We start from the raw sequence: 57,671 nt of genomic DNA on the forward strand, positions 1-57,671 counted from the left end.
CAGTACCACCCCGACCGCAACGGCGGGGACAAGGAGGCCGAGGAGAAGTTCAAGGAGGCCACCGAGGCGTACGAGGTGCTCCGCGACGCCGACAAGCGCGCCGCCTACGACCGCTTCGGCCACGCGGGCGTCAAGGGTCGCGCGGGTGGCGGCGGGGGGCAGCAGTACGGCGGCTTCGGCTTCGAGGACGCGCTCAACATCTTCATGCGTGACTTCGGCGGCTTCGGGGGGCTGGAGGACCTGTTCGGCGGCGGTGCGGGGCGCGGGCGCGGCGGGGCACAGCGCGGCAAGGACCTGCAGATCAAGCTGACCGTGTCCCTGCCCGAGGTGGCGTCGGGGGTCAAGAAGACGGTCAAGATCCGCGCGCTCGACGCCTGCTCCAAGTGCACCGGCGCGGGCTCCGAAGACCCGTCCGGCCCCGCCACCTGCCCCGGATGCCAGGGGGCGGGGCAGGTGCGCCGGGTGCAGCGCAGCGTCTTCGGCCAGTTCGTCAGCGCCAGCGTCTGCCCGCAGTGCCAGGGCGCGGGGCAGATCATCAAGAACCCGTGCAAGAAGTGCGGGGGCGACGGCCGCGAGCGCGGCGAGCAGACGCTGGAGATCCAGATTCCGGCCGGCGTCAGCACCAATAACTACCTGACGCTCCGCGGGCAGGGGAACGCGGGCCCGCGCAACGGTCCGCGCGGCGACGTGATCGCGGTGATCGAGGTGGAGGAAGATCCACGCTTCGAGCGCGAGGACACCGATCTCGTCTTCGACCTCCCGCTCTCCTTCAGCGCCGCGGCGCTGGGGCAGGAGGTGGACGTCCCCACGGTGTACGGCGACGAGCGCGTGCGCATCCCCGCCGGCACGCAGAGCGGCGACGTGCTCACGCTGCGCGGCAAGGGCCTCCCGCAGCTCGGCGGCGGCCCCAAGGGCGACCAGCACGTCCGCATCCACGTATGGACGCCCACCGAGCTTTCCGCCGAGCAGGAGGAGCTCTTCCGCCGCCTCGCCGAGCTGGAGGGCCCCGTGCCGACCGGCGACCGGCCGAGCGGTTTCTGGAGCCGGGTCAAGGACGTGTTCGCCGCGTGAGCGCTCCCGACCGCTGGCTCGTGCTGTTGGTGCGGCTGGACGATCCCGATCTGCGCGCGTTGGCCGGCGAGGCACTCGTCGGGCTCGGCGCCGGTGCGGTGCAGGAGACGGCCGACGCGCTGGTCACCTACCTCGCGCCGCCGGAAGACCCGGACGCGTTCGTGGAAGAGGCGCGCGCGGCCATCGCGGACGCGCTGCCGGAAGGCGCGGCGCCCGAGCTGTCGTGGCACTGGCAGGACAACGAAGACTGGGCCCGCACCTGGAAGCAGGGGCTGGCCCCGCGCGTCCTTTCGCCGCGCCTGGTGGTGAAGCCGACCTGGACGGAGTGGGACGCCGCCCCCGGCCAGATCGTGCTCGACGTGGATCCGCAGATGGCGTTCGGCACCGGGGAGCACGCTACCACGCGCGGCTGCCTCCGCCTCCTCGACCGCGTCGTGCGCGAGGGCGACCGGGTGCTGGACGTGGGCTCCGGCTCCGCGATCCTCGCCATCGCGGCGGTGCGGCTGGGCGCGGCGGAGGCGGTGGCGGTGGAGTACGATCCCGACGCCAACATCAACGCGCTGGAGAACATCGAGCAGAACGGCACCGTCGGCCGCGTTCGCATCGTGGAGGCGCTCGCCGAGCCGGGGATGATGGCGGAACTGGGGCGCTTCGACCTGGTGCTCGCCAACATCCTGAGCGGCGTCATCCGCCCGCTCCTCCCCGCCTTCCGCGACGCGCTGGGCGGCTCGCCGGACGGGCGGCTGATCGTGAGCGGCATCCTCCTAAGCGAGCACGCCGACGTCCTGCGCGACGCCGAGGCCGCCGGCTTCCGCATGCAGACCACCGACGAGGAGGACGAGTGGTGGAGCGCCCTGTTGGTGCCGGTTGCCGGCTTCCATCCACCCGCGAGAGCCCAATGAACGACTGCATCTTCTGCAAGATCGCCGCGGGTGAGATCCCGTCGAATCTCGTGTACCAGGACGAGCACGTCGTCGCCTTCCCGGACATCCACCCGGCGGCCCCCGTGCACGTGCTGGTGGTCCCTCGCAAGCACGTCCAATCCGTCGCCCACCTCGGTGACGGAGATCTGGAGCTCGCCGGCCGCCTCCTGCTCGCCGCGCGCACGGTCGCGCAGCAGGCGGGCGTAGCGGAAGCCGGCTACCGCGTCATCATCAACATCGGCGACGAGGGCGGCCAGACGGTGCCGCACCTGCACCTCCACGTCATCGGCGGCCGCCAGCTCACCGGCCACGGCACGGCCTGACCCGCCCCCGAATCTCCGTAGGGGCGTGATTCATCACGCCCTCAGCCGCGGAAGCACCTGGGCGGGGACGAGAACACGACAAAAGAGGCACAGAGATTTCTCTGTGCCTCTTCACTTGGCTATCGCCCGCCTGTGTGCTGGGGAGCGGCTCAGGCAGCTTCGCGGATGGGCAGGATGAGCTGCTCGCGGCTGTGAGCTTCCGGCGCGATGTCAGGGTCGAGGCGCGCGATCTGGCCGGCGGCGAAGGCGCGGAGCAAGACGCCCAGCGCGCGCTCGGGGGTATACTCCGGCACCCCCACGCGCTCGATCTCGGCCGCGCTGGTCCAGTCCAGCTTCCACCCCTCCAGCATGCTCAGGAACCCGTCGAGCGCGCGCGACGGCGTGGGGGTGGCCGCCGGCCGGATCTGCGGCTCCCGCCAGATGCGGCTCCCCGGGCGAGCCCGCGTCGCGGGCGGCACGAAGACGCGGCGCAGCGCACGCTGGCTCCCCAGCTTCCGCTCGATCCGGCAGAGCGCCGCGTACTTCAGCCGCCGCGCCTCGATGGTCTGCGGCGCCTCCAGCTCGCGCTGCAGCTGCTCGGCCGCTCGGGCGAGCTGCTCGGGAGTGAGCGCGGAGAAGTCGCGGATCGTCTCCGGCGCGTCCAGGTTGGGTGCGGCGCTGCGCATGCGGGGACGGCCCATGGTCACCTGACTGGTCAGCGTGTGGCGGACCCGAGCCTCTGAGTCGCTCGGCGGGACACGGCGATGGGGCAGGGCGTGTGCCGTTGAGGGTTTGTAAGCTGTATCCATACAACGGAAAAGCGGCCCCGAGCGAAGCCGTTTTCTGCCGGACCCTGGGCGTGCGTCTGCGGCCTAGTGCTGGATCGTGGTGACCCGCCCATTCTCGAAGTAGACGTAGGTGCCGCGGCCGTACACCCACTGCTCCCGGCGGCCGTAGCGCGTGATGGTGGTGTGCACGTCCGCGGGCTCGCCCCACGATTCGAGTACGAGGCGCTCCGACCAGCCGATCCGGATGGTGCCGGCCATGAGGTCGCGCAGCAGCGTGCCGGTGTAGCCGCGCGCCCGTAGATACTGCTCCCGCTCGCGCCGCCGGGCAGCCTCCGCCGCCTCCAGATTCCGGGCGTAGTTGGCGCGGGCCTCCTGCGCCGCTCGCGCCGCCGCGGCCTCCTTCGCCCGGCGCAGCGCAGCGATGCTGTCGGCGGGAGCCAGCACCCGCTCTGGTTCGTGCCACGTGTATCGGACGAGCGAGCCATCCGCCCTGACGCCCCGCAGGTCGGAATAGCTGGATTCAACGAAATGAGGGACGTACAGGAGGTAGCGCTGATCGGATTTCAGCAGGACCGAGTGAAGACGCCCGTCCGTTTCGCGGCAGCGCATCCCGACGACGTCGAAGTGCGTTGCATCGCGCCCGGCCGGGCGGCGGATCTCGATCCGATGGTGCGAACCCGGCGCCCGGCCGGCGACGAAGGCGTAGAACTTCGCGCCTGGTTCAGCGTCTCCGTCGAGCCGTACGGTTGACGGCAGGGTGACGCCGGCTCCGCACGCCACTACTCCGTTGAAGTCGAACGCCGGCGGGCTCTGCAGGGGCAAAAAAGGCGCGAGTACTCCCGCCCAGCCGCCGCCTCCGCTCTGGCCGAGGAGCGGCGATGCGCAGGCGAGAGCGGCAGCGCACAGGACCAAGACAGAACGCATCTTCTCTCCCGACGACGTGGTGGATGAGCTACGGCCCGCCCGCCCCGCATTGCCTGATCGGCGCGTCCGCCGCGGAGGGCGGGGGAGCGGTGCGGGGGGCGAGCGCGAAGGCGGCGACGGGGAAGGTGGTCCGATTCCGGGGAAGGCGACGCGGGGTCAGCGTGCAGCCGCGCACCCGTCCGTCGGCTTCGATGGGGCCGGCGAGCTGGACGTTCAGACCGAAGTTGCTCCGCGCGCCGTGGCTCCACACCAGACGGTCGCCCTCCAGCCTCCCAAAGATTACCTGCGGTCCATCATCCGTGTAGAACGTCCAGGCGGTGTCGGTGCCCGCGGCGGTCCGCCGCCATTCGGTGGCAAAGGAAACCGTGACGGTGTCGTGACGCTCCTCACCCAGCCAGATCACGACGCCATGGTAGCCGCCGCCCAGCCCGGGACCGGCACGCGGGGCAGGCGCCGGCGTGGCGCACCCGGCGACGAGGAGGCACGCGGCCGCGCGGCGAAGCGCCCGCGAGTGCCGCATCGCGAGGACGCACGAGATCATGGACATGCTTCCGGAATGCACGGATGCGTAGTGCCGCTACTTCGAATCGGCCTGCATGTAGACCTCTTCGTACGGCTGCAGCACCACCCAGCCGTTCCCCTCGAAGCGAAGTTGGATCGACTCGCCGCTGCCGCGCCCGATCAGCGTCTTGAAGGAGATGTCGGTGTGGATCCCCGGGGCCAGGTCGCCGGACCAGGCGACCGTGGCGTTGGGGTCGGTGAAGACGGGCTGGCCGGGCGTCACGCGCAGGGTGATCGGGACGTAATGCGTCGTGATCGCCACCATCCCCGGCCCGCTGACGCGAATGTTGAAGAGCCCGCCGGAGGCCATCCCCGCCACGCGCCGCATCATCTTGATCTCGTAGCTCATCCCGTCTTCCAGCGCCAGCAGGTCGTTGCCGTTCACGAAGATGGTCTCGCCCGCGGCGAGGTTCAGCACCTGGATGCGCTTGCCGGCCTCGGCCAGGTACACGCGGCCGCGGCCTTCCATCTTCATGAGCGTGGTGCCCTCGCCGGTCACCATCTTCTTGAGCAGGTTGCCCAGCCCCTGCTCCAGCGCCCCCTGCCGGGTGAACTTGACGGCGCCCACGTAGCCGATCATCGCGCCCATCTTGCACCACACGCGCCCGTCGAGGTTCACCTCCAGGGTGTACGGGTTTTCCATCTCGAACTTGCCGCGCGCCTCCTCCTTCTGGCTGGTGGCGGCGACGAACTCCTGTACGGTCTGGACGGCCATGGGCCTCTCCTGGCGTGTGGTGGGGTCGATCGGTGGGGCAGGGGTGCTCGGCAGCGCGGCGGGGAGCCGCGCGCGGTCAGCCGTCGCCGCGCTCGCGCTCCGCGGGCACGGCCATGCTCTCGGGCGACATGGCGGCGCGCAGCTCGCGCATGGCGGCCGCGGCGCTCCCGCCCGAGCGGGCCGCGCGCCCGGCCAGCACGCGCAGGATGTCGTCCCAGTCCGTGTTGTCGGGAAGGCTCTGGATCAGCCGCAGGGCTTCGCTCTTGGCATTCATACGGGCTGCGTGGGGAGGGGGTGTTTTCCGAAAATAACCCGAAGATACCGGCTCTTCGTGTCCCGCACAAGCGTGTCGTGGTGCGTGCCCAAGGAAGCGGCCCCCGGCACCGAAGCGCCGGGGGCCGCATCGCAAGAGCGGTTCCCGCGGGCTAGACCCCGGCGGGCTCGCCCAGCGGCTCGTACGCCGTGATGTACCCCGCCATCGCGGACGCCGCCACGGTGTAGGGCGAGGCGAGGTAGAGCTGCCCCGGCCCCGAGCGTCCCGGGAAGTTGCGGTTGATGGCGCTCACCGTCACGTCCGTCGGCTTGCGGCTGACGCCCGGGCCCGCGTTGATGCAGGCGCCACACGAGGGCTCGATGAAGGTGGCCCCCACGGCTTCGAAGACGCGGTCGTACCCCTGCTCCTGGCAGTACGCGTACACCTCCTGCGAGCCGCACTGGATGTAGAGCTGCACGTGCTCCGGCTTGCGCTCGCCGCGCTCGTGCGCCTCGCGGAGGACGCGGGCGTACATGTCCATGTCCTCCTTCTTCCCGGCCGTGCAGCTCCCCGCGTACGCGATGTCGATCCGCACCGTCTCCTCCATCTCCTCCACGTACATCCCGTTCCCCGGGTCGCCGGGCAGCGCGATCATGGGGCGGAGCTGCGACGCGTCGATCTCGATGGTCTTCACGTACTCGGCGCCCTCGTCCGAGAAGAGCCCCTCGCAGAGCGCCTCGGCCTCGGCGCGCTCCATCCCGCGCTGCTGCACCAGGTACTCCACCGTCTTGGCGTCCGGCGCCACGAGGCCCGTGAACGCCCCCACCTCCGCCGCCATGTTGGTCATGGTGGCGCGCTCGTCCACCGAGAGCGACTCCACGGCCGGCCCGGCGTACTCGATGATCTGCCCGATCGCGTGCCCGTCCTTGATGTACGGGTGGCGCAGGATCTCCAGCATGAAGTCCTTGGCCGTCACGTTCTCCGGCTTCTCGCCCGTGACGACTACGCGGAACGACTTGGGCACCTCGACGCGCACGTCCTTGGTGATCCACGAGTTGAAGATCGCCGTCGTCCCCACGCCGAAGGCCACGCACCCCACGGCCCCCGCGTGCGGCGTGTGGCTGTCCGAGCCGATGATGACGTGGCCGGGGAGCGCATACGCCTCAAGGATCTTGCTGTGGCAGATCGCCTCGGAGCCGTGCTTGCCGTGCCCCAGCTCGCCGTACAGCCGCACCCCCTGCTTCTCCGCGAACTCGCGCTGCTTTACCTCCAGCTGGTTCGCCACGTCCAGCAGCCCGAGCTGCACGCGCTCCGGCGACATGGCGTCCTTGAGGAAGGTCAGGTGGTCGCGGAAGAAGAGGATCGACTCCGGCTCCAGCACCCGCTCGTCCGGGCCCACCAGCTGCTCGAAGAAGATGGCGGACATCGGCGTCACGTACTCGTGGCTGAAGCGGATGTCCGTCTGCACGAAGCCGGAATCGCCCGGCTGCACCCACTCCACGCCGATCTCGCCGCGCGCCAGGTCCTTGACCCAGTGCCGCGCAAAGATCTTCTCCGCGATGGTCATGGGGCGCGCCCGGCGGCCGTGCGCATGCCCCTCCGGCGCCGTCAGCTTGTCCGACTCCACGTTGGAAGTGGAGGTGGCCACGAACTGCGCCGCCGCGTAGTCCACACCCGTCTCCGGGCCGGGGCCGGGGAGGTTCCCCTCGCCGCTCCCGCGCATGGCGCGCACGTCGTCCGCGTCCGTGGAAGCGGGCGCGTCGCCAGGCATCCCGTGGTGGCAGGAGATGGGCGGCGTGTTAACCTTCCCCTGCAGCCGCGCCACGTTGTAGTTGAAGAGCCCGCCGTGCTCGATGATCCCGCGCGTGATCTCGTCCGCCCCATCCGTGAACTCGGTGAGGGGGATCGTCTCGCCGCTGCGGATGCGCTCCACCAGCTCGAAGTTGGTGGAGGTGAGGACGCCCAGGTTCTGGCAGTTTTCGCGGTAGATGCGCTCGATGTTCTCGGCGATCACCACCTTGATCCCGGCCATCATCTCCGCGTAAGGGCTCTGCTCGCGCGACGACCCCTTGCCGCGCCGCCTCCCCGACACCGAGGCCACGAAGCCGCCCTTTTTGACGCTCCCCTGCTTGATGGGGAACTGGTCGCCGGCCTTGAGCCCCAGGTAGGGGAACTCGCCCAGCGTCTCGTCGAAGTAGTAGCAGATGTATGCCGGCGTGATCTCGTCGGTGGAGATGTTGTCGCGCAGCCGTGCGCGCACCTCGTCGGTCAGCTCGACCTCCTCGCCCTCCAACTGGCGGCGCACCAGCTCGGGGTCGTCCACCAGGAAGAGGATACGCCCTTCCAGGCGGACCTCCGGCGGAAGCTTTTCGATCTCGCGGTTGAGCAGGGAGGCGATCATGACGCGGCCTTGCAGGGGAAGCTCGGGCGCCGGAATCTGGCGCATGTAATCCATTGTCTGCCGATCGTGAAAGATGGCGCCGCGCCGCCCCGCCTGCAAGCGCCCGCCGCCACAAGTGGCGGGTTGATCTTCGCGCCTGCACGCGCTAAATTGTCCCCTCCACACGGGGCGTTAGCTCAGCTGGGAGAGCATCCGCTTTGCAAGCGGAAGGTCATCGGTTCGAACCCGATACGCTCCATACTTATGCACGTGACGCGTCCGGACTCCCATCGGGGTCTTGGACGTGTTTGCGTTTCAGAACCTCAGTGCCCCTGATAACCTCTCGTACGGGATACTCGGGCCGGTTGGTCCGCTACCCCGTGCCGCCAGCCATGATACCCTGGCTCTCGTAACAGGACACAGTTATTGTCGTGAGTGAGTCCTGCCGATGGTTTGCGGGCGGGTCCTTACTACCTCGTGGTGTCTTGGCGGCGGGCTGTACTTGCCGCGTCCAACGAGGAGGCGCCCCCGGAGCAATGAGGGAAAGCGTATGTGTCCGCATCAGCTTCGTGCGTCGGCGGGTGACGCTTCGGGTGTGGGAGCCGCCAAGCGGGTTTCCGCGTGAAAGCGAGAGGAGCCATTCGATTCGGCCGGAGTGGAGGGAACGCCGCATGGCAGGCGGTTTTGGCGGTTGCCATGCTGGCCAGCGGGTTCGCGCTGGTGGCCACTATCGTCACCGATCTTCCTCTTTGGCTGAGCCTTGCGTCGCTGGGGACGATGGCGGTCCTCCTCGTGTGCCTCCGTTGGTCCCATAGCGACGCGGGGGGTCGGCTGCATCTGTGGGCGCAGATGCGCGCCGGCTGCATCGCGGGGCTGGCGGCAACCGTCGCTTACGACGCCAGCCGCCTTCTTCTCGTCCAGTTGGGGCGGCTTCCGCTCTCGCCCTTCGAGACGTTCGGCATTTTCGGACAACTCATCGTCGGCGGGGGTGCCCCATCCTGGCTGACAATTGGCGTGGGCACCGCCTACCACGTCCTCAACGGGGTTGCATTCGCGATCGGATACTGTTTCCTGCTGGGAGGGCGGAGCTGGAGGTGGGGCGTGGCCTGGGGCCTGGGACTGGAAGCGGGAATGCTCGTGCTCTATCCCGGCTGGCTGCAGCTCGAGGCGGTAATGGTTGAGTTTGCCACGATGTCGTTTGTTGGCCACCTCTGCTACGGAAGCGTTCTTGGAGTGGTGAGCGAACATCGCCTGCGCCCCTCTCCGCAAGTGCTGGCGGGTGATCAACCAGGAGCACAATCCGAATGAATGCCCTCGGCGCGCTGTGGTGGGAGCGACTCCCCAGTCTCGGTAGTCGATTCTCAAGAATGCTGGGGACAGCTCTTGGGGAGGGGATTTACCTGTCGGCATGGCCGCGAATCGCCGCGTTCGCGCCGGCGGGGGCACTCGTCATGGGCATTCTTGCCGGATGGTGGCGTTTCGGGGGCGAACAGGTTTTCACTCAGTCAGAGCTCATCATCGCGATGGCGCTCGGCCTCGGGTTGGTCGCGGCTCAACTTGGCGTGGTCTTCACGCTCGGGTACGCCCTTGGGGACCTCCTGCTCTGGCGCCATCCTGGGTTTCCCGTCTACGACTTCACGGATCGCGTTCATCTCTTCGGCGGGCTCCTCGTGGTCTACGCCGCACTCGCGATGCTTGCCGCCGGGGTTCCGCTCGCCGTGCGCGCCTTGCGCGCTGGGGCGCCGCTGCCCTTCGAGCGCGGCCCCGATGTCCGGGTAGTAATCGATGTTCTTCTTGGCGCGGTGTTCTCGGCGGGCCTGATCTGGTTGTACGTGCAGGCCCTGCCGATGCTCATCCGACCGCTCTTTACATGGCAGGGCTCCGTCCCGAGTGTGGAGTCGGTCAGTCCTGCCCAGCAGGGCACCTGGATGTTCGTCCTCGTGGCGGCCATGGTTGGGGGTTGCCGAGTGCTCGCCGAGTACGGTGCCTGCGTGTTGGACCCCGGAGGTATCGAACGCCGGGCCGCAGCCCTGGATGCGCTCCAGCCGAGCTTCTGGGAGATGTTGCCCGTGGCTCTGCGCGTCCCTCTCACCTCGATGTTCGCCACGTTTCTGCTTGGTGGGCTCCTTTCTACCTGGATCGAGGCCACCCTTCTATTAGCGGGGCTCCTTGCGATCAATTTCGCCCGGGTGCTGCTTCCCCCGCGGATTCCGGCGTGGCCGCGGACGATGGAGCGCATTCCCGTCGTCTTCCGGCTCCCTGCTGCGCTTGGCCTCAGCTATCTGGTTGCTTCCTGGATCGTCTCTGGCCGGCTCGGGGGGCAGAGTTTCCTGCCATTGATCGGAGGGTTCCTTGTCGGCCTGCTGTCCGTGGCCCTTTGGTTCCCATCCGACGAGGCCGGTCGCGAGGCAAGGGCCCGGGAAGCCGTTGCGGAGGGGGGACCGTGAGCCGAGCTTCGCGGGTAACATTCGTCGCGGTGGGGAGCCCCGCTCTGGCGTTCGGCGTCGCCACCCCAGCGTGGGCCGACAACTGCAGCGGCTTGTCCGACTGCTTTTCCGGAAACCTGCTTCCAGCGCTGCTGCTCCTCCTTGGCCTGATTCTGCTCGTGGCCGCGGCCTGGTACCTGGGGCCACTCCTGGCTCGCTTTGCGATGGGCGCGGCGCTCCGCGCAATGTTCGCCACGGCCGGCCGGAGCCGAATCGCGTTGGGCGTCGCGGGCCTTCTAAGCCGGTTCGCGAGCCGGGCGATGAGTTTTTCCACCCAGAGCCTACAACATGCGTTCAAGCACGCAGCGGACTTCGGCATGGGGGGAAATTGGAGCAAGGCTGCGGGAGCAGCGTTTCAGCAAGCGATTCAGAGCCACATCCGGGCCGCGGGTACGCTCGTGATCCGGGGGACGTATCGTGGGAATCCGGTCACTCACTTCTTCAACCCGAAAACAGGCCTTAACGTGATTCGAGACGCACAGGGTGCGTTCCAGAGTGGGTGGCGGCTGAGCGCTAAACAAATCGAATACCTGCTTCGCACCGGGTCACTCGGAGGAGGCTGAAATGGAAAGATTGGATCCCTACATCGAGCTCCTCGCTGCATTTGTGGAACGAGGCACCCTGGACGACTCGGAATTCGAGGAGCGGTTCTTCGCGCTTTTCAAGGGCGACACGACGATGTTTCCGGATGATGAGTTCCTCGTCCTCGACAAGCTGTTTGGAGATGTTGACGCGTACGAAAGGGACCCTGGTCTTCGCGGCGGGGCGTACCTCGACGAAGCCGGCCTTCGAGCCAGTGCTCACGAGGCTCTAGCAAAGCTACGGGACTTTGCGGCTGCCTTGGTGTGGGGACCTTCGGTGGTACCCCAGCGAGACATGCTCTAGCCCCGTCGGCTCAATGGGATCGTGGTAAAGTTTGACCCGGGACGCACTTACAGTCTCATCATGGAGGGGTCCCCCCACCGGCGTCTTCCGCGGTCCCAAAGGCTACCCCGCTCCAAGAGGGCGTCGTGGAGTTCCCCCACCACCGCCGTCCGGCCCTAGCCGCGGTTTTGCGTCCACCTGCGTCTGACCGGTGAGGTCCGCACGGGTGGCGTTGTTCGAGAGGCCGCTGCCGGAGCAATTCTTGTTGTAGCGCCGGGGAGGGCGCACGAGTCGCGCCCGCGAACCCACCAACCCAGGAGTGGTCGATGTCTCTCACCCGCCGCGACTTCCTCGCCGCCTCCGCCGTGACGCTCGGCGCGTTCGCCGGGCACCCGTTTCACCTGCTCGCGCAGGTGACGCAGCAGGGGGTGTTCACGCCCGTACGCCGAAACGTGGGCACGTTCACGATGCGGGGCGGAACCGTGGGGTGGCTCGTGAACCCGCGCGGCGTCGCGGTGGTGGACACGCAGTTCCCCGCGGAGGCGCGGGCGCTGCTCGCGGGCCTGCAGGAGCGGTCGCGCAACCGGGGGGTCGACGTGCTGATCAACACGCACCACCACGGGGACCACACGGGCGGCAACGGCGTCTTTCGCGGGGTCGCGCGGCGCGTGGTGGCGCACGGGATGGCGGACCAGCACATGCGCCGCGCGCCGCAGCCGCCCCAGCAGGCGCAGCCTGCGCAGCCACCGCAGCAGCCGCCCATGGAGCCGCCGCGGACTCAGGCGCCGCCTGTGGAGCCGCTATACCCGGACACGACCTTTACGCACAGCTGGTCCACCGAGATCGGCGACGAACGCATCGTCGCGCGGCACCACGGGCGCGGGCACACAAGCGGCGATGCGGTCATCACCTTCGAGCGCGCGAACGTAGTGCACATGGGGGACCTCGGGTTCCACCGCCGCCATCCCGTCGTGGACCGCGCGGCCGGCGCCTCCATGCGAAACTGGGCGCGGCTGCTGCGGCACGTCGTGAACTCGCACGCGCGTGACACCATCTACATCTTCGGCCACGCAAAGGAAGGGCTGCCGGTCACCGGGAGCGGAGCGGAGCTGCTGCAGTTCCGCGACTACCTCCAGGCCGTGCTCGCGTTCGCCGAGCGGCATGTGGCGGCGGGCCGCTCGCGCGGGGAGATCCTGGCGATGCGCGCGCCGCTCCCCGGCTTCGAGGCGTGGGGACCGTTCGGGCAGGCCGGCACGCGCGACCCGATCAGCGTGGCCTACGAGGAGGTGACCACGGGAGCGTAGTGCCCACCGGGTGGCCCCCGGCGCTCTGGACGGGCGGCGGGGGCGCGGTGTAGATTCGCGGCGCGGGCGAAGGTTTGCAGGGGGCCGGGGTCCATCGTCGCGGTGGACCCTTTTTCGTATTGGAACGCGAGGCGGGGGGCATGGAGATCTTCAAGGAGTTCACCTTCGAGGCGGCGCACAGGCTCCCCAACGTGCAGGAGGGGCACAAGTGCGCGCGGCTGCACGGCCACTCCTTCCGCGTGAAGCTGTACGTGAGCGGCCCCGTGGACCCGCACGCGGGATGGGTGATGGACTTCGCCGAGCTCAAGCGCGCCTTCCGCCCGCTGCACGACGTTCTGGACCACCACTACCTCAACGACATCGAGGGGCTGGAGAACCCCACCAGCGAGAACATCGCGCGGTGGATCTGGACGCGCCTTCGTCCCGCGCTGCCAGGTCTCAGCAAGGTGGCGGTGCGGGAGACGTGCACGTCCGGGTGCGTGTACCGGGGCGAGTGAACGAACCGCATGGCTCACACAGAGCCACAGAGCCACAGAGAGAACAGCTAAAAGGTTGTTCTCTGTGGCTTGCAGCTCCTTCTGTGCTCTCCGTGTGATGCTCTTTCAGTAGTTTTCTCTGCGCCTCCGAGTCTCCGGGTGAAACAATTCCTCCGGATGCCTGCACGGGAGTGTCGGAAAGGTGTGCGAACTCGCCCCGCACAGCGCCGACGACACCTTGGTGGTTGACATGCAAGCCGTTTATTAGCATATTGTTACATCAGGTCGTTGCCAGTATGAGGGAAACGGATTATCGTTGTGCGCACGGATCGGGGAGGCCTCTGGCTGAACCGACCCGTTGTTTTTGTCCCGCAGGTCCTACCGGTCGTTTCCGCCCCGCGCGGAAGTCTCTCCCGACATCCCTTACCGCGAGCTGTCATGCTGACGAAGTTGCTTCGGGCCGCAGGTGCGATGGTGCTGGCTGCTGCGCTGGTGTCGTGCTCCGATGGAAACATGCTTGCCCCGTCGCCGGGCGAGCTGCGGCTCACAACCGCGTCGACAGGCGGCGTCGTCATCAGCCAGGTGTACGGCGGTGGCGGTAACAGCGGTGCGACCTACAAGAACGACTTCATCGAGCTGTTCAACTCCAGCGCGTCGCCGATCTCGGTGGACGGCTGGTCGGTGCAGTACGCGTCCTCCACCGGCAGCAGCTGGACGAAGACGAACCTCACCGGCACCATCGCGGCGGGCGGCTACTACCTCGTGCAGCAGTCCGCGGGTACGGGCGGCACCACGAACCTTCCGACGCCGAACGCCATCGGCACCATCACGATGAGCGGTACCGCGGGCAAGGTCGCGCTGGTGAACAACGCGACGGCGCTCACCGGCACCTGCCCCACGGCGGGTGTGGTCGACTTCGTGGGCTTCGGCGCGGCGAACTGCTCCGAGGGGAACTCGCCCACGCCGACGCTCAGCAACACCACGGCGGCCATCCGCCTGGGCGACGGCTGCAAGGACACCGACGTCAACTCCGCCGACTTCGCGACCGGCGCGCCGGCCCCGCGCAACTCGGCGTCCGCCACGAAGACCTGCGAGACCACGCCGGTGCGCCCGGTGGTGACCGTCACCGTCGCGCCGACCGAGGCCGCGATCACCGTCGGCACCCAGCAGGAGCTGGTGGCGACGGGCAAGGACGATTCGGGCAACACGGTATCCGGCACGACCTTCACCTGGACCACCAGCAACGCCGCGGTCGCCACGGTCAGCGCGACGGGCGTAGTGACCGCCGTCGCGCCGGGCACGACGACGATCACCGCCACCACGCCCAACAACGTGGCCGGCAGCGCGACCATCACGGTGAGCGCCGCAAGCGGCTCGGCGAGCAACGTGCGCGTCTCGGAGTTCCACTACGACAACGAAGGGACCGACGCGGGTGAGTCGATCGAGATCGAGGGCGACGCGAACGGCTCGGTGACCGGGTGGAGCCTGGTGCTCTACAGCGGCTCGACGGGCTCGTCCACGCAGGGGCAGTCGTACGCCACCATCGCGCTCACGGGCACCATTCCGAGCACCTGCGGCACGCGCGGCGTCCTGACGTTCGCGGCGGCGGGGATGCAGAACGGCGACAAGGACGGCTTCGCGCTGGTGAACGCCGCTGGCGCCGTGGTCGAGTTCCTGTCCTACGAGGGGAGCTTCACCGCCACCACCGGTCCGGCCGCGGGGATGACTTCGACGGACGTGGGGGTGGATGAGGATCCGGCTCCGGCCGCGGGCCGCTCGCTGCAGCGCGCCGGCAACGGCAACTGGTTCGGGCCGGCGACCGCCACCTTTGGCGCCTGCAACGCGGCCACGCCGCCCCTTCCGCAGACGGGGATCACCTTCACCGGCCGCCACCCGACCACTGACCCGGCGCTGCCGATCGGAATGCAGGACCAGCTCTTCGCCACGCTGCGCGACGCGGGCACGGGCGCGACCATCCCCACCACCTTCGCGTGGAGCTCGGAGACCCCGGGCATCGGCACGGTGGACAAGGACGGCGTGATCACCGCGGTCTCGGCGGGCACGGCGGTCTTCCGCGCCACGGCGACGGACGGCACTACGGCCACCTACTCGCTGCCGATGCACGTGGCGACGGCGAGCCAGACGGCGCAGTACGGCCACAACACCGAGTTCGGCGAGCCGGCGGACGCCGACGCGAGCGACGACCACATCCTGCGCTACTCGCAGTTCACCTCGTCGTTCAACCGCAACCGCAACACCCCCAACTGGGTGAGCTACAACATCGACGCCACGCACTTCGGCGCCGAGGACCGCTGCGACTGCTTCACCTACGACAGCGCGCTGCCGGCCGACTTCCCCAGCTACACCACGGCGGCGTACACCGGCGCGGGGACGTTCCACGGCTACGGCATCGACCGCGGCCACCTGGCCCGCTCGTTCGACCGCACGGCCGGGAGCCTGGACAACGCGCACACGTACTACTTCAGCAACATCATCCCGCAGGCCGCGGACAACAACCAGGGCCCCTGGGCGTTGATGGAGAACTACCTGGGCGACCTGGCCCGGCGGGACAACAAGGAAGTGTTCGTGATCGCGGGCGTCGCCGGCAGCAAGGGGACACTGAAGAACGAGGGCCGCGTCGTGATCCCGGCGCAGACCTGGAAGGTTGCGCTGATCATGAACCGCGACCAGGGCCTGGCGAACGTGGACAGCTACGACGACGTCGAAGTGGTCGCCGTCATCATGCCGAACGACGCAGGCATCCGGAACGTCCCGTGGGACACGTACAAGACGACGGTGGACGCGGTCGAGGCGATCAGCGGCTACGACGTGCTGGCCGCGCTGCCGGACAACGTGGAGCGGGTGGTGGAGAGTGGGACCCGCGCGCCCACGGCGCGCACCGACGGCCCGTACGTGGGCGCCGAGGGCTCGCCGATCTACCTGAGCGGCAACGCCTCCACCGATCCGGATGGCGACGCCCTGACCTTCGCGTGGGAGTTCGGCGACGGCACCACGGGCACGGGCGCCACGCCGAACCACACCTACGCCGACAACGGCACGTACCAGGTGAAGCTCACCGTGACGGACGTGTACGGCGCGGAGAACAGCACGACCACGCAGGTGGTGGTGGCCAACGTGGACCCGGCGGTGCACGTCTTCGCCGGCGCGACGATCTACGCCGGTGAAACTTACAGCGGCTCCACCACCTTTGCCGATCCGGGCGCGGACCAGTGGACGGCCACGGTGGACTACGGCGACGGCAGCGGCGTGCAGCCGCTGGCGATCGCGGGGAACGGGATGGTGCTCGCGCACAGCTACACCACCGCCGGCAGCTACACCGTCACGGTGACGGTGCGCGACGACGACGGCGGCGTGGGCACGCGGACGGCGACGGTGACGGTGCAGAGCCCGTCGCAGGGTGTCGACAACCTCCAGGCGGTGGTTTCCACGCTGGAGCGCACCGGCAGCCTGAGCCGCGGCAACGCCAACGCTCTCATGGCTACGCTGCGCGCCGCGGCCGCCTCGCTGGACCGTGGCGACGAGATCCCCGCCGTGAACCAGCTGGAAGCCTTCATCAACCAGGTCGACGCGATGGTCCGCAGCGGCCGCCTGACGCAGGCCGAGGCCGACGCGATGACGGCCGCCGCCCGGCGGGTCATCAGCAGCATCCAGATGTAGTCTCGCTGGGCAGGCAGGGCAGGATGCGGGGCCCGGAGGCGACTCCGGGCCCCGCTTTTTGGCCCCCTCCCCCGCTCGTCACCTCGCGGCCCCTCCCCCAATAACTACCTGGGGGAGGGGCGTTGGCGTGCATGGGTGTGTGGGTGCGGGGTTCGGTGCGGCGGATGGCACGGGCAGCCACGTGGGGCGGCCCCTACCTGGTTCGGGTGCCGAGGGGCGCGGACCGAGGTGGGGGCAAGGGTGGGCAGAAACGCAGGTCCGCCCCTACCGGATTGTCGGGTGGGGCAACCGTCGAAGCAGGCGGAGGGTGGGCGCGATGAATCGCGCCCCTACCGGATTCCGTGCGCGGTCAGGCGGGGCCGCGGGTCAGCCCCCTTATAGCTACTCCGGAGTTATCCATGAGCCGCGAGGAGAGTGCCTGGGGCGTGTTACTCCCCGCAGCGGCTTGTGGATAACTCCGCCGACGGATAATCGTATTGCTGACACGCACCGTTGCGCTACGAATATTGCCCCCGTTCGCGGCAAACGAATAGGGAGAGAAGTACGAGCGCGGCGGTGTGCTTCGGTCCAGGACGAATCCTCTGGATGCTGACCCGCGTGTCGAGGTCTCGCCTATAAGGCTTTCGCGGGTCGAAGCCGTGTGTGTCTTTTCCTCCACTCCTCTCACGGGAGCGCGCGTGCCATGGGAGAAACGCTCGTACTCGCCGCCCGGATCGGGATCGACTGGGCAGACGACCACCACGACTTCTGCTTGCAGGAGACCGGATCGAGCCGGATCGAGGCCGGCCGCATCCCGCAGGACCCTCAGTTCCTCAGCGAGTGGATCGCGGGGCTGCGCCAGCGCTTTGGCGGCCGGCCCGTCGGCATCTGCCTGGAGACCTCGCGTGGGCCGCTCGTCGCCTCGCTCATCGAGCACGAGTTCATCGTGCTCTTCCCGGTGAACCCACGCACGCTGAAGCGCTTCCGCGAGACCTTTGCCCCCAACGGTGCCAAGGACGATCCGGAGGACGCCGGCCTCCTGCTGGATCTCCTCAGCAAGCACGAGGATCGCCTGCATCGCTGGACCCCCGACGATGCCGAAACGCGCGCGATCATGCGTCTGGCCGAGGCGCGGCGAAAGGCCGTGGACCTGCGCACCAAGCTCACGAACCAGCTCGGCTCCGAGCTGAAGGGCTACTTCCCGCAGGCGCTTTCCTGGGCCGGCGAGCTGGATGCCCAGCTGGCCACGGACTTCCTCCAGCGCTGGCCTACGCTCAAGGACGTGCAGAGGGCGCAGGCGCAGACGATCCGGAAGTTCTACTACGGCCACAACTGCCGTAACTCGGAGCTGATCGAGAAGCGGATCGCGGAGATCCGCAGCGCGGTCCCGCTGACGAACGATCCCGCGATCGTCGAGATCTCCACGATGACCGTGCTGATGCTCGCCCGCCAGATCGAGGCGCTGCGCCCGAGCATCGCCCAGTACGACAAGGAGATCGCACGGCGTTTCGGCGCCCATCCGGACGCACACCTTTTTGAATCCCTGCCTGGCAGCGGTGCCGTGATGGCGCCGCGGCTCCTGAGCGCCTTCGGCAGTAAGCGCGATCGCTTCCAGGCGGCGAGCGAAGTGCAGGAGTACAGCGGTATCGCACCCGTGGTCAAGCGGAGCGGGAAGCAGTCGCAGACCACCTGGAGATGGGGAGCACCGAAGTTCGTCCGCCAGAGCTTTCACGAATTCGCTCGCCTCTCGATCCGCAGCTCGGCCTGGGCTTCGGCCTACTTCCAGCTGCAGCGGGAACGCGGAAAGTCGAAGCAGGCAGCCATACGGGCGCTGGCGTTCAAGTGGATCCGCATTATCTACCGCTGCTGGAAGGAACGTACGCCGTACAACGAGGCTCAATACGTCAAGGCACTGGTGGAGCGCGGGTCGCCCCTGGCGTCACGAATCAGCCTGGCGGCCGCCGCCTGAACCGAAAAGCCTTGACGGACCACCTCAGATGTCTCTCTCGATAACAGAGGGCGCAGCCCTCTCCTGTTATCGAGAGAGGGGGCCGGCGAGTGTAACGAGCCGGGGGTGAGGGCCCCTCACCCGTCCGCCGACCCCTCGATTCCCCGCGACCCCGACCCCGACGCCTCCACGTTCAACCGGATGAGCAGCCCCAGCAGCTCGCGCGCGGTCTGCGGGGAGAGGGTGGGGGAGTGCGGGACGAGGAGGGGGAGGCGCACCTCGCCGAGGCGCGCGCGGGCGGCGCGGGTCAGCATCACCGGCTCGCGCGGGTCCAGCGCGGCCACGGCTTCCGGGTCGTCGGCCAGTACTACGCGGAGCTGGTCGGGGCGCTCGATCAGGTCGGTGTACATGGCGCGCATCCGGTTGCCGAACTCGGCCTCCACCGCCACGATCGTCACCCCGCTCTCGCGAAGGCGGCGCTGCACGGTGTCCACCACCTCGGAGTTCACCGTCAGGGTGACGGCGGGGATCCCCACGTTTTCCGCGGCCTTGCGCACCAGGCGCGAGTGGTAGCTGGTGGTGACCACCATGTGCACCGCGCGCAGCGCGTCCTCCACCGCGTGGAACTCCACCGAGCGGTCGGGGCGGGGAAGGGGGACGGGCGAGATCCGCACCGGCACCGGCTCCAGCCCGAAGTCGTTGGCGAGCTCGTGGCAGTAGGCGGTCATCTGGTCCTCGTTGCTCTCCACCACGGCGCACTGGATGCGCGTGGTGGTGGTGCAGCGGCGGATCAGCTCGGGGACCTCGTGCACCGTCATCCGGCGCTTCCACGCCTCCACCAGCACCCCGGCCATCCACCGCGCCGTCTCCGCCAGCAGCTCGCCGCCCAGCTGGTCCTGCGGCGCCAGGTACACGCCGGAGCGGCCGCGGACCTCCACCAGCCCCTCGTCTTCCAGGGTGCGGTAGGCCTGCGCCACCACGCGGTGGTCCACCCCCATCTCGCGCCACAGCGCGCGGATGCTGGGGAGGCGGTCTCCGGGGTGGAGGAGGCCCAGGTGCAGGGCGTTGAGGATGCGGTCGCGGAGCCGGTCGCTCAGCTCGGTTACCGGGTCGGTCACTCGCGTCTCCTGGGGGCGGGGTGCGGCACGGCGGGGCACCCTGTGCATGGGATGGCGACAAAAGTGGCCCCGGAAGCCGGGCCTCCGCAAGGCGCGCGGAATGTTCCGTGCGTGCAGGGGTGCGGATGCCCGGGCGCGCCACACGTCTTGCGTGCGGCGCGCCCACCCCGTAGCGTGCGGATGCGCCTGTGCGCGCCCGCCTCCCCCAGCCCCCGCTTCACTTGCGAACGTCTGCGGCCGCGTACCGCGGGTTGCGACCCCACTCTCCCCGCTGAGGAGCGATGCTGGGGCCTTTCTTCGTCATCTGCATCCTCATCGTACTCACCGCCTTCTACGTGGCCGCGGAGTTCGCGGCGGTCTCTGTGCGCAAGGGCCGCATCCGGCAGCGCGCCGAGGACGGCGACGCCCTTTCCGTGCGCCTCCTTCCCATCCTGGAAGACCCGGTGAAGCTGGACCGGTACATCTCGGCCAGCCAGATGGGGATCACCCTCACCAGCCTCCTGGTGGGCGCCTTTGCGCAGGCCACCATCGCGGTGCGGCTGGCGCCCGTCTTCGAGGGGTGGGGATGGTTCGGGAGGGCGGCCTCCGTATCGGCCGCCACCATCGCGGTGCTGGTGGTGCTGACCTCCGCGCAGATGGTGCTGAGCGAGCTGGTGCCCAAGTACCTCGCCCTGGCCCGGCCCACCGAGGTGGCGCGCTTCACCGTGCTGCCGATGACCTGGTCGCTGCGCGCGTTCTCCTTCTTCCTCAACATACTCAACGCCAGCGCCGCCTTCGTGCTGCGCCGGGTGGGGCTGGAGGCGGTGGGGCACGGCCACATCCACTCGCCGGAGGAGATCGACCTGCTGATCGCCGAGAGCCGCGACGGGGGGTTGCTGGAGCCGGACGAGCACCGGCGGCTGCGGCGCGCGCTGCAGCTCGGCATCCGCCCCGCGAGGCACCTCATGGTCCCGCGCCAGGAGATCGCGGCGGTGGACCTGGACACGCCGGTGGAGGAGGCGATGGAGATCATGGGCGCCTCCCCGTACACCCGCCTCCCCGTCTACCGCGGCGACATCGACCACTTCGTGGGGCTGCTGCACACGCGCGACCTCTTCGTGCGCCGGCTGGACCCCACGCCGCTCGCCTCGCTGGCGCCGCTGGTGCGCCCCATCCTTTCCGTGCCCGAGAACGTGACGGCGGAGGCGCTGCTGGCCCGCATGCGCGAGGGGCGCAGCCACCAGGCGCTGGTGCTGGACGAGTTCGGCGGGGTGAGCGGGCTGGTGACGCTGGACGACGTGCTCACCGAGGTGATGGGCGGGATCGCGGACGAGTTCAAGGGCGAGGACCCCGGGCCCGAGGTGCTCTCCGACGGACGCGTGCGCCTTCCCGGCTACCTGCGGCTGGATGAGGTGGAGCCCTGGATCGGCGTGCTGCTGGAAGGCGAGTCGGACACGCTGGGCGGGCGCGTGACGGAGGAGCTGGGGCGCGTGCCGGACCCGGGGGCGCAGGTGACGATCGAGGGGGTGGCGCTGGAGGTGGAGGCGGTGGAGCACCACGCCGTCACCTGGGTGGTCGCCACCCCGCTCGTCCCGCTGAAGCCGCACGGCGAGGACGGCGATGGGTGAGCTGCTGACCGTGGTCATCGTGCTGGCGCTGGTGCTGGCCAACGGGCTCTTCGTGGCGGCGGAGTTCGCCATCGTGGGGGTGCCGCGCGTGGCCATCGAGCGCCGCGCCGCCGCCGGCGACCGCGTGGCGCGCACGGTGCTCGGCATCATGCGCGACAACCGGCGCCGCGACCGCTTCATCGCCACCGCGCAGCTCGGCATCACCGTGGCGTCGCTGGGGCTGGGCATGTACGGCGAGCACAAGCTGGCGGAGTGGTTCGGCCGCATGCTGCACTCGGCCGGGGCGGGGGACTGGCGCTGGCTTCCCGCGCACACGCTGGCGAGCGTGCTGGCAGTCATCATCCTCACCTACCTGCACATCGTGCTGGGGGAGATGATTCCCAAGTCGATTGCCCTGCAGCGCGCCGAGCGCACGGTGCTCTGGGTGACGCCGGTGCTCCTGCTGGTGCAGCGGATCACCCTTCTCCTCATCATCTTCCTGTCGTTCCTGGGGAACGCGCTGCTGCGCCGCTTCGGGATCAACCGCGCCGAGCTGCAGCCGGAGCAGGTGAGGACGCCGGAGGAGCTGCAGTACATCATCCGCGAGAGCGAGGCGGGGGGGATGCTGCGCCGCGACACGGCCAACGTGGTGCAGGAGCTCCTGGAGCTGGGCGACCTCACGGCGGGCGAGGTGATGGTGCCGCGCGTGAGGATCACGGGCATTCCCGTGGGCGCCAGCTTCGAGCAGGTGACCCGCATCGTGAGGAGCACGCCGCACACGCGCTACCCCATCTACGACGAAAGTCTGGACAACATCGTGGGAATGGTGCATATAAAGGATCTCTTCCACCGCCTCCGCCAGGGGCGCGCCGTGCACGCCAACGACGCCCGCCCCGTCCCCTACGTTCCCGAGACCGCCGACATCGACACCGTCCTCCACGCGATGCGCACCGCGCGCACGCAGCTCGCCGTCGTCATGGACGAGCACGGCGGCACCGCGGGGATCGTGACCATCGAGGACCTCTTCGAAGAGGTGGTGGGCGAGATCGAGGAGGGATTGCACACCCGCCCCGAGGTCTTTCGCGACGAGGAGGGCCGCGTGGTGGCCGAGGGCACGGTGCGGCTGGACGAGGTGGGCGACTTCCTGGGCGTCGTCCTGGAGCACGAGGAAGTGGACACCGTCAGCGGCCTGGTCCTCGCCGAGCTGGAGCGCCCCCCCCTCGTAGGCGACGCAGTGGAGTACGACGGCGTCCGCTTCGAGGTCACAGAGGTCGAGGGCCACGGCGTCCGCCAGGTAGTCGTCACCGCGGTGCGGGCGCCGCTGCCGGGGCCGCCGGAGTGAGGAGAGGTGCGTAAGTGCGCGAGTGCGTGAGTGCGTTGAACAGCGGCAGAACCGCCCGTGTCCTGCCCCGGAACCGCCGCCCGCGATACGCACCGCATCCGTAGGGCCGCCCCGCGTGGCTGCCCGTGCCTTCCCCCGCGCCGCTCGGGGCACCCCGCGCAGACGCACGCAAACCGCCCCTCCCCCAGGTAGTTAGTGGGGGAGGGGCCGCGAGGTGACGAGCGGGGGTGGGGGCCCGCCGCCCCCTCACATCATCGCCACCGCCCACGCCGCCCCCGCCCCCCCAAGCGTCACCCGCAGGTTGTCGTCCAGCGGGAGGGGCAGGAACTCGACGACCGCCGCCACCAGCGCCCCAGCCACCGCGGACGCCGGGGTGATCCCGGGCACGACGAAGCCCAACGCGAGGCACACCACCAGCGCCGCCGCGAACCCTTCCCAGCTCTTCCCCCACGCCGTTCGGTGCCGCCCGAACCGCTTCCCCACCAGCGCCGCCGCCGCGTCGCCCAGCCCGTTGTACAGCATCCCCGCGACCGCGATGGGCTTGGGAAAGAGGACGATCGCCGCCGCGTAGGCCAGCGCCATGTAGGTGCCGCCCGCCAGCCCGCGACGCTCGTGGGGGCGCAGCATGGTGCGCGTGAGGCGCAGGAAGTGGTAGCGCGGCCCGCGGAGCCGCAGGCGCGCCACGTCCACCCCCATCGCGATCACGGCCAGCGCCACCAGCCCCGCCGTCGCCGTGGCGCGGGGAAGGAGCCAGACCAGGAGCGGGAGCGCGACCGAGGAGATGTGGAACGCCTTGCGCGCCGCCTCCCGGCGCAGCGATCCGCGCATGGGGCGGGTACGGACTGCGTCGGGTGGGCGCATCGGGAGGGTCGTGGCAGGGGGTGTGGAGGCGGCGGGCGGCACGGCGGAAGCTATCACCGCGGCGCTTCCGAGGCTACGCACCAGGTGTAAAATTCTGTGCTGGCCGTAACGATCTTTGCCACCTCTGTGCGGACCGTGGGGTGGATGGGCGTTGAGGGACGAACAGAGCCGCAAGGAAACTGCTACAAAACGTGCAGAAAATCCACTAGATTGCACGGGTTTACCTGCTACACAGCACAACGGACCATCTGGCCGCGGAATTGCCTTTAGCCGGCCGATGGGAGGAAATCCGATGCGTGAAAGAAAACTCGAATCGCTCCGGCGGATGGAGACGGAGGCGGGGATGATGCCGCCCACCATCGCCTACAACCCGGGGACGATGACCGATCCGCTGCCCGCGGTGGAGCGCGCCATGGCCGCGTTCCGCCGCCGCATTCGCGGCAACCCGCTGGCTGCGTACGCCCAGGCGCGCGCCGTCCTGGGCGAGCTGCGCCCGCTGGCCGCCGAGGTGTTCGGCGGCACGGCGGGGGAGTGGGCCTTCGCGGACGGCCACACCGCCACCATCGACCGCCTGGCCGACTCGCTCGCCGGGCTCCTGGTGGGTGCGGCGGTGTACAGCACCGACGGCGAGCACGTGGGCGGCGTGGGCGCCTTTGCGGCGGACCCGCGCTTCAAGCTCGTGCAGGTGAGCCCGGAGGCCATCGTGGACACTCCGGGGCGGCTGTACTTCCTCTCGCACCTCACCTGGGACACCAACCGCGACCTCAGCGCGCAGATCCGCGCGCTGGTGCGCCGGCCCGACTCGCCCATCGTGGTGGTGGACGGTACGCAGGCGTTGGGGCAGATCGACGTGGACGTGGCGGCGCTGGGGTGCCACGCCTACGTCGCCAGCGGTCACAAGTGGCTGGGCGGGCCGCACGGCAGCGGGCTCCTCTACCTGCGCCACAACGTGATCGAGGAGTGGCCCTGCCCCTTCCGCGCAGGCGAGCCGCTCTGCGCGGAGCTCCCCATCGGGCGCTGGGAGCCGCGCGGGGGGCAGGACTTCTCCCGCATCGCCGGCCTCGCCGCGGCGGTCCGCGCCTTCCAGTGCCACGCGCGGCCCGGCCGTCCCATCCGCGAACGCTTCGAGGCGAAGGTGAAGGCGGTGCTTGGCGCACGGGCCCGCGTGGCGCAGGCCTCGGCGGCGGACGGGCGGGTGGTGGCGCTGGAGCTGGTGGGGATGGACGTGTACCCGGTGTACCGCGCCCTCGCCGAGCGCGGCGTCGCGGTGAAGTGCGTCAAGACGCGGGGGAAGACCCTCGCGGGCGAGGGCGTCGAGGTGCTGCGGATCGGCTTCCCCTGGTGGGCTGACGAGGCGGACATCGACCGCGCGGTGGAACTGCTTGGCGCCGTGGTGGAGGAGATGGAAGAGGTGCCCTCCCTGGCAGGGCGCGCACCGCAGGAGAGGGGGCAGCTCCGCGCCGTCTCCACGATTACTACACGCCGCGCTCTGGAGGCGCTGTGAGTATTCTTGTACTTGGCGCGGATGGCTACCTGGGGTGGGCGCTGACCTCTCACCTGGCCATGACGGTGAAGGAGCCGATCCTGGCGGTCGACGATCTCAGCAAGCGGCGCCGCGTGGCGGCCTCGGGGCACGAGAGCGCGATCCCGGTGCTCCCCTTCAACGAGCGCATCCGCCAGCTCCGCCGCGTCACTGGGCGGCGCGACGTGGCGGGGATCGAGGCGGGGGTGGTGGAGTGCGTGGACGAGCTGGTGAAGGGCACGCGCCCGCGCACCGTGGTGCACCTGGCGCAGATCCCGTCCGCCCCGTTCTCAATGCAGTCGTTCGCCGCCGCGCGGGAGACGCTGGAGAACAACGAGGTAGGCAATCTGGCCGTGCTCTTTGCCCTCCGCGACCGCTCGCCGGACACGCACCTGGTGAAGATGGGGAGCATGGGCGAGTACGCGCAGTGCGGCGTGTCGCTGGGCGAGGGGTACGTGGAGGCGACGCTGGACGGCGAAGAGACCTGCCGCCCTGTTCCCTTTCCGCGCGAAGCGGACGACGTGTACCACGTCACCAAGATCAACGACACCAACTTCCTGTCGATGGCGTGCCGCGTGTGGAGCCTCGCCTCCACGGATGTGATGCAGAGCGTGGTGTACGGCGTGTCGACACCGCTGTCGCGCGAGCATCCGCAGCTCGCCACGCGCTTCGACTGCGACCCGGTGTTCGGATCGGTGCTCAACCGCTTCGTGGCGCAGGCCGTCCGCGGCACGCCGCTCACCGTGCATGCCGGCGGCACCTCCAGCACGGGGCTGATCGCGCTGCAGGACACCATAGCGGCGCTCTCCTACTGGATTCAGCACCCCGCCTCCGCCGGCGAGCACCGGGTGATCAACCAGGCGGTCGAGACGCGCACCACCGTGCTGGAGATCGCGCACCTGGTGCAGCGGCTGGCGGCCGAGCGCGGGATCGAGGTGGAGCTGTGCCACAAGCTCGACCCGCGCCACGAGCTGGAGCGTCCCAGCCGTGGCGGCCCCGCGCGCAACCTGCGCCTGCGCCAGACCGGCATCCCCACGCTGAAGCTGGAAGACGGCGTCCGCCAGCTGATGGACGACCTCCTCTCCTGCGGCGAAAGCCTCTCCGGCGCCTCCACCCTCCCCTCCGTGGACTGGAAGGCCGGCGCTCCGGAGATGGAAGTGCTGCTCTAGATCCCCAACTGCAGCCTCGCACAGAGACACAGAGGGAACGGCAAGAGCAACGGAAAGTGGTTTCTTTCTGTTCCCCTTGTGGTTCCCTCTGTGGCCTCTGTGTGATGCTGTTTTTTCCCATTTGAGACGATGCGTACCAGGAATTTCGCGATGGCACTTGCGGCGCTCTCGCTGGCCGCGTGCGATACGGGGCGCGCGCAGCAGGTGCAGCCGCCGCGCCGGGTGTACGCGTGCGCCGCGAGCATGGCCCCCGACCAGCGCGCCGCCGATGCCGAGCTCCGCACCGGCTACGCGGCATGGCGCCAGCGCTACGTCACCAGCCGCGGCGCGGGGGGATTCCTGCGCGTGGCCATCGGCACCGGAAGAAACGACAAGACCGTGTCCGAGGGGATCGGCTACGGAATGCTGCTGGCCGCGTACCTGGACGACCAGGCCACCTTTGACGCGCTGTGGGCCTACGCGAAGCGCTACCGCAACGCGCGCGGCCTCATGGCGTGGGAGATCGAGGCCAGCGGCGCGCGGCCCCCGGGCGCCGGCGCCGCCGCCACCGACGCGGACGAGGACATGGCGTTCGCGCTGGTCGTGGCGGACCGGCGCTGGGGCGGGTACCGCGCCGAGGCGGTGGGGCTGATCGGCACGCTGATGCGGCACGCGGTGGAGCCGGGCACTTTTGTTATGAAGCCGGGCGACATCTGGGGAGGGTCGGAGATCACCAACCCGTCGTACTTCGCTCCCGCCTATTACAAGGTGTTCGCGCGCTACACCGGCGACGCGCGCTGGAACCGCGTCGTGGAGAGCAGCTACCGCATCATGGACCGCGTGGCGGCGCGCAATGCCACGGGGCTTCAGCCGGACTGGACGAACTCGGCCGGCGAGCCGCTGCGCAACCATCCCGGCCGCGGCTACGACTACACGTACGACGCCGCGCGCGTCCCCTGGCGCCTCGCCAAAGACGCGGCCTGGAACTGCGATCCGCGCGCGCGCCGCCACCTGGAGCGGATGAACGGATTCTTCCGGCGCGTGGGCGCCCGCAACATCCTGGACGGCTACACCATGGCCGGGCGCGCCACCGCCGAGTCGCACAACGCCGTCTTCGTCGCGCCGGCGGCGGCGGCGGCGATGATGTCCGGCGACGCGCAATACCGCGCCTCCATGTGGGCGGAAATGGTGCGCGTGCGCGACCGCGCCTATTACGGAGACTCACTCCGCCTCCTCGCGCTCCTCCTGGCCAGCGGCAACATGCCGCCCCCGCGCCTGTAAAGCTTTTTGACGGCGGCGCACCTCCGGGATTCGGCACACGCCTTGCCTTTCTGCACCAGAAACCGGTCACAGTTCGGGCCGTAAACGGCACCGCTCCAGCAGCTTGCGGGGAGCGCGCCGGCAGAGATGGGAACGCGTTACGGCACCCCGGAGGTCCCGCATGTTCGTATCGTTTTTTGCCACGCCCGCCGTATTCCGCACGCCCAGCGGCAAGCGCGCGCTCGCCGTGGAGTACGGGCCCGTCCTGCTGCTGCTCTTCGCCACCTGGGTGAAGCTGTTCTACGTGGCGATCCCGCAGGGGGAGGCGGTGGCGGAGTCGTGGTACCACTTCAGTCCGCGGCTGGCGGTGCAGGGGGGCGCGGCGAACTTCGCGGCCGTGATCGCGCTCGCGGCACCCCTCCTCCTCTTCTCTCCCATGGCGCGGCTGGCGGCGTTCTGGCTGCTGAACGTGGTGGTGACGATGATCGTCCTCTCCAACGTGCTGAACCTCCGCTTCTTCGGCGACATCCTCTCGGTCTCCTCTTCGACCGACGCCAGCCAGCTCCCGCTCGTCATCGACAGCATCATCACCCTTCTGCGCCCGGCCGATGCGCTGCTCTTCGTGGACATCGCCGCGGCGATCGCGCTGGTGCCGTGGTACGCGCGGCGCGTGCACCGGGGTGCGGATGCCGGACGTTCGCTGCGCCGGGCGCTGGCCGGCCGCGCCGCGGTACTGGGCGGGGCGATGCTGCTGCTCATCCCGGCGCCGATCGTGGCGCTGGACCTGGAGGAGACCTTTCGCTACGACTTCTTCCGCTTCATCGGCGCCCGCCAGATCGGGGTGCTCAACTACCACTTCTACGAGGGCGGGCGCAGCGTCTATCGCGGTTGGATCGCCGGCCAGGCCGTGAGCGACGAGGACCGGCGCGATACCGAGCGCTACCTGCGAAGGTGGCGCGCCACGGCGGCCGCGCCTTCGGAGATGTTCGGGGTGGCGAAGGGGAAGAACGTCATCCTGGTGATGGTGGAGGCGCTGCACTCCTTTCCCATCGGGATGCGCGTGGATGGGCGGGAGGTGACGCCCAACCTGAACAGGCTGGCGGGGCAGAGCATCTACTTCGAGAACTTCTACCGGCAGGCGTGGGACGGGCGCACGGCGGACGGCGAGTTCATCTCGCTGCAGTCGCTGCATCCCCTCCCCGCGGGCGCGGTGACGACCACTTATCCGACGCACAACTACCGCGGCCTGCCAGAGATCCTGGCGGAGCGCGGCTACTCCACCATGGCGGCCCACGCGTACTACGGAACGCTCTGGAACAAGCGCGACATCAACCGGAGCCTGGGCTTCCAGCGGATGTACTTCCGCGAGGACTACCGCGGCAAGGAGAACGTCGGCCTGGGGCTGGGCGACGCCGACTTCTTCCCGCAGACCATCCCCATGCTGAAGCGTGAGCGCGCGCCCTTCCTGGGGTACCTGGTGACGCTCAGCACGCACCACCCGTACAACATCCCGCGGGAGCTGAAGAAGTTTCCGGTGGCGGGCCTGGAGGGGACGCTCCTTGGCGACTACCTGCACACGGTGCACTACCTGGACGCGGCGCTGGGCGACTTCGTGAAGAAGCTGGAGGAGGAGGGGCTGCTGGACGAGTCCGTCCTGGTGGTGTACGGCGATCACGACGCGCAGCTCGGCCCGCCGGAGCACCTGGAGAAGCTGCTCACCGAACACGCCGGCTTCGGGCGGCGCGCCCCCGGCTTCGACGCGCGCTACTGGCGCGAGGAGAACCGCCTTCCCCTCATCGTGCGCCTCCCCAACGGCGAGCACGCGGGGGTGCGCACCACCAGCGCTGGGCACGTGGACGTGGCGCCGACGGTGCTGGGGCTGCTGGGGATCGGCAACCACGACATGGTGATGATGGGGCGCGACCTCACGCAAAACAGGGACGCGCCGGTGGTGTTCCGCGACGGGAGCTTCGTCCTTGGCAACACCGTGTGCCTGCCGCGCATCTCCGGGTCCGGCTGCTCCGACGTGCGCACCGGCTCCGCCGTCGATCCGGCCCCCCTGCAGGCGCACTTCGCCGAGGCTCGGCGCCAGCTCGACGTATCGGACATGGTGCTGATGGGGAACCTGATACCCCTTGCTCCCGTTCGGGAACAAAAGGAGGCACAATGAGCATCCGATGTGGGTATAGCTGTTGCACTGGAGACCGAACGGTGGGCCCAATCCAGGCCCCCGCACCCCTGCGCACCGAAAAAATGCACAACCCCATACAGCCCCAGGCGCGGAGCATCCGCCGGCGGCCTTCGGCACGCCTCCGCACCGCGGCGAACGCGATGCTGCTGACCCTGCTCGCCGCGGCGTGCGGCGTCACCGACTCCCCGCCGGCCGCGCTGAACTGCGATACGCCGGGCGTGGTGAAGTCCGGCGACACCGAAATTCCGGTGGCGCCGGGCGGCTACGCGGCGGTGGGGAACAAGATCATCAACTCCGCCACCTGCCAGCCGCACCGCTTCGTGGGCGTGTCGCGCCCGCCGCTGGGCTACCGCCCGGCGGACGAGCGCATGGTGGGCGCCCTGGCCGCGGCCGACTTCGCCACCATCCGCAGCTGGAAGGCGAACGTGGTGCGCATCGAGGTGTCGCAGAACTTCTGGGTCCCCTCGGCCCGCTGGTACGACCCGGCCTACCCCGGGCGCGTGGACGAGGCGGTGAAGGCGGCGCGGGCGGCCGGGCTCAGCGTGATCCTGGCGCTGCAGACCAGCGACCGCGGCGATCCCAACTACCCGGGCGACATCTACAACTCCAACCCGCAGCAGGAGATGGCGGACGTCAACCACTCCGTCCCCTTCTGGCGGGATCTGGCCTCGCGCTACAAGGACGACGGCAACGTCCTCTTCGACCTGTTCAGCGAGCCGTTCTGGGCGTTCCAGGGGTACAACTCCAACTGGGACATCTGGCTGAACGGCGGGCGGGTGCCGGCGGCGCGGGTGTACGACGAGCCCCGCCCGGCGTACCAGGCCGCCGGGATGCAGCAGCTCTACGACGTGGTGCGCAGCACCGGCGCGCAGAACATGGTGATCATCGCCGGCACGCACTGGGGCTACTACCTGGACTCCATCCCCAAGTACCGCGTGAAGGGGCACAACATCGCCTACTCCGCGCACCCGTGGGACTGGGTGGACAAGCAGCCCGACCGGTGGGAAAAGGATTGGGCCTTCCTGGCGGAGACCGACCCGGTGATGCTCACCGAGACGGGGAACTACAACTGCACCACCGGCTACCTTCCCAAGGTGCTGGACAAGGCGGACGAGCTGGGGATCTCGTGGGTCGCGTGGAGCTGGAGCGTGGCCACCGGCGCTCCGGACCAGGCGGTGGGGAACGAGCCCACCTGCAAGGCGTTCGACCTGCTGACCGACTGGTCGGGGACGCCGAGCTACGCGGGGCGGGTCGTCAAGGACCGGCTGGCGCGCTACTGACCTTCCACTCCGCTTGAACAGTCCCTGCGTCGCCGGGGCGGGCCTCCGTGCCCGCTCCGGCGACGCGCCACATCGGCCCGACCATGCGCAAGCTGAGTGAAAAGACGGTTCTCCTCTTCTTCGAAGACCACGTGACGGACCGCTGGGTGCGCGGCGACCGGCACCTGAAGCGGCTGGCGCGCCGCGCCTATCACACCTTCACCCGGCGTCAAAAGGTCACCGGCTTCCAGGTCTGGTACCAGCTCCTGGTGCGTGCGCTGCGCGACGCGGGCTACGATGTGCGGACCAACGACTACCGCCTCGCCCGCCGCCACCCCGAGCACCCCGTGGGCGTCACGGGCTACCCGCACATCATGGACGGGTGGAGCCTCCCCAACCCGGCCGTGCTGGGCCCCGGCCTCTTCGATCACCCCAAGGTGGCGCCGGGGCTGATGGAGGACCCACGGTACCGCTCGTACATCGTGACCTGCGACTGGATGAAGCGCATGTTCGAGCCGTACTACGGCGATCGCTGCGTGAGCTGGCACGCGGGGATCGACCTGGCGGAGTGGCCGGACACGCGCCCGCTGAAGAAGCCGGTGGACGTGCTGATCTACGACAAGATTCGCTGGGAGCGCGACCGCTACGAGCCCGGCCTGCTGGAGCCGGTCCGCCGCCACCTGGAGTCGCGCGGCCTCAAGGTTGAGTACGTGCGCTACAAGTTCTACGACCACGCCACCTACCGCGACCTGCTGCGCCGCTCGCGCTCCATGCTCTTCCTCTGCGAGCACGAGACGCAGGGGATGGCGTACCAGGAGGCGCTCGCGTCCAACGTCCCGGTGCTGGCCTGGGACAACGGCTTCTGGCAGGACCCCGAGCGCCTGCGCTACGAGGCCGGCCCCGTGCCCGTCACCTCCGTGCCTTACTTCTCGGAGGAGTGCGGCGAGCGGTTCGGTGACATCGGCGAGTTCGAGGAGGTCTTCGAACGCTTCTGGTCGCGCCTGGACAGCTACGAGCCGCGCGCGTACGTCGCCCGCGAGCTCAGCTTCGCCGGGTCCGCGGAGCTCTACATGAAGTGCTACACCGAAGCCGCGCGCTGACCGGGGTGAAAATGGTCTCACGCTAAGACGCAAAGGCGCGAAGAAAGTACTTCGGTGTCTTTCCTTTGCGTCTTCGCGCCTTTGCGTGAGGCCCTTCTTTTTTAGTGGGGATGTAGCATGTCTGAGCTCGGCGCGAACACGGTGCTGCTGTTCTACAAGGATTACGAGACCGACCGGTTCATCCGTGGCGACAGGTACCTGAAGCGCCTGGTGCGGCCCCTGTACGACCGGCTGCACCGGCGCAAAAAGGTTACGGGCTTCGCGGTCACGTACCAGCTCATGGTGCGCGCGCTGCGGGAGCAGGGCTACGACGTGCGCTCCAACGACTACCGGACCGCGCGGAAGCATCCCGAGCACCCGGTGGGGCTCTTCGGCTTCTCGCACATCCTGGACGGGTGGGACCTCCCCAATCCCCGCGTGCTGGGCGTGGGGATGTACGATCATCCCCGCCTCGCGCCCGACCTGATGAAAGACCCGCGCAACCGCTTCTATCTCGTGCCCAGCGAGTGGGTGCGGCGCATGTTCGAGCCGTTCTACGGCGACCGGTGCGGCGTGTGGCACGCGGGAATCGACCTGGCGGAGTGGCCGGACACGCGGCCCTACGAGAAGACCGTCGACGTGCTGGTGTACGACAAGATCCACTGGGACCGCGAGCGGCTGGAGCCGGAGCTGCTGCACCCCATCCTCGCCCGCCTGGAGCGCGACGGCCTGCGCACGGAGGTGCTGCGCTACGGCGGCCACGACCGCGCCGGCTATCGCGCCGCCCTGGGCCGCGCGCGCTGCATGATCTTCCTGGGCGAGCACGAGACGATGGGCCTCGCGTACCAGGAAGCGCTGGCGTCCAACCTCCCGATCCTCGCGTGGGACATCGGCTTCTGGCAGGACCCGCAGCGCGCCGAGCACGACCTCGGCTCCGTCCCCGCCACCTCCGTCCCCTACTTCTCGGACGAATGCGGCGACCGCTTCCGCGGCCCGCACGACTTCCCCGAAGCCTTCGACCGCTTTTGGCCCCGCCTCGCCAGCTACGAGCCTCGCCGGTTCATCGCCCGCGAAATGACACTCGAAAAATCGGCCCAGCTGTACATGAGCTACTACAGCCAGGCCTTCTAACAAACAGGGCCTCACGCGAAGACGCTAAGCCGCAAAGAAAGTACTTCCGTGCCTTTCCTTTGCGTCTTAGCGGCTTTGCGTGAGATTGCTGTTTTTCTAATGCTTAGTGCGGCGATACTGCTGAAGGACGAGCTGTACGAACTTTGGGTTGGTGACGGCGTAGCGCTTCCAGAGGCGGCGCGGCTCGGCGGCGAGGCGGTAGAACCACTCGAGGCCCGAGCGCTGCATCCACACCGGCGCGCGCTTCACCATCCCGGCCACGAACTCGATGCTCACGCCGATCCCCACCAGCACGGGCACCCCCAGCCGCGCCCCCTCGTCGGCCATCCAGTACTCCTGCTTCGGCGCGCCCAGCCCCACGAACACGATCTGCGGAGCCGCCGCGCGAATCGCCTCGGCCGCCTTCGCCGACTCGGCGGGATCGTTTTCGAAGCCAAAGGGCGGGCAGTACGTCCCCGCGATCTCCAGGCCCGGATAGCTGGCCCGCAGCCGCTCGCTCGCGGCCTCCGTCGCGCCGGGGCGCCCGCCGAAGAGAAAGATGCGCACGCCCGCCTTCGCCGCCGCTTCGCACAGGGCGGGGAAGAGGTCGCTCCCGCTGATCTTCTCCGGGACGGGCGTGCCGAGGAGCTGCGCGGCCCACACGATCGACATCCCGTCCGCCAGCGACAGCCAGGCGTTGTCGTAGACGCGGCGGAAGCGCTCCGATTCCTGGAGCATCACCACGTGGTGCGCGTTCGGGGTCACCACGTACGCCGGAGGGCCGCCGCGCCGCGCGCGATCCACGATCCGGTCCACCGCCTCCTGAAAGGTGCAGGCGTCCACCCGCACGCCGGCGATGTCGATGGTGGGGAAGGGGGCCTCGGCCGCTGCCGTCATGCCCGCTCCGGCGCGAGGCCGATCTTGTCGAACCCGGTCTGCTTCATCTGAAAGGTGCGCCACAGGCGGGAGAATACGGGGCGCGGCGACACCAGGCACGCGGTCCAGTACGCGGTGAAGAGCAGCTTCTGGCGCACGCCGAACGTGCCGTCGATCCAGGTGGCGCGCGTGAGCTGCGAGTACGAATGCACCTGCTCGGCGGCACTCCCCTGGAACTTCGCCAGCGCGAAGACGTGCCGCACGAAGTACGAGTTGCGCCCCACCACCTCCTCCAGCCCGAAGTGCTTCGCCAGCACCGACTGCAGCTCCACCCAGCGGCCCACGCCCTCCGGCGACAGCATGGTGCGGATGTGCACGCCGCCGGGGTGCATCCTGTACTCCGCGAGCGGCTCGGCCACCGCGCGCACCGGGGCCAGCAGCGCCGCGCCCAGCGTCAGGTAGAAGTCGGCCGCGGCGCGGAAGTGCTTGATGGGCATCGGCACGAGCTGGCGGAAGACGTCGGCGCGGATGATCACGCCGGACGTCGCGGGGGCCGCCACGCGCGAGGTCTTGCGGATCTGCTCGCGCAGGTCGCCCTCGGAGAGCTTCGCGTGTTTTGGCCGTACGTCGCCCGTGCGGCGGCCCTGCGAGTCGATCACGTAGAGCGGGTGGATGATCATCCCCGCATCGGGGCTCTCGGCGGCGACCTGCGCGATCGTGGCGAGCTTGTGCGGAAGCCAGAGGTCGTCCGAGTCCAGCAGCGCGATGTAACGCCCGGTGCAGAGGCCGAAGCCGTGCTCCACCGCGGCGGACTGGCCGCTGTTCGGTATGGTGTCCAGGACGGCGCGGTTCGGGTGCGACGCGCGGAAGCGTTCAATCCAGCCCGACACCCGCGCCTCGGTGTCGTCGGTGGAGCCGTCGTTCACCACCACGATCTCGTAGTCGGCGCGGCTCTGCGCGGCCACGGTGTCCAGCGTCGCAAGCACGTACTCCGCCTGGTTGTAGCTGGCGATGAGCACGGAAAACGTCGGCCCCGCTCCCTCCTCGGGCACGCTCATCGGCGGGCGCCGGCGTGGGCGTACACGGGGGCGGGCGCCGGGGCCGGCTCAGCGACGGCGCGCGTCTCGGCGGCGGGGCGGCGCAGGATCCAGGAGCACACCGTCGCGGCGTACAGCACCCAGAAGAGGTTGTGCCGCGCGCCCAGGCCGCTCTCCGTCATGTTGTAGAGGAGCAGGTAGCTGAGGAAGAGGATCGGCCAAAGGGCGAGCGCATCGTGCGTGGAGCGCAGCAGCTTCACTCCGCGCACCGCCGCCACCGCGAACCCCACCAGGAAGAGGCCGACGCCTATCAGGCCGACCTGCAGCGCGAGATCGAGGAAGCCGTTGTGCGCGTGCGGCGTCTCCCACTCCAGCACCCGCGCCACGTCGCGGGCGGGGCTGTTGGGGCCCGGCACCCAGAAGGCGCTGTAGCCGTAGCCGAGCCCCGCGCGCCGCATGATCATGTCCCACACCACTTCCCACATCGGCGTGCGGCCGGTGAGCGTGGGGTCCTTGCCCATCGCCGTCAGCAGCCCCTCGGCCTTGGCGGCCAGCCAGAGCGCCATGCTGCCGCCCACCATCACGCACGCGATCAGAAAGGGCACGGCCAGCGTGAAGTGCCAGCGCAGCGAGCGAAAGAGGACGGCCAGCAGCCCCATGCTCATCAGGACGACGAGCGCCGTCTTGGAGGTGGAGGCGAGCACCAGCGCCGCGCACAGCGCCGCGCCGCACGTCCCCACCCAGCGCCGGCGGCCGAGCGAGGGGCGCAGCACCATGAAGACGACCGTCCCCAGCACCATCACCTGGCCCAGCGTGTTCTTTTGCGGATAGACGCCGCGCCACGCCCCCGCGTGCACGTCCGAATGCACGCCGTACGCGGGAAGGGCGATGGAGAAGACGACGGACATGACCGCGGCGATCCCCAGCGCGGCGGCGAGCAGCTTCAGCAGCGTGCGCGTGTCGTAGCGCGCCGCCAGGTACACGCCGAACAGCGTCGTCAGCACCCATGCCGCGCCGCGCCGCTGGGTGACGTCCGGCGCCACCGACCACAGGGTGGAGACGACGCCGAGGCCGACCAGCGCCATCGTCCACACGTTGCGCATGGCGGCTGTGAACACCTCACGCCAGTGCACCAGGATCCAGGGGAAGAGTACGATGTAGACGGAGGTGTACACCGTCCGCAGCGTTGCATTCTCGGCCGTGGGATCGGACTCCACGCCCGCCATCATGGGGGCCAGCGCGGTGGAGAAGAGGAAGAGCCCCGCCACCACGATCGCCGCCTCGGCGCGGTCGAGCACGGCGCGGGCCGCGTCGTGCAGCGCCGCCTGCCGCGGGTGGCGGGGGCGCGCGGGCGCAAAGGACGGCTGCAGCCTAGTTGCCATGGGTCACCCGGTACTCGTCGTACTTCAGCCCCACCAGCCCGGTGAGGTTCCCCGTGCCGAAGCACACGTACCAGAGCGACCTCACCACCATGTGGCGCCCCATGATCCACGAGAAGGGGAGCATCGCCATCCCAATCCCCACGCGCGCCAGCCCCTTGGCCGCGCGCATGGTGGTGGCGCGCACGCCGGGGTCCAGCTCGCGCTCGCAGAGGCTCCAGGTGTTGGCGCCGCGATAGATGCGCATCAGCACCCAGCGGGCGTTGGCGCGGCTCGCGGGGATCCACTCGTGCGCCAGCGCCTCGTCCGCCCACACCATCCTGCACCCCGCGCGGTGCAGGCGCAGGAAGAGGTGCGTGTCCTCGCCGCCGGTGAGGGCGAAGCGCGCGTCGAAGGGTGCATCGAAACGTTCCAGTGCGGCCAGGCGGATCAGCACGTTCCCCGTCCCCGGGTCACGCACGGGCGTGCCGGTGGGGCGGCGGGGATCGACGAAGAAGCCGCCCCTGCGCACCCACTCCGGCGGCTCGCTCTCGAAATGCCTCGTCACCGGGCCGGCGACCACGTCGGCGTCGTTGGCGCCCTGCGCGTGGAGGAGCTCGTCCAGCCAGTTGGGCTCGGGCGCCTCGTCGTCGTCGATGAACGCGACGAAGTCCGCCACCTCGCGCGCCACCGTGATCGCGCGGTTGCGCGCGAAGGAGATCCCGCGCTGCATCTCGCTCTCGTAGCGCAGCGGCCAGGGGAGGCGGGGGCGCATCTCGTCGCAGACGGCGGCGGCGCTGTCGGGGGCGTTGTCCACCACCACCACCACGACCTCCGGGGGCGTGACGCGCGAGAACGTCAGCCCGGCGATCGCCTCCAGGCACCGGCGGAGGCCCACCGGGCGCTGAAAGGTGGCCACGCAGATCGCCACCCGCTGTGCCGGACCCGCGACGGCCTGCTGCACCGCTACACCCCCACGGTGGCGCGCGCTTCCATCCAGTCGAGCATCGCCTCCTGCAGGTCGAACTCGCCGCGCTGCACCTCCGGCACCTCGCCCGCTTCCACGCAGCGCAGCAGCTCGGGGAGCATGCGGTAGTAGCGCTCGCTGCGCACGGGCGGGTGCAGCGACCACATCCCCGGCTCCTGCCCCAGGAAGTCGACGCGGCGCAGCGTCCGCTCCGTCATCATGCGGCTGACGGTCTCCTCAATGCACTCGTGGGTGGTGTGCCCCTTTACGATCGCCTTGGCCACCGACCGGAACGGCCGGCGCATCCTGATCCGCTCCCGGCTGAAGTGCTTCGCCAGGGTGCGGCGGTCCGCGATGAAGATGCGCGTGCTGAGCGTATCGAAGCGAAAGGCGCGTCCCAGGTCGTGCTCCGGGTCCGACCTCTGGGAGCGCAGCAGCCCGTCCGCCGCCGGCGGCCCCGCGAGCGGGTTGCACGCAAGCACGTCCGGCCGGCCGCTGAGCACCTGCACCGCCTCCTGCGACCAGGTGGGGCTCCCGCCGCCCAGCATCATGTCCGCGTCCAGGTGAAAGACGTGGTCGTTCCGCGACGCGTGCAGGGCGTAGAAGTAGGGGTAGATGGGCGTCCCCTTGAAGTCCTTGCGCGGCAGCTCGCGCCCGTCGAAGTACACCGACGCCACCTCCGCCATCATCTCCGGCGAGTAGTCGATGTAGATGAAGCGGGCGTTGGGGTGCTGCCCGCAGAGCGGCTCCAGCACCTTTTCCAGCGCCCTCTCCGCCTCGGGACTCCGCACGTGCCCCCGGCCGCCGCGGTGCGTGTCGATGGTGAACAGCACCTCGTCCACCTGCCCGCCGAGCTGGCGAAGCTGGTGCGCGATCGTCTCACCCGCGTACCGCGTGTCGGACGGCGCCACGCTCACCTGCAGCGTCACCCCCGCATCGTTGCTCATCGGAATACCCGGTTCAAAAGGTTCGGCGGACGGGAAGTCACGGAATGGGAGTCCTAAGTGCTAAGTCCTAAGTCCTAAGTGAAGCCGCACTCACGCACTGCCATTCAGCACTTAGCACTTAGCACTTAGCACTTAGCACTTAGCACTTAGCACTTAGCACTTCACCTCGCCGGCGCCGCGAACACCGGCCCCGCCTGCGCCGCCCCACGCTCCGCCCGGTACAGCCACAGAACGACGCACCACACCAGCACCGCCAGCAGCCCGTCGGAAACCAGGCTCGCCCACGCCGCGCCGCGCCAGGAGTAGAGCGGAATCAGCCACAGGTTGAGCGCCACGTTCACCACCGCCACGATCACGTACAGAGCGCTGCGCACCGCCTGCTTCCCCGCACCGGTCAGCGTGTCCGCGCCCAGGAACTGCACCGCGCGCAGCACGGGGAGCAGCGCCAGCCAGCGGAGGGCGCCCACGGTGTCCGCGTACCCCTCGCCCAACAGGTACGGGATCAGCGGCGCGCACAGCCAGAGCCCCACCCCCACCAGCGCGCCGTAGCCGCTGGCGATGGGAAGCAGCTTCTTGGCGAAGCGCACCGTGCCGCTGACCCCCGCCGTGCCGCTGCGAAAGAACTGCGTGTACGAGGCGATCAGCAGCGAGAGCAGCGGCGCGACCGCCACGTCCAGGATGCGGTACGCCGCGCCGTACGCGCCCGCCGCCTGCAGCGTGGCGAGCCGCGCCAGCATCGTCTTGTCGATCTCGCTGTAGATGCCACCCGCCGACTGCCCCACCGAGAAGTAGAAGCCTTCCCTGATGCGCGGCATCCCGGCGCCCGCGAAGTCGGGCGCGCCCAGCTCGCGGAACACCAGCACCAGCGCGAGCACCGCCGCGAAGGCGGAGCTGGCCAGGAAGCCCACGCCCCACGCCACCGGCGTCGGCGAGGGGACCACCGCCAGCATCACCAGCGCCGCGGCAAGGCGCGCCACCACCATCCACACCGAAATGGCGGCCGTGCGCTTGAGACGCCCGAACGCCCAGAAGGCCTGGCTGGAGATGTCGGTGAGCCGCGCGAACACGAGCTCGGAAACGGCGACCGTCACCACCAGCCAGATGGAGATGGAGGCCGGGAGCATCCACCGCGAGAGCCCCAGCACGGCCGCGCACAGGAGCAGCCCGGACACGGTGGTGACGACGAGCGCGTTCCCCCACCGCCTGGCGAACTGACCGGGATCGCGGGCCACGTCCTGGATCAGGAGCTGCCCCGTCCCCCAGCTCGCAAAGGGCACCAGCACGCCGGCCAGCGCCACCACGCCCACGAAGGCGCCGTACCCGTCCGGCGCCAGCGCCCGCGCGATGAGGACGAAATAGGCGGTCTGGACGAGCGAGCGGCACCCGTAGCCCAGGAGCATGGACCAGGTGCCGCGCGCCAGCGAGCTCGCCTTCAGCCGGTCACGCAGCGCCTGGCCGCGCTCACGAAGCGAGCCGCGGCCGGGCTCGGGTGCCGGGCCGCTCATGCCGGAAACACTGTCATATTGGAGTGCGGTGGGGGCTAGCTCGCCCCCACCCCGCGCAGCACGGTGGGAATCGTCTTGGCCAGGATCTTCATGTCCAGCGCGAGCGACCACTCGTCGATGTACTTCAGGTCCAGCGTAACCCAGTCGTCGAAGCCCAGGTTGCTGCGCCCGCTCACCTGCCACAGCCCCGTCATCCCCGGAGGGGCGCTGAACCGGCGCATGAACCACGCCTGGTCGAAGAGCTGCACGTCGCGCACGGCCATGGGGCGCGGGCCCACCAGCGACATGTCGCCGCGCAGCACGTTGATCAGCTGCGGAAGCTCGTCCATCGAGGTCTTGCGGAGGAAGCGGCCCACCGCCGTCACCCGCGGGTCGTTGCGGATCTTGAACGCCGGCCCGATCGCCTCGTTCTGCGACTCCAGCAGCTTCTGCAGGACCTCCGCGTTGGGCACCATCGTGCGGAACTTCCACATCTTGAAGCGGCGCTTGTTGCGGCCGTAGCGCTCCTGCGCAAAGAAGATCGGCCCCGGGCTGTCCATCTTGATGGCGATCGCGATGGCCAGCATCAGCGGCGCCAGCAGCACCAGCCCGATGGCGGCGCACACGAAGTCGGCCGCGCGCTTCATCTGCTGGCGGTAGTCGTCGTGGAACACCTTCATCGCCACCACCGAGAGCCGGTCCCCGTGCTCCAGGCGGGGGCGGGCCACCGCGACCTGGAAGACGTCGGCCAGGTACTTGGACTCGGTGCCGGTGCGCTCGCACACGCCGATGGCGTGCTGGATCTGCTCGTAGCACGACTTGATGGGGAGGGCGATCAGCACCTCGTCCACCACCTGGTGCATCAGGATCTCTTCCAGCTCCTCCAGCGAGCCCAGCTTGGGCGCGTCCAGGCTCTCGGACAGGTGGTGGTCGTTGGAGTCCACGAAGCCCAGCAGCTCCACCCCCTCGCCGCTGGCGCGGATCTCCTGCGCCACCCGCAGCGCACGCGGGCCGCTCCCCAGCACGATCACGCGGCGCACCGTGCGGGTGCGGGCGGTGCCCACCAGCGTCCAGAAGGGCGCGCGGATCGCCAGCGTGGCGCCCACCGAGCCCGCCCAGAAGAAGAGCGCCGTCTGCACGCGCAGCGCCGGGCTCAACGCCATCAGCGGGAAGGCGAATGCCAGCGCCGCGCCCACCGTGCACGCCGCGAGCACGCGCAGGATGTCTTCGCGGCGGCGGAAGGGCCCCGGCTCGTACAGGCCGGCCAGCGACAGGATGCGCGGCCAGACGAGGGCGAAGCCGCCCACCATCACCGCGCTCTTGACGCTCACCTGCTGGGCGAGGAAGGCGTCGACCCCCGCCGGCAGCCGCTGGAGGTTGGCGAAGGCCCACACCGCGAACAGCACCGCGAGCGCCGCAAAGGTGTCCAGCGTCCCCCCCAGCTCCGGGGTGAACGCGTTGCGCTCGGGCGGGCTCGCCGCGGCGATTCCCGCCGCGGGCGCCGTGGGCTCCGCGGTCCTGGGCGACGGAAAGAGCCCGACGCCGGGGAACGCTCGAAGAAAGGGGCTTTTCAGTACTGGAGTGCTCATCACGCTCACCTTCGGCGGCTGGGCCGTCTCGGCAGGCTGCTGCACCTGCGAGACCCCTGGCTCTGCGGCCCCGCCTCGCGGCGGGTGTGCTCTTCTCGGGTGCGGACCGAAGCGCCGGACGACGCTCAGGCTGTTACCACCGGGTTCCTCTCCGGCGTCCGTCCTTGCTATGGGGCTAAGCGAATTCCGTACCATCTGCAGCGGGTGTTTCCCCTGTAAAATTATATGCCGATCCGCTTTGGCGCGTTCATGTTACGTGCGCTGCGGGGATCGTTACGCCTGCGATGCCGTGTAGTAGCTCTGGGCGTACGACTGCCACTTGTAGGCGGCGTCGTACTCGCGGTCGCGGTCCGGGTCGATGTCGTTGAGCAGCGTGCCCAGCACCGGCAGGCGGGCCCGGCGGCACTGCTCGGCGCACTCCACCAGGGCGTCGAAGGGGGTCACCCCGGCCCGCGCCACCAGCATCACCGCGTCCGCGTAGCCGCCCAGGACGGCGGTGTCCGCGAAGACGTTGATGGGGGGCGTGTCCAGGATCACCAGGTAGTACTTCTGCCGCAGCCACTCCATGAGCGCCTGCGCGCGGGCCGAGCCGAGCAGCCTGGTGCAGTCCGCGGGAAGGACGCCGGTTGGAATGTAATGCAAAGCGTTGCCATTCCCAACGTCTACGGTGCGCAGCACCTGCTGGAAGGACGCGTTGCCGGCCAAAAGGTCACTGAGCCCGCGCTTCCGCGGCCCTATGCGGGTGCTGAGCGTGCCGCGGCGCAGGTCCGCGTCGATCAGCAGCACCTTGAGCCCACGCCGGGCCAGCGTAACCGCCAGCCCCGCCGCGCTCGTGCTCTTCCCGTCGCCGGGCAGCGGGCTGCTCACCACCAGCGTCTTGACCTCCGCGTCCGGCTCGGCGAACTGCAGGTTGCGGTGCAGCCACTCGTAGGCATCGGCCGCGGGGGAGGGCCCGGCGGCGGTGCCCGGCAGCAGCGGGAGCGCCCCCGCGGGGACCAGCGCGGTGCCTCCGCCCCCGGGAGTCAGCATCCGCCTGGCCGAGGCCAGGGCGCCGGGGCGCTTTTCCGACTCCTTGAGCTCCGCGATGCGCGGCACCCAGCCGAGCACGGGGTAGCCGGTGGCGGCCTGCACGTCGTCGCGGCTGTGCACGGTGCCGTCGCGGTACTCGCGCACCATCCCCGCGCCCACCCCCAGCAGCAGCCCGGCGATCCCGGTGAGCCCCAGCAGGAGCCCTTTTTGCGAGCCGACCGGCTTCATGGGGAGGTCGGCCGCCTCCACCACCCGCACACCCGGGTCCTGCACTGCCTGCGTGATCTCCGCCTCCTTGAGGCGCGTCTGCAGCAGCCCGTACGTCTCCTCCAGCACCCGCGTCTGCCGCGAGAGCCGCGCGAACTCCAGCTGCTTCCCCGGGATCTGGTCCATCCGCCGGGAGAAGGTGCCCAGCGTGTTATCGATGGACGACACCTGGTTGGCGAGCCCGCGCTGGTACGTCGTCACCAGCGAGGTGAGCTGCGACTCCAGGGCCTGGGCGCGCTGCGTGAGCGCCACCACGTCCGGGTCGTGCTCCTTGCGCCGCGTAAGCAGCTCCGCGCGCTGGCTCTCCACCGCCGTCAGCGAGCGCAGCATCTCCGACGCGGCCTCGTTGCGCAGCAGGGAAGGGTGGCCCACCAGCTCGCGGTAGGGGGAAGGCTGGCCGGGGATGCGCGCCCGGGTGCGCGCCTGGCTGATGAGGTTGCCGAGCGACGCCCGCTCCGCCTCCAGCACCCCGCGCTCCGCCTGCATCTGCGCCTGCCGCGCCACCTGCGTGCTCGCCTCCACCGGCAGGTCGACCACCTGGTTCGCCTCGCGGAAGGCCTGGAGCTTGTTCTCCGCCTCGGTGAGCTGCCCCTTGATGGTACCCAGCTGCCCGCGCAGGAAGTTGGCGGTGGTGCGCGCCTCGGTGCTGTGCACCTCGCGCCGCATGGCGATGAAGTTGGCGGCGAGCACGTTGGGCACGTCGCGCACCAGCTCGGGGTCGCTCCCCTCGTAGCGGATGTCCACCACGCTGGCGTTGCGGTCCTGCTGCGAAACGTCGGTCGCGTCGATCAGCGACGCGGCGGCGCCCTGGCGCGAGTCGATGGCGATCTCGAACTCGGCGGTGCGCGACGCGGTCCGCGCCAGCACGAGCTGCCCTTCGGGGATCCTCACCTCGGCGCCCGGCGCAAAGGTGCCGATGCTGGCGCCGCTCTCCGCGTCGGTGACGTCGAAGGTCAGGTCGTCACGCCGCTCGAAGCGGTAGTGGGCGGGCTGCACGTCCGCCGCCACCGCCATGCCGGCGAGGAGCGACGAGCGCCGCGCGCCGCCGGGCTTCGCCACCGTCACCTGCAGCCGCAGCGAGTCCACCACCGCCTCTGCCAGCGTGCGGCTCTGCAGCACCCGGATGTCGGTGGCGATGTTGTCGTCTTCCACCACCGCGACGGCGGGCGCGGCGGTCTGCAGGCCGGGTCGCGGCGGGCTCACCCGCAGCGAGGTCTGCGCCTGGTACGACGGCTCGATGCGCCGCACCAGCATGAAGCCGGTTCCCAGCCCCGCGGCCAGGCAGGCGAGGATCAGCCAGCGGTGCCGGCGCAGCGCGCCCCACACGGTGCGGGGCACCACGCCGGGGGCCGCCGCGGGGGCGATCGGCGTCGTGGAGCCCGGAAGGGCGAGTCGTTCGTTCATGTACACCTCAGCGGCTAAGTAGCGCGATCAGCAGGCCCACCGTGCCGGTGATCGCGGCGGTCACGATCCCGGTGTTGCGGGTGATCCAGCCCCGCTCCGGCACGAACAGCTGGTCGCCGGAGCGGATGGAGGTTGCGGCCAGGCGCGTCTCGGCGGAGAGCGCCACCGGAAGGCGGCGCCCGCCGCGGATCAGGTCGATCCGCTTGGGGTTCCCCTCCGACGTGGTCCCGCCGGCCAGCGCCAGGGCATCCGAAACGGTCATGCTGGGCTCCACCGAGTAGATCCCCGGGTTGCGCACCGCGCCCAGCACCTGGATGCGGCGGAGGAGCACCACCTCGATGGATCGGTGCTGGAGGAAGTCCGCGTACGCCGCCACCAGCCGGGCGGTGAGCGCCGCTGGCTCCTGCCCGCCGACCTGCGTGGGTCCCAGGCGGGGCAGCACCGCCACACCTTCGTCGTCCACGCGGAACTCGCCGGAGAGGTCCGGCTCGCGCCAGATCTTCAGCCGGATCAGGTCGCCGGGGCGCAGCGGATCGACCGAGGCCTGCTGCGCCTGCACCCCGCCGGGGAGCGCGCAAACGAGGGCGAGCACGACTGCGGCCAGCCGGGCTGCGCGGGCGATCGCTGCGGTCATTAGGCTTTGTATTTGGATTGGTCGCGACACCGGCAGATGCCAGGCGGCATCTGGAGCGGACGCCATTCGGTTGCCTTGCTGAACACCGTTTCCTGCAATCTGCGGACCAGGGAAGTAGCAGCTTGGGTGTAACAAAAACGCTGCGACTCGGGGGCGATTGGCCCACGATGTGCGCTCCGGCCGGTGGGGCCGCCGCCGCAGACCTTGCAGGACCCGCGCTCCGGCCCGATTGTGTGGGGACCGGTGCCTCCGCGCGTCCGGCGCCTCTGCATCCAACTCCTCGAAGCCAACATGGCCGACACCTCCCGAAGCCAGCTCCGCAAGCTCAAAGAAGAATACGCGCGCAACCCCGGAAGCCGCGTCTTCGTCCACCTGGCCGAGGCGCACCGCAAGGCGGGCGAGCTCAAGCAGGCGCAGCAGGTGCTCACCGAGGGGCTGCGGCGGCACGGCGACTACCCCAGCGGCCTGGTGGTCCTGGCCCGGGTCCTGGCCGACCAGGGCGAGGACGAGCGCGCGGCCGCCGTGTGGCGCGACGTGGTGCGGCTGGACCCCGAGAACATCGTGGCCCTGCGTGCCCTCGGCGACATCGCGGAGGCCGCGGGGCGCCGCGTGGAGGCGATGCAGCTCTACCGCCGCGTGGTGCGCCTGGAGAACGGCGACCCGGAGGACGGCGAGTCCGAGATCGTGGCTCCCGACTTCGACGAGGAAGACGCCGAGCCCGCCTCCGCCGCGGAGCCCGCGCCCGCCCCGGCCGAGCCGGTCCCGGCCTGGCGCATGCGCCGCGTGCAGCCGCCCGCGCCTCCCGCCCCCGAGACCCCGCGCGAGCCCGATCCGGTGCCCGCGTGGCGTATGCGCCCGGCCGAGCCGCCCGCGCCCACCCCCGAGCCTGAGCCCGTCCGCGAGCCCGAGGCCACGCCCGCGTGGCGTATGCGCCAGCCCGATCTCATCGCGCCCACTCCGCCGGCGGAGCCCGTGCGCGAACCGGAGCCCGAGTCTGCAGCGGCGCCGCCGAAGAGCCGGTTCTCGTGGCTCGTGCGCACCGTCACCGGCGGCCGCGTGGACGAGCCGCAGCCCGCGCCCCCCGCCCCCGTCCGCGACTACGCGCGCGGCAGGGAGGAGACGGTCTTCGAGTCACCCGTCGCGCCGGATCAAGTACCCGCCGACAGCGCGTATGTGCCCCCGCGGGAAGAGCTTCCGGAAACGGTTGCCGAAGCCGCGCCGCCAGAGCCCATCGTGCCCGCCGAGCCGGTCCAGGTCGCCGACCCGTCGGAGCTGGACGCCGACACCGCGCCGCTCGCGGCCGAGCCGGAGCCGGCCGCCGCGGAGCAGGAAGCCGAGCCGTTCGAAGGCGTTCTCGATGGCGTCGCCGCCGCCGAGCTCGCGCCCTCTGCCTACGTGGCGGAGCGCTGGGCCGCATCCACTCACAACCCGGAAGTGGAGGAAGCGCCCGTCGCGGATGACGTCCCGGTCGCCTATCACGCTGCCCCCGACACGTCCCTCCCGGACGACGAGGAAGTGGACGAAGTTGCGCCCGGCGACATCGTGGTGATCCAGATGGATGATGATGCGTCGGACGCGGAAGAGGAGGGCGAGGCCGAAGCCGCAGTCACCTCCATCTTCGAAGGCGCGGACGAAGACGTCACCCGCTTCGTGGAAACCCAGGCGCAGATCGAGACTGTTCCCGCCGAGCCGGTGACGGAGCCGGAGGCGGAGGCCTTCGACGAAGAGCCCGAGGCGGGACCGGTTCGCTTCGACGAGCTTGCGAAGCTCGCGTACACGGCCAGGCCGGCGCCGCCCCCGCAGGCCGACCCGCTGGCTCAGATCCGCGCCGAGATGTACGGCGCGCCCCAGGATACGCCCGAAGCGGAGATGGGCGCCGGCGCCGCGGGGCTGGCGGAGGTGCTGGTGCGCGTCCTGGAGCAGCAGGGCGGGGTGATGCACGCCGAGAGCAGCCTGCGCCGCCTGCTGGCGGTCGCGCTGGCGCGGGAGCTCGGCCTTCCGCCCGCGCAGCAGGACGCGCTCGCGCTGGCGGCGCTCCTCAGCGCCCTCGGCGAGCTGCGCGACGGCGGCGCTGCGGATGCGGGGCGGCAGCTCGCGGTCACGCTGCAGCTCCTCTCCGGCGTCACGCTTCCGGAGACCGCCCGCCAGGCGCTGGCGCACCAGTGCGAGCGCTGGGACGGCGGCGGCTTCCCCGCCGGGCTGCGGGAGGAGCGGATTCCCTTCCCGGCACGCATCCTGTCCGTCGCTCGCGCGGCCGCGGCGCTGCTGTCCGAGCGCCGCCCCGGTGCCGGCCAGGTGGTGGACGACCTCCAGCGCCAGGCCGGCAGCGCCTTCGACCCGCTGGTGGTCAGCGTACTGCGCCGCGTCTTTGCGCAGCGCGAGCGCCACGGCATCGGCTACGGCTGGGGCGGGCGGGTGGCGGTGGTGCACCCCCACGAGCTGCGCGCGCTGGAGCTCGCCGCGCGCCTGCACGGCGAGGGCTACGCCGCCGAGACCGCCGGCAGCGCCGCGGGGTTGCGCGAGCTGCTGCGCACCGGCTCGCCCCAGGCGCTGCTGCTGGGCGCCGACCTTCCGGACGCGGATGCGGCCGCGCTGGTTCGCGAGGTCCGCGCGGTGGGCGGCTCGCTCCCGGTGCTCGTGGTCGACGCCTCCGACGCCCGCCGCCGCGTGGAGCTCCTCGGCGCCGGCGCGGACGTCTGCTTCCCCGCCGACGCCGAGTTCCCCGAGGTTCGCGCCACCCTCGACGCGCTCCTCCGCCGCCGCGAATCGTCAAGCTGAGAGCACGGCAACCGCGCATCACACAGAGACACAGAGGAAACAACAAGAAGCAAAGGTTGTTTCCTCTGTGTCTTTCCGTTTCCTCCGCGTCTCTGTGTGAGACTGCTGTTGCAAAATTCAGCTTCCACCGCAAAACACGGCACTCCCGGCCGCGCCGACCACCGGAGCCGCAGACGTAAGTAATTGAGAAACAGCAAGTTGGCATTCTGCACGGCGCCGGAACGCGCCGTGCGAATGGAGAGGGCGGGCGGTATGCCGCCCGGTTCCTCGCCCGGACGCCCCGGGCCCCCACCGAGAACGGCAAACCCGCCGAAAGACGGGGACGCAAAGCTACGAGGCTACCGCGGGCCACACGCCCGCCACGCCAGTCGGGCCGCCGAAGAGGGTGATGTGCCATGCGATCCACGCGCACCGTACGCCGCGGTCCAGCCGCGCTGTTCCTCCCCCTCGTGATCCTCGCGATCTCCGCCTGCAGCGGCGACTCCCCCACCGGCTCCACGCCGACCGAGACGGAGCCGACGACCTCCCCGATGATCGCCGACCCGGCCAACCGCCCGTTCTTCGGCGGGGCGTACCTGGGCGACGCGCTCAGCACGCCGGAGCACATCGCCGGCGCCATCCGCGACTTCGGGAAGCTCACCGGGAAGCAGCCGGCGCTGGTGAAGACGTTCCACGACCTGTCGTGCGACTTCTCCGCCACCGGGTGGTGCGGCAAGCTGGTGCGCGAGGTCGTCTCCACCGGCGCCACCAGCTACCTTGCGCTCGACGTGCGCTGGGCCGGCGGTCCGCGCACCGGGGTGCTGGAGCCGATCATCGCCGGGAAGGCGGACGCCGAGCTGGCGCGCATGGCCCGCCAGCTCGCCTCGCTGGGCACCGTGGTGCTGGTGGAGCCGGCGTGGGAGATGAACGGCAACTGGGACTACGCCTGGCAGGGGGCCGCCAACGGCGGCGACCGCAACGCCCCGGCCCGCTACGGGCAGGCGTGGCGCCGCATCGTGGACATCTTCCGCCGCGAGGGCGCCACCAACGTGCGCTGGGTCTTCAACCCCAACGTAGGCAACCCGCTCACCAACCGGGCCACCGGCGAGTCGCACTGGAACTGGTACGGCAACTACTACCCGGGCGGCGACTACGTGGACTACGTGGGCGCGCACGGCTTCAACGCCCCCAAGCTGTGGGGCGGCGACTGGCTGGCCCCGGCCGCGATGTTCGACGGCGCCTCGGCCGACCACATGCTCTCCGACCTGGCCAGGCGCTACCCGGGGAAGCCGATCCTGATCGGCGAGTTCGCGTCGGACGAGGGGAGCGGCGACGCCAAGGCGCGCTGGATCCGCGAAGCCTACGCCACCCTCCGCTCGCACCCCAACGTGGTGGGCGCCGTCTGGTTCAACATGGACAAGGAGACGGACTGGCGCGTGAACTCCAGCGCCGCCTCGCTCGCCGCCTTCCGCGACGCCATGCGCGACAGCGGGGTCGCGATGGCCTACAACGAGGCCCCCGCCGCCTCCCGCAGCGCCAACATGCTCGCCTCGCGCTGAGCGGACCGCACGCGAAAGCGCCCCGCCGAGAGATGCTCTCGGCGGGGCGCTTCTTTTCTGTATCCGCCCGTCAGCGCGGGACGAGGAGGAAGTTGGCGGAGCCGGGGACCCAGAACACCGAGCCGTTGTTCATGGCGTAGCCGAAGCGGTACTGCGCGGTTACCTGCCACGAGGTGTCGGTGGCGACGGTGGCGAACACGCGGATGGCGAGGAGGCGGTTGTCGTTCTCGGAGCGCGGCTCCTCCAGCCCCATCCGCATCGGCGACACCAGCAGGCTCCAGTCGTTCACGGTGCCGGATGGGACGTTCACGAATTCTCCGTGCGCCAGCGTCCCCGACACCGACTTGGGCGCGGGGCGCCGGCCGACGGTCGCGCACCCCGCCGTGGAAAGGATGCAGGCCAGCACCGCGATTCGCCTGATGCTCATGGTCTCCGTTGGTTTACAGGGGTGGAACAGCGGGCCTCACGCGGAGACGCGGAGACGACGAGAGGGGCGCAGAGATCCAGCCTCTCCCCAACCATTTAATTCATCCCCACGCTTCGCGAAAGCTTTGTGTTCGCGAGGCCTCCCTCTCCTGCGTCTCTGCGCCACTGCGTGAGACATGCAGTTGCGGTCTAACGGACTGCCCGCGGCGCGGGTGCCGCGAGCGGACGGCCGGTCATGCGATAGAGCGCCGCCTCCAGGATCACGGCCGCCGTGTTCACGTTCTCGCCGCCCGTGGAGCGCCCGTTCGCCTCGTATACGCCGGAGCTCCACCCGGTCGTGCGCCGCGCGTCGGCCACGGTGCGCAGGGCGATGCGCGTGTAGTCGCTGGGAAGGAGCGCGTGCCATCCCCAGGCGGCCTTGGCGCTCACCCAGCGCTCAGTGCGCGAGGCGTTGTTGGAGCCCTGCGCGCTGACCACGAACGTCTTCCCCTGCAGGTTCACGTTGTAGTAGTAGAAGTAGTACGGCGGCCGGGGGATGGCGTCCTCGCTCACGATGGTGACCTGCTTGGTCCGCCTGAAGCGCTCGCGCTGCACCTCCAGCATCCGCATCGACAGGTCGCGCAGCGGCGGCGTCCATCCCACCTCCAGGCCGTGCAGCACGAACGGCTCGCTGGTGAGGTGGTCCTGCCCGCGCCGGTCCGCCACCAGCGGCACGCCCAGCACGGTGATGGGGATGGCGTTCACCGCGGGGTTCAGCGCCTGCTCCGCGCGGTGGCCCCACGCCGCGAAGCCCGCCGCCGCGTACTGCTCGTAGGGGATGCGCCCCTCCACGTACCTCAGCTCACGGCCGGCCGGGGTGAGGGTGGAGCCCCACAGGTAGCCGTCCTTCACCAGCTCGCTCATGTCCAGCCGCGCCACGACGGAGTCGATCTTGGGCGCGTACTTCGGCTGGTTGGTGCGGATGACGTGCAGCCAGATCAGCATCCGCCCGATGTCCGTGGCGGACCACCCCGTGCCGCGCCCCGCCGACCTCCAGTCGCGGTCGTCGCGCCCGGCGATGACGCCGGTGCGCGTCGAGTAGTTCTTGCTGAACGCGATCCCGTCGTACAGCCGCAGGCGGCCGAGCGTGTTGAGGGCCAGGCGCATGCGGCGGTCGTACTCGTCGTCCTCCAGCAGCCCCAGCCGGTTCCCGCAGTACAGCGCCGCCAGCCCGCTCGCCATGTCCCAGATCGTTGCGTACGGGTATGCGGCGACCGAGTTTACGAGGCCGGTGGACGGCTGGTACTCGCGCTCCACGTACACCCAGGCACTCTGGGCGGCCAACATGAAGGCCGCCCGCTCGCCGGGAAGCGTGTCCAGCTCGAAGCGGGGCAGGGGGCGCGACTGGGCCGCACGCGCAGCCTGGGCCACACGCGCAGTCTGGGCCGCACGCGCAGCCTGGGGCGCGGGATGTGCGTCGCCTGAACTTCCGGAGCTCCCGTCCGGAGAGGTCAACACGAGCCAGCCCCCAATACCGAGCATGAGGGCCGTGGCGTACACCGTGGGATTCTGCACGAATCGGGATTTCATCGTTGGGGCCGGATGGACACGGTCCGTTGCCCGGGCGGGAAGGCCCCCGCGCGCGCGGCCGCCGGCCCGCAACGGGAGCGTCGCCGCGGCGCTCCTGGCGGGCGTGTGCGCGCTGGCGACGGGCAAGGTGGCGGAAGCGCAGGCCACGTGCCAGGGGTCGCTCGCAATTTCTTCCTCTTCGGCCCCCGCGCTGGTCAAGTTCATCCCCGCGGCGACGCGCTCCGGCGTCGTGTTTCACGCCTGGCTGGACACGAACCGCACTCCCTCCGCCGGGCACCTCGTCGTAGAGAACACCAACCCGTACCCCGTGGCGGTCCGCTTCGACGCGGTGCTGTGGGGCGCCGCCGGCTCCGTGGCCGGCGGCTCGCGCTGCGTGTGGCTCCGGCCGCGGGAGTTCGCCGTCGCCGTCCACGAGTACCCGGCCGGAAGGCTGTCGTCGGTAAGGGTCGGCGATGCGGAGGTGAGCCGGATCGAGCCTCCGCCCGTTCGCGTGGCGTCGGGCCTGGTACCCCCCCGCGCCGTTCCCCGCCCGCGCACCCGCGCCCCCGAGCCCGCACCTTCTCGCCCGGCTTCTTCCGCTCCATCCCGCACCGAGACCGCGACGCCGGCGTTGCTGGAGACGCCGCCGACCACGCCGGCACGCCGGCGCGACACCGCCGCACCAACCCTTCGCCGCGAGCGCATTCCTCCGACGCAGGTGGTTCGGCGCGACACCGCAACGCGATCCACAGCGCCGCGCCGGGAGACGCGTGCGCCGACTGCTCGCCGGGAGACATCTGCGCGAGCCGCGGCCCCACGCCGCGAACCGGCATCGCCAGCGACGCGCCGGGAAACGCTTGCGCCGACCCGCACAACTCTCGGCGACACACCGGTAGCCTCCGCATCTCGCGGAGTGCCGCCGAACCGTGCGACTCGCCGGGATACGACGGTCCGCGCCCCGGCACCTCGCCTGGCGGCGGTCGCCCCCGCGCCGACGCCGCGCCGAGAGACGGCTGCGCCCGACACATCGTCGCGTGCGGCAACAGTGCTGGCACCGCGCACGCCATCCAGCACATCGGATCCGTTGGCGCGCACGCCCGCGATTACCGCCGACTCGGCTGGCGCAGCCGCGATGACGGCGCGCATGGAGGATGAGCCCGCGGACTCGCCGCTGAGCGGTGAGCCGGTGATCGCCCCGAGGCCGGCTCCGTCGCGGTCGCCCGAGGGTGAGTCGGCGGAGTCCTATCCGAACGTGGTGCCCGCGTCGAGCGTCGTACCTGAGGGTGCGGGCAGGGCGGATACGGCCCGTCCGGTCAAGCTGAGGGAAGACGCGCCGCCGCTGGCGAAGACAGGAAAGACGGTGTTCTCGGTGGCCTTCGCGGCGCTCATGGTGCCGGCGGGGATCGTGCTGCTGATGGCCATCGGCGGGGTCGCGTGGCTCCTGGCCGCCAGCGCTCTGCGGCGCGCATGGCCGGGGAGGCGCCGCGACTAGCACATTCTGTTAGGATGAAACGTAACATTACACTTGCGCGAGCCCCGGAAACAGGCTTTTTTGGGGGCAAGCTTCTTGCTTTGGAGTTGCGGGCCCGCCTCACGTCGCCGCACCGGCTGGCGAGAGGTGCCGCGACGCTTTGCCCGCCGCTGGCCACCCGGCCGACCGTTGTCCAAGGCACACCCTCCTGACACGTATTGCGAGGAACATCATGCCAAAGCCCGTCCAGCGCGCCGTCTCGGCCCCCGAAACGGCCGACGATGAAGCCGTTTCCGTGAGCACCCCGCCCGCGGCGTCCGCGCAGGACGCGGCTCCCGCGCAAGACGCCGCCGGAGGCTCGTCCACCGCCGCGCTGGCCGAAGTGCTCGTGCGGCTGCTGGAGCGCGACGGGCCGGTGATGCGCGCCGAGAGCAGCCTGCGCCGCCTGCTGGTGCAGGCGCTGGGACGCGAGCTGGGGCTGAGCGCTCCGCAGCAGGAAGCGCTCGGGCTGGCGGCGCTGCTGGGCGACCTGGGCGGCTCCAGCGGCGAGCCGGGGCGCAACCTCGCGGTCACACTGCAGCTCCTCTCCGGTGTGGCGCTTCCCGAGGCGGCCCGCGAGGCGCTGGCGCACCAGTACGAGCGCTGGGACGGCGGTGGGCTCCCGGCCGGCCTCCGCGAGGAGCAGATTCCCTTTCCGGCGCGGGTGCTTGCGGTTGCCCGCGCGGCGGCGGCGCTGCTGGGCGAGGGCCGCTCCGGAGCGGCGGCGGTGGTGGACGAGCTGCAGCGCCAGGCCGGCAGCGCCTTCGACCCGCTTGTGGTGAGCGTCCTGCGCCGCGTCTTCGCGCAGCGCGAGCGCCACGGCATCGGCTACGGGTGGGGCGGGCGCGTGGCGGTGGTGCACCCCCTTGAGCTGCGCGCGCTGGAGCTGGCGGCGCGCCTGCACGGCGAAGGCTACGCCACCGAGACGGCCGGCACCGCCGCCGCGCTGCGCGAGCGGCTGCGCGCCGGGGCCCCGCAGGCACTGGTGGTGGGCGCCGACATTCCGGACGCCGATGCCGCCGCGCTGGTGCGCGAGGTGCGCGCGCTGGCCGCATCGCTCCCGGTGCTGGTGGTGGATGCAGCCGACGCCCGCCGTCGCGTGGAGCTTCTCGGCGCCGGGGCGGACGTATGCTTCCCGCCGGACGCGGAGTTCCCGGAGGTGCGCGCCACGCTGGACGCCCTCCTGCGCCGCGGCGAGGCGACCTTCCCCCGCGAGGCGACGCTCCAGCTTCTCGAGGAGCCGCGCGACGCGGCCCGTTCCGCGCGCCCGGTCTCCGCGGGGGTGCTGGGGGCCTGAGACAGGATCCGTGACCGCCAGGACGATGCACTCGCCTTCCGCTCTCGACACCGCACCTGCCCCTCCGGCCACGCCGGAGGGGCCGGACCCGGTTCGGGCGCTGCTGGCGGGGCGGGCCGCGGTGTGGAACGCCATCCTCCTGGTGACCGGGCCGCGCGCCAGGGCGGAAGGGTGGGGTCCCGAGGCCGCGGTCGCCATCGCGCAGGAGGCGGCGTCGGAGGGGAGGCTGGTGGTGCTGGCGGAGCTGGACTTCGAGTCGCCGTCGCTGCACCTGCACCTGGGCGTTCCGAACGACGAGGGGGCCGCGGACGTGGTCCTCTTTGGCGCATCGGTACGGCGCACCGCCCGGCCCGTGGAGGGGCTGGGTTTCTCGTTCCTCCCCTCCGGTGATGCGCCGGACCCGGAGCAGGTGTTCGCGCACCGGCACTGGTCCGTCGCGCGGGCGGAGGTGGCCCGCGCGGGCGGCCTGCTGCTGTTCTACGCGCCGTTCGACGCGCCGGGGCTGCGCGATCTGGGCGCGCGGCTGGGACACGCGCTCGCCCTGGCGGAGCCGGACGAGGTGGAGGGGATCCGCCGCGTCCTCGGCTCCCGCTGCGAGGTCGCCGCCGCGCTCGCCCCCGGCGAGCCGGAACCCGCGGCCGAGGCGTTCGCCGCGCCTCTGCCTGTCGTCGAAGCCCAGCCCGCCGCGGAGCCGCAGCCGTTCGCCGAGCCCGCGGCCGACGATCTGTCCGAAGCGGACGCCACCATCGCGGAGCCCGCGGCGGCCTACGACGTCTCCGTGCCGGACCCGGTCGCCGAGCCTGAGCCTGCGCTCGCTGCCGAAGCCGCACCGCTCGCGGACGCCACGCCGCTCGATGAGGTCGCGGCACCAGTCGAGGCTCCACCCGTCGAGGACGCTGCGTGGCTCGACGAGGTCGCGCGTTATGTGGAAGCCGAACCGCTCGGTGAGGTTGCGCCGTCCATCGATGCCGTAGCGCTCGACGAGATTGCGCCGCCCGTCGAGGCCACAGCGCTGGACGACCTGGCGCCGTCAGTCGAAACCGCCCCGCGAGACGACATCGCGGAGTCTGTTGAGGCCGCACCGGTTGATGACATTGAACCGGCGTTCGAGACAGCAGCACTCGACGAGGTTTCGCCGCCGGTCGATGCCGCACCGCTGGATGAAGTCACGACGTTCGACGAGGTCGCGCCGTCCGTCGAGGCCGCGCCGCTGGACGAGATCACGTCCCTCGATGAGGTCGCGCCGTCCGCGGAGCTGGAGCCCGAGTTCGCAGACGAGGCTACGTCGTCCGGTGATGTCACGTTCCTCAATGAGGTGGCAGCGTTCGATGATGTCTCGTCCGATGACGAGGCCGTAGCGCTCGGCGAGGTCCCGTCGTCTGCCGAGCTGGAGCCAGGGCCCGCGCTCGCAGCCGATTCGCCCGCGCAGCTCGCGCCTGAACTGGCGACGGAGCTCCACGTCGATCCCGCGATGGAGCTCTTCACGGAGCCGGATTCCGTTCCTGCGAATCTCGCTGAGGTCGCGCCGGAGCTGGAGACGGCGACGGTGCACGAGCTTCCGGCGATGCTGGCCGAGCCGGTGGTGCCGGCGCCGCCGGTGCAGGCGCGCAAGGCGACGCGATACTCGGTGCCGCGCCTCCCGGAGTGGCAGGAGCGGATGATCCGCATGCTGGCGGTGGTGACGCTTGCGTACGGCGTCTACTACATCTCCTGGCGGTGGACGCAGTCGCTGAACACCGAAGCGCTCTGGTTCTCCATCCCGCTGGTGCTGGCGGAGACGTGGGGGCTGCTCACGGCGTTCATCATGGTGCACTCCGTGTGGCGTTTGAAGCACCGCGATCCGGTGACGCCGGCGGAGGGGCTGAGCGTGGACGTGTTCATCACCTCCTTCGACGAGCCGCTGGAGGTGATCCGCCGCACCTGCGTGGGCGCGCGCGCCATCCGCTATCCGCACCGCACCTACATCCTGGACGACGGGAAGCGCGACGAGGTGAAGGCGATGGCCGCGCAGCTCGGCATCGGCTACCTGCGTCGCGAAGACAACGCGCACGCCAAGTCGGGGAACCTCAACCACGCGCTGAAGCACACCCGCGGCGACTTCGTCCTGCAGCTAGACGCGGACCACGTGCCGCTCCCGCACATCCTCGACCGGCTGCTGGGCTTCTTCGAAGACCCCAAGCTGGCGTTCGTGCAGGCGCCGCAGGACTTCTACAACACGGACGGCTTCACCTACGACGTCAACGAGTCGTGGCAGCGGATCTGGGAGGAGCAGCGGCTCTTCTTCTCGGTGATCCAGCCCGGCAAGGACTCCATCAACGGAGCCTTCTTCTGCGGCTCGTGCGCGGTCTTCCGCCGAGAGGCGCTGGAGTCGATCGGCGGCTTCGGCACGCACAGCATCACCGAAGACATCGAGACCTCGCTCCTGCTGCACGCCGCGGGGTGGCGGTCGGCGTACTACGGCGAGAGCCTGGCGTACGGGCTGGCGGCGGGCTCGGCCACGGCGTTCCACGTGCAGCACCTGCGCTGGGGGCAGGGGGCCATGCAGGTCCTCCGCCGCTTCAACCCGCTCGCCCACCCGGGGCTCACCCTGTCGCAGCGCGTGTCGTACTTCGGCTCGCTGACGGCGTACGTGGGCGGGGTGCAGAAGCTGGTGTTCTACTGCGCGCCGCTGGTCTTCTTCCTCACCGGCGCGCTGCCCATCAAGGCGGTGGACCGCGAGTTCCTGCTCCGCTTCCTGCCGTTCCTGCTCCTCTCGTTCATCCTTTCGGACCTGGTGTCGCGCGGCACGGCGAACACCTGGATGTCCGAGCGCTACCAGATGGCGAAATTCTGGACGTACACCCGCGCGGTGGCGTCCGTGCTGTGGCCGCGGCCGCTGCGCTTTACCGTCACTCCAAAGGGGCCGGGGCACGTACCCTTTCGCACCTACGCGCCGCAGGTGGTGCTGATGGTGACGACGCTGGTGGCGCTGGCGTGGGCCACGATGGCGCACCGCTACGGGTGGGTGGAGTACGGGGTGGATGGATGGGCTTCCACGGCGTTCCGGGTGAACCTGCTGTGGGCGTCGCTCAACTTCATCCTGGCGGCGTCGGTCATCGGGCTGAGCCTGCGGGTGAGGCAGCAGCGCGGCGACCACCGCTTCCGCGACCAGTTCCCCATCACCCTGCGCACCCCCGCCGGGGCCCATGGAAAGCCGCGGTCGTGGATCGCGCTGACCGAGGACCTGAACCCCACGGGGATCGCCTTCCGCATGCCCGAGCGGCTCCCGGCGGGGTCCGAGCTGCGGATGAAGCTTCCGCTTACCACCGGCTCGGTGACGGTGCGGGGGAGGGTGGTGCACGAGGTGAAGCTGGAGGGCCCCGGCCCGGCGATGTACCGGATCGGCGTGGCGTTCGACGGGGTGCCGCTGCGGGTGCGCGACGCCATCGAGCTCCACTGCATCCAGCACGCGGTGCCGCTGGAGCGCGCGCAGTACACCGGTCCGCGCCCCCTGCTGGCGCGCACGGCGGAGTGGACGCGCAACGCGCGGCGCGAACGGCGGGAGCAGGTGCGCCTTCCCGCGCGCGTGTGGCTGCGCAGGGCCCCCGGCGCGCCCGAGGAGCCGGGGAGGAGGATGGCGCTGCTGGCGGAGATCAGCGCCAGCGGCGCGCGGCTGGTGATGGACGAGCCCGTGCCGGAGGGGACGCTGGTCCGATTCGTCGTCCCTGGCACCAGGATCCGCGGCGTGGGAAGAGCCGTTTTTTCGCAGGCGACTGAGACTCCGATCGGTGTGCGATTTGCCATCGGCGTCCGGCGGAGCGGGGGAGCCCCCCCGCGCCAGACACCCGTTCCGGAGAGGAAGATGGCCATACCCT

The 57,671-nt window shown here is 70.2% G+C and carries 45 protein-coding genes, 1 tRNA gene and 2 riboswitches (2 of these 48 running past the window's edge); of the genes, 26 read left to right on the plus strand and 20 right to left on the minus strand.

Annotated features, from left to right (window positions below; all coding sequences use genetic code 11):
* The 3 genes in view from dnaJ to VF584_11980 are tightly spaced (each overlapping or abutting the next) and all read left to right on the plus strand, a layout consistent with a single transcriptional unit that may run on beyond the window.
* Positions 1-1,071, plus strand: the 3' portion of a protein-coding gene (gene dnaJ / locus VF584_11970) for a molecular chaperone DnaJ (GenBank protein HEX8210884.1). 84 nt of this gene lie to the left of the window's left edge; only the last 1,071 of its 1,155 coding nucleotides appear in the window; the start codon falls outside the window, past its left edge; its stop codon occupies positions 1,069-1,071.
* Positions 1,068-1,973, plus strand: a complete 906-nt coding sequence (locus VF584_11975; protein ID HEX8210885.1) for a 50S ribosomal protein L11 methyltransferase — start codon at positions 1,068-1,070, stop codon at positions 1,971-1,973. Before dnaJ ends, VF584_11975 begins: the two co-directional genes overlap by 4 nt.
* Positions 1,970-2,317 (plus strand): histidine triad nucleotide-binding protein, encoded by a 348-nt coding sequence (locus VF584_11980; GenBank protein ID HEX8210886.1) that lies wholly within the window; start codon positions 1,970-1,972, stop codon positions 2,315-2,317. The genes VF584_11975 and VF584_11980 overlap by 4 nt, the downstream gene beginning before the upstream one ends.
* A gap of 149 nt (positions 2,318-2,466) precedes the next feature.
* On the opposite strand, the gene VF584_11985 is transcribed toward VF584_11980, so the two are convergent.
* The 6 genes from VF584_11985 to VF584_12010 all read right to left on the minus strand — a co-directional run bounded on the left by VF584_11985 (position 2,467) and on the right by VF584_12010 (position 7,983).
* A complete protein-coding gene (locus VF584_11985; protein HEX8210887.1) occupies positions 2,467-2,997 on the minus strand; it encodes a hypothetical protein in 531 nt (176 codons plus the stop codon).
* Positions 2,998-3,168: 171 nt separating this feature from the next.
* A complete protein-coding gene (locus VF584_11990) occupies positions 3,169-4,008 on the minus strand; it encodes a hypothetical protein (protein ID HEX8210888.1) in 840 nt (279 codons plus the stop codon).
* Between the two features lie 28 nt (positions 4,009-4,036).
* Positions 4,037-4,555 (minus strand): hypothetical protein, encoded by a 519-nt coding sequence (locus VF584_11995; protein ID HEX8210889.1) that lies wholly within the window; start codon positions 4,553-4,555, stop codon positions 4,037-4,039.
* Positions 4,556-4,585: 30 nt separating this feature from the next.
* The gene (locus VF584_12000) at positions 4,586-5,284 is read right to left on the minus strand and encodes an AIM24 family protein (protein HEX8210890.1); all 699 of its coding nucleotides are present in this window, start codon (positions 5,282-5,284) and stop codon (positions 4,586-4,588) included.
* Positions 5,285-5,360: 76 nt separating this feature from the next.
* Positions 5,361-5,558: a hypothetical protein gene (locus VF584_12005; protein HEX8210891.1), complete on the minus strand. Its 198-nt coding sequence runs from the start codon at positions 5,556-5,558 to the stop codon at positions 5,361-5,363.
* 151 nt (positions 5,559-5,709) lie between these two features.
* Positions 5,710-7,983, minus strand: a complete 2,274-nt coding sequence (locus VF584_12010; GenBank protein ID HEX8210892.1) for an aconitase family protein — start codon at positions 7,981-7,983, stop codon at positions 5,710-5,712.
* Between the two features lie 120 nt (positions 7,984-8,103).
* On the opposite strand from VF584_12010, the gene VF584_12015 reads away from it, so the two are divergent.
* The 9 genes from VF584_12015 (at position 8,104) to VF584_12055 (ending at position 18,673) form a co-directional block, all read left to right on the plus strand.
* Positions 8,104-8,176: transfer RNA gene (locus tag VF584_12015), tRNA-Ala, on the plus strand.
* A gap of 437 nt (positions 8,177-8,613) precedes the next feature.
* A complete protein-coding gene (locus VF584_12020; GenBank protein ID HEX8210893.1) occupies positions 8,614-9,225 on the plus strand; it encodes a DUF6789 family protein in 612 nt (203 codons plus the stop codon).
* Positions 9,222-10,364, plus strand: a complete 1,143-nt coding sequence (locus tag VF584_12025; GenBank protein ID HEX8210894.1) for a hypothetical protein — start codon at positions 9,222-9,224, stop codon at positions 10,362-10,364. Before VF584_12020 ends, VF584_12025 begins: the two co-directional genes overlap by 4 nt.
* The gene (locus VF584_12030) at positions 10,361-10,966 is read left to right on the plus strand and encodes a colicin D domain-containing protein (GenBank protein HEX8210895.1); all 606 of its coding nucleotides are present in this window, start codon (positions 10,361-10,363) and stop codon (positions 10,964-10,966) included. Before VF584_12025 ends, VF584_12030 begins: the two co-directional genes overlap by 4 nt.
* Before the next feature lie 10 nt (positions 10,967-10,976).
* The gene (locus VF584_12035) at positions 10,977-11,288 is read left to right on the plus strand and encodes a colicin immunity domain-containing protein (protein ID HEX8210896.1); all 312 of its coding nucleotides are present in this window, start codon (positions 10,977-10,979) and stop codon (positions 11,286-11,288) included.
* A 305-nt stretch (positions 11,289-11,593) separates the two neighbouring features.
* Positions 11,594-12,571: an MBL fold metallo-hydrolase gene (locus VF584_12040; protein HEX8210897.1), complete on the plus strand. Its 978-nt coding sequence runs from the start codon at positions 11,594-11,596 to the stop codon at positions 12,569-12,571.
* A gap of 140 nt (positions 12,572-12,711) precedes the next feature.
* A complete protein-coding gene (gene queD / locus VF584_12045; protein ID HEX8210898.1) occupies positions 12,712-13,068 on the plus strand; it encodes a 6-carboxytetrahydropterin synthase QueD in 357 nt (118 codons plus the stop codon).
* A 417-nt stretch (positions 13,069-13,485) separates the two neighbouring features.
* A complete protein-coding gene (locus tag VF584_12050) occupies positions 13,486-16,725 on the plus strand; it encodes a DNA/RNA non-specific endonuclease (GenBank protein HEX8210899.1) in 3,240 nt (1,079 codons plus the stop codon).
* A gap of 682 nt (positions 16,726-17,407) precedes the next feature.
* A complete protein-coding gene (locus VF584_12055) occupies positions 17,408-18,673 on the plus strand; it encodes an IS110 family transposase (protein HEX8210900.1) in 1,266 nt (421 codons plus the stop codon).
* Positions 18,674-18,789: 116 nt separating this feature from the next.
* Here the strand turns inward: VF584_12055 and VF584_12060 are convergent, their stop codons facing one another.
* A complete protein-coding gene (locus VF584_12060) occupies positions 18,790-19,770 on the minus strand; it encodes a GntR family transcriptional regulator (protein HEX8210901.1) in 981 nt (326 codons plus the stop codon).
* 281 nt (positions 19,771-20,051) lie between these two features.
* On the opposite strand from VF584_12060, the gene VF584_12065 reads away from it, so the two are divergent.
* The gene (locus VF584_12065) at positions 20,052-21,377 is read left to right on the plus strand and encodes a hemolysin family protein (protein ID HEX8210902.1); all 1,326 of its coding nucleotides are present in this window, start codon (positions 20,052-20,054) and stop codon (positions 21,375-21,377) included.
* Positions 21,370-22,698, plus strand: a complete 1,329-nt coding sequence (locus VF584_12070) for a hemolysin family protein (GenBank protein HEX8210903.1) — start codon at positions 21,370-21,372, stop codon at positions 22,696-22,698. The genes VF584_12065 and VF584_12070 overlap by 8 nt, the downstream gene beginning before the upstream one ends.
* Positions 22,699-22,944: 246 nt before the next feature.
* Here the strand turns inward: VF584_12070 and VF584_12075 are convergent, their stop codons facing one another.
* Positions 22,945-23,559: an SEC59/DGK1/VTE5 family protein gene (locus VF584_12075; protein HEX8210904.1), complete on the minus strand. Its 615-nt coding sequence runs from the start codon at positions 23,557-23,559 to the stop codon at positions 22,945-22,947.
* Positions 23,560-23,851: 292 nt separating this feature from the next.
* Between VF584_12075 and VF584_12080 the strand changes: the two genes are divergently transcribed.
* The 7 genes from VF584_12080 to VF584_12110 all read left to right on the plus strand — a co-directional run bounded on the left by VF584_12080 (position 23,852) and on the right by VF584_12110 (position 33,149).
* Positions 23,852-25,063 (plus strand): aminotransferase class V-fold PLP-dependent enzyme, encoded by a 1,212-nt coding sequence (locus tag VF584_12080; protein HEX8210905.1) that lies wholly within the window; start codon positions 23,852-23,854, stop codon positions 25,061-25,063.
* Positions 25,060-26,250, plus strand: coding sequence for an NAD-dependent epimerase/dehydratase family protein (locus VF584_12085; protein ID HEX8210906.1), 1,191 nt, complete (start codon positions 25,060-25,062; stop codon positions 26,248-26,250). The genes VF584_12080 and VF584_12085 overlap by 4 nt, the downstream gene beginning before the upstream one ends.
* 129 nt (positions 26,251-26,379) lie before the next feature.
* A complete protein-coding gene (locus tag VF584_12090) occupies positions 26,380-27,510 on the plus strand; it encodes a glycosyl hydrolase family 8 (GenBank protein HEX8210907.1) in 1,131 nt (376 codons plus the stop codon).
* 160 nt (positions 27,511-27,670) lie between these two features.
* On the plus strand, positions 27,671-29,659 hold the full coding sequence (locus VF584_12095) for an LTA synthase family protein (GenBank protein HEX8210908.1): 1,989 nt from the start codon (positions 27,671-27,673) through the stop codon (positions 29,657-29,659).
* 161 nt (positions 29,660-29,820) lie between these two features.
* A complete protein-coding gene (locus VF584_12100; protein ID HEX8210909.1) occupies positions 29,821-30,960 on the plus strand; it encodes a cellulase family glycosylhydrolase in 1,140 nt (379 codons plus the stop codon).
* 47 nt (positions 30,961-31,007) lie between these two features.
* On the plus strand, positions 31,008-32,039 hold the full coding sequence (locus VF584_12105; protein HEX8210910.1) for a hypothetical protein: 1,032 nt from the start codon (positions 31,008-31,010) through the stop codon (positions 32,037-32,039).
* A gap of 117 nt (positions 32,040-32,156) precedes the next feature.
* A complete protein-coding gene (locus VF584_12110) occupies positions 32,157-33,149 on the plus strand; it encodes a hypothetical protein (GenBank protein HEX8210911.1) in 993 nt (330 codons plus the stop codon).
* A gap of 96 nt (positions 33,150-33,245) precedes the next feature.
* Here the strand turns inward: VF584_12110 and VF584_12115 are convergent, their stop codons facing one another.
* The 9 genes from VF584_12115 to VF584_12155 all read right to left on the minus strand — a co-directional run bounded on the left by VF584_12115 (position 33,246) and on the right by VF584_12155 (position 44,720).
* Positions 33,246-34,025 carry a WecB/TagA/CpsF family glycosyltransferase gene (locus VF584_12115; protein ID HEX8210912.1) on the minus strand — a complete coding sequence of 260 codons (780 nt, stop codon included), beginning with the start codon at positions 34,023-34,025 and terminating at the stop codon, positions 33,246-33,248.
* Positions 34,022-35,062: a glycosyltransferase gene (locus tag VF584_12120; GenBank protein ID HEX8210913.1), complete on the minus strand. Its 1,041-nt coding sequence runs from the start codon at positions 35,060-35,062 to the stop codon at positions 34,022-34,024. The genes VF584_12115 and VF584_12120 overlap by 4 nt, the downstream gene beginning before the upstream one ends.
* Positions 35,059-36,423: an O-antigen ligase gene (locus tag VF584_12125; protein ID HEX8210914.1), complete on the minus strand. Its 1,365-nt coding sequence runs from the start codon at positions 36,421-36,423 to the stop codon at positions 35,059-35,061. The genes VF584_12120 and VF584_12125 overlap by 4 nt, the downstream gene beginning before the upstream one ends.
* Entirely contained in the window at positions 36,413-37,363 is a 951-nt protein-coding gene (locus VF584_12130; GenBank protein ID HEX8210915.1) for a glycosyltransferase, read from the minus strand. The genes VF584_12125 and VF584_12130 overlap by 11 nt, the downstream gene beginning before the upstream one ends.
* A gap of 2 nt (positions 37,364-37,365) precedes the next feature.
* The gene (locus VF584_12135; GenBank protein ID HEX8210916.1) at positions 37,366-38,313 is read right to left on the minus strand and encodes a hypothetical protein; all 948 of its coding nucleotides are present in this window, start codon (positions 38,311-38,313) and stop codon (positions 37,366-37,368) included.
* A 161-nt stretch (positions 38,314-38,474) separates the two neighbouring features.
* Positions 38,475-39,818 (minus strand): oligosaccharide flippase family protein, encoded by a 1,344-nt coding sequence (locus tag VF584_12140; protein HEX8210917.1) that lies wholly within the window; start codon positions 39,816-39,818, stop codon positions 38,475-38,477.
* Between the two features lie 35 nt (positions 39,819-39,853).
* Positions 39,854-41,386, minus strand: coding sequence for a sugar transferase (locus VF584_12145; protein ID HEX8210918.1), 1,533 nt, complete (start codon positions 41,384-41,386; stop codon positions 39,854-39,856).
* Between the two features lie 10 nt (positions 41,387-41,396).
* Positions 41,397-41,487: riboswitch (cyclic di-GMP riboswitch) on the minus strand.
* A 172-nt stretch (positions 41,488-41,659) separates the two neighbouring features.
* Entirely contained in the window at positions 41,660-44,086 is a 2,427-nt protein-coding gene (locus tag VF584_12150; protein HEX8210919.1) for a polysaccharide biosynthesis tyrosine autokinase, read from the minus strand.
* Positions 44,087-44,093: 7 nt separating this feature from the next.
* Positions 44,094-44,720, minus strand: a complete 627-nt coding sequence (locus tag VF584_12155; GenBank protein HEX8210920.1) for an SLBB domain-containing protein — start codon at positions 44,718-44,720, stop codon at positions 44,094-44,096.
* Between the two features lie 291 nt (positions 44,721-45,011).
* On the opposite strand from VF584_12155, the gene VF584_12160 reads away from it, so the two are divergent.
* Both VF584_12160 and VF584_12165 read left to right on the plus strand, forming a co-directional pair.
* Complete coding sequence (locus VF584_12160; GenBank protein HEX8210921.1) at positions 45,012-47,498, plus strand: HD domain-containing phosphohydrolase; 2,487 nt, start codon at positions 45,012-45,014, stop codon at positions 47,496-47,498.
* Between the two features lie 289 nt (positions 47,499-47,787).
* A riboswitch (cyclic di-GMP riboswitch) is annotated at positions 47,788-47,879 on the plus strand.
* A 14-nt stretch (positions 47,880-47,893) separates the two neighbouring features.
* Positions 47,894-49,036 carry a glycosyl hydrolase gene (locus VF584_12165; protein HEX8210922.1) on the plus strand — a complete coding sequence of 381 codons (1,143 nt, stop codon included), beginning with the start codon at positions 47,894-47,896 and terminating at the stop codon, positions 49,034-49,036.
* Positions 49,037-49,106: 70 nt separating this feature from the next.
* On the opposite strand, the gene VF584_12170 is transcribed toward VF584_12165, so the two are convergent.
* The 3 genes from VF584_12170 to VF584_12180 form a co-directional block, all read right to left on the minus strand.
* Positions 49,107-49,463: a hypothetical protein gene (locus VF584_12170; GenBank protein ID HEX8210923.1), complete on the minus strand. Its 357-nt coding sequence runs from the start codon at positions 49,461-49,463 to the stop codon at positions 49,107-49,109.
* Positions 49,464-49,651: 188 nt separating this feature from the next.
* Positions 49,652-50,872 carry a DUF3131 domain-containing protein gene (locus tag VF584_12175; protein ID HEX8210924.1) on the minus strand — a complete coding sequence of 407 codons (1,221 nt, stop codon included), beginning with the start codon at positions 50,870-50,872 and terminating at the stop codon, positions 49,652-49,654.
* Between the two features lie 393 nt (positions 50,873-51,265).
* Positions 51,266-51,685: a hypothetical protein gene (locus VF584_12180; GenBank protein HEX8210925.1), complete on the minus strand. Its 420-nt coding sequence runs from the start codon at positions 51,683-51,685 to the stop codon at positions 51,266-51,268.
* 409 nt (positions 51,686-52,094) lie between these two features.
* Between VF584_12180 and VF584_12185 the strand changes: the two genes are divergently transcribed.
* The 3 genes from VF584_12185 to VF584_12195 all read left to right on the plus strand — a co-directional run.
* A complete protein-coding gene (locus tag VF584_12185) occupies positions 52,095-52,502 on the plus strand; it encodes a hypothetical protein (GenBank protein ID HEX8210926.1) in 408 nt (135 codons plus the stop codon).
* Between the two features lie 211 nt (positions 52,503-52,713).
* Entirely contained in the window at positions 52,714-53,817 is a 1,104-nt protein-coding gene (locus VF584_12190) for an HD domain-containing phosphohydrolase (protein HEX8210927.1), read from the plus strand.
* A gap of 10 nt (positions 53,818-53,827) precedes the next feature.
* Positions 53,828-57,671: the 5' portion of a glycosyltransferase gene (locus tag VF584_12195; protein HEX8210928.1), read on the plus strand. Its footprint extends 728 nt past the window's final position; 3,844 of the gene's 4,572 nt are visible here — the first part of the coding sequence; the start codon lies at positions 53,828-53,830; its stop codon lies beyond the right edge, outside the window.

The sequence above is a fragment of the Longimicrobium sp. genome (genome assembly GCA_036389135.1).
GTDB lineage: Bacteria > Gemmatimonadota > Gemmatimonadetes > Longimicrobiales > Longimicrobiaceae > Longimicrobium.

What these genes read in the sequence shown, in the direction of transcription:
- VF584_11995 (HEX8210889.1), bottom strand. Translation starts at nt 4,555, where the DNA reads ATGTCCATGATCTCGTGCGTCCTCGCGATGCGGCACTCGCGGGCGCTT.
- VF584_12125 (HEX8210914.1), bottom strand. Translation starts at nt 36,423, where the DNA reads ATGGCAACTAGGCTGCAGCCGTCCTTTGCGCCCGCGCGCCCCCGCCAC.
- VF584_12095 (HEX8210908.1), top strand. Translation starts at nt 27,671, where the DNA reads ATGTTCGTATCGTTTTTTGCCACGCCCGCCGTATTCCGCACGCCCAGC.
- VF584_12065 (HEX8210902.1), top strand. Translation starts at nt 20,052, where the DNA reads ATGCTGGGGCCTTTCTTCGTCATCTGCATCCTCATCGTACTCACCGCC.
- VF584_12140 (HEX8210917.1), bottom strand. Translation starts at nt 39,818, where the DNA reads ATGAGCGGCCCGGCACCCGAGCCCGGCCGCGGCTCGCTTCGTGAGCGC.
- VF584_12090 (HEX8210907.1), top strand. Translation starts at nt 26,380, where the DNA reads ATGCGTACCAGGAATTTCGCGATGGCACTTGCGGCGCTCTCGCTGGCC.
- VF584_12010 (HEX8210892.1), bottom strand. Translation starts at nt 7,983, where the DNA reads ATGCGCCAGATTCCGGCGCCCGAGCTTCCCCTGCAAGGCCGCGTCATG.
- VF584_12165 (HEX8210922.1), top strand. Translation starts at nt 47,894, where the DNA reads ATGCGATCCACGCGCACCGTACGCCGCGGTCCAGCCGCGCTGTTCCTC.
- queD (HEX8210898.1), top strand. Translation starts at nt 12,712, where the DNA reads ATGGAGATCTTCAAGGAGTTCACCTTCGAGGCGGCGCACAGGCTCCCC.
- VF584_12150 (HEX8210919.1), bottom strand. Translation starts at nt 44,086, where the DNA reads ATGAACGAACGACTCGCCCTTCCGGGCTCCACGACGCCGATCGCCCCC.
- VF584_12170 (HEX8210923.1), bottom strand. Translation starts at nt 49,463, where the DNA reads ATGAGCATCAGGCGAATCGCGGTGCTGGCCTGCATCCTTTCCACGGCG.
- VF584_12190 (HEX8210927.1), top strand. Translation starts at nt 52,714, where the DNA reads ATGCCAAAGCCCGTCCAGCGCGCCGTCTCGGCCCCCGAAACGGCCGAC.
- VF584_12120 (HEX8210913.1), bottom strand. Translation starts at nt 35,062, where the DNA reads ATGAGCGTGCCCGAGGAGGGAGCGGGGCCGACGTTTTCCGTGCTCATC.
- VF584_11990 (HEX8210888.1), bottom strand. Translation starts at nt 4,008, where the DNA reads ATGCGTTCTGTCTTGGTCCTGTGCGCTGCCGCTCTCGCCTGCGCATCG.
- VF584_12070 (HEX8210903.1), top strand. Translation starts at nt 21,370, where the DNA reads ATGGGTGAGCTGCTGACCGTGGTCATCGTGCTGGCGCTGGTGCTGGCC.
- VF584_12115 (HEX8210912.1), bottom strand. Translation starts at nt 34,025, where the DNA reads ATGACGGCAGCGGCCGAGGCCCCCTTCCCCACCATCGACATCGCCGGC.
- VF584_12080 (HEX8210905.1), top strand. Translation starts at nt 23,852, where the DNA reads ATGCGTGAAAGAAAACTCGAATCGCTCCGGCGGATGGAGACGGAGGCG.
- VF584_12110 (HEX8210911.1), top strand. Translation starts at nt 32,157, where the DNA reads ATGTCTGAGCTCGGCGCGAACACGGTGCTGCTGTTCTACAAGGATTAC.
- VF584_12135 (HEX8210916.1), bottom strand. Translation starts at nt 38,313, where the DNA reads ATGAGCAACGATGCGGGGGTGACGCTGCAGGTGAGCGTGGCGCCGTCC.
- VF584_12000 (HEX8210890.1), bottom strand. Translation starts at nt 5,284, where the DNA reads ATGGCCGTCCAGACCGTACAGGAGTTCGTCGCCGCCACCAGCCAGAAG.
- VF584_12040 (HEX8210897.1), top strand. Translation starts at nt 11,594, where the DNA reads ATGTCTCTCACCCGCCGCGACTTCCTCGCCGCCTCCGCCGTGACGCTC.
- VF584_11985 (HEX8210887.1), bottom strand. Translation starts at nt 2,997, where the DNA reads ATGGGCCGTCCCCGCATGCGCAGCGCCGCACCCAACCTGGACGCGCCG.
- VF584_12145 (HEX8210918.1), bottom strand. Translation starts at nt 41,386, where the DNA reads ATGAGCACTCCAGTACTGAAAAGCCCCTTTCTTCGAGCGTTCCCCGGC.
- VF584_12160 (HEX8210921.1), top strand. Translation starts at nt 45,012, where the DNA reads ATGGCCGACACCTCCCGAAGCCAGCTCCGCAAGCTCAAAGAAGAATAC.
- VF584_12050 (HEX8210899.1), top strand. Translation starts at nt 13,486, where the DNA reads ATGCTGACGAAGTTGCTTCGGGCCGCAGGTGCGATGGTGCTGGCTGCT.
- VF584_12100 (HEX8210909.1), top strand. Translation starts at nt 29,821, where the DNA reads ATGCTGCTGACCCTGCTCGCCGCGGCGTGCGGCGTCACCGACTCCCCG.
- VF584_12025 (HEX8210894.1), top strand. Translation starts at nt 9,222, where the DNA reads ATGAATGCCCTCGGCGCGCTGTGGTGGGAGCGACTCCCCAGTCTCGGT.
- VF584_12005 (HEX8210891.1), bottom strand. Translation starts at nt 5,558, where the DNA reads ATGAATGCCAAGAGCGAAGCCCTGCGGCTGATCCAGAGCCTTCCCGAC.
- VF584_11980 (HEX8210886.1), top strand. Translation starts at nt 1,970, where the DNA reads ATGAACGACTGCATCTTCTGCAAGATCGCCGCGGGTGAGATCCCGTCG.
- VF584_12055 (HEX8210900.1), top strand. Translation starts at nt 17,408, where the DNA reads ATGGGAGAAACGCTCGTACTCGCCGCCCGGATCGGGATCGACTGGGCA.
- VF584_12020 (HEX8210893.1), top strand. Translation starts at nt 8,614, where the DNA reads ATGCTGGCCAGCGGGTTCGCGCTGGTGGCCACTATCGTCACCGATCTT.
- VF584_12155 (HEX8210920.1), bottom strand. Translation starts at nt 44,720, where the DNA reads ATGACCGCAGCGATCGCCCGCGCAGCCCGGCTGGCCGCAGTCGTGCTC.
- VF584_12075 (HEX8210904.1), bottom strand. Translation starts at nt 23,559, where the DNA reads ATGCGCCCACCCGACGCAGTCCGTACCCGCCCCATGCGCGGATCGCTG.